Source organism: Flintibacter hominis (assembly GCF_014287965.1).
In the GTDB taxonomy this organism is placed as follows: Bacteria; Bacillota; Clostridia; order Oscillospirales; family Oscillospiraceae; genus Lawsonibacter; species Lawsonibacter aceti.
On sequence record NZ_JACOPO010000007.1, the window covers coordinates 1 to 57,671 of the forward strand.

Sequence of the window (57,671 nt, forward strand, 5' to 3'; positions counted from 1 at the left end):
TGCCCCTGCCGCAGAGCGCTTGCTTATATTAGCAAACACTTCCTCCCTTGTCAACACTTTTTTCCCACTTTTTTCCCCTTTTTTTATCCCCTCCTTACCTACACTATATCTTCCCCTCCTTCACTCCCTCCTACCACTATATCTGGACCGCCCTTCTATCTGTCCATCTGTCAAGAACAAATATACACCAGATTTCCGCCTTGCGGAAATTCCTTGTTTGTGGTAACCTTATTTCATCCATGGCCGAGCAAATACGCACCACTGACGGCCAAGAGGCCACACGCCTCTTATCATATAGGGAAGTGATCCAAATGCCCATCAAGATCCCCGACTCTCTGCCCGCCCGAGCCACGCTGGAGGGGGAAAATATCTTTGTCATGACGGAATATCGGGCCATCCATCAGGATATGCGTCCGCTGAATCTCCTTATCCTGAATCTAATGCCGACCAAAATCGTCACTGAAACGCAGTTGCTTCGCAAGCTGTCCAATACGCCTCTGCAAATTCAGGTGGAGCTCCTTCAAATGGCTAGCCACGTTTCCCAAAATACGGATGCCAGCCATCTCGCTTCCTTTTATACTACCTTTGACCAAATCAAGGATAAACGGTATGACGGTATGATCATCACCGGCGCGCCGGTAGAAAATCTGGATTTCGCGGATGTGGACTATTGGCCGGAGCTGTGCGACATTATGGAGTGGACCAAGACTCATGTCCACTCCACCCTCCATGTATGCTGGGGGGCTCAAGCCGGCCTCTACTACCACTACGGCATTCCCAAATACTCTCTGCCCAAAAAACTGTTCGGTGTCTTCCCACATACTATTATAAAAAAACAATCCCCTCTGTTCCGGGGATTTGATGATATCTTTTATGTCCCCCATTCCCGGCATACGGAAAACCATCTGGATGATATCCTGGACCGCCCGGAACTAGAACTGCTGGCCGTATCGGATGAGGCCGGAGTTTTTGCTGTCAAAAGCGAGAACAACCGCCGCTTCTTTATCACCGGCCACCCGGAATATGATCCGGACACGTTGGCCAACGAGTACTTTCGGGATATCAACAAAGGTCTTGATATTGATGTTCCCAAGCATTATTTTCCCGGCGATGACCCCCAGCAGTCACCCGTTGTCCGCTGGCGCTCCGCCGCCCAGCTCTTTTACACAAACTGGCTCAATTACTACGTATATCAGACTACTCCCTATGACCTGTATCACGGCCAACTGCAATGATGATAAAGCTGGTCCCCGAAACCTCCATTTCGGGGACCAGCTTTTTGTTATCCAAATCTCAGGTCTACTGCTCCAACACATCTGTCTGCTCCAAGTAGCTGCCCACAATTTCCTTCAGAAGCGCAAAACAGTCTACCGCAAATTTGGGGTAGTACACCATATCCTGATACACCAAATCAAAGCGCAGGGATCGTTCCAAGCCCCGTACTGGTAGGATGCAGAGAAATCTTTCCTCTGGGCAGCTTCGGTTCCCCTTTATAATGGTAGGCAGAAATATTTGAGGACAGAAGGACGCCACATATCCAGTGCGACACGCCTCCTCTAATACGTTGTAATCACTGACTGACAACAGATTGTCTATCGTTACCCCATTTGTGACCAGGTGCTGGTCAATCAACTGGAAGGCTGTACTTTTTCCATAATTCATAGCAAAGGGCAGGCCTTGAAAGTGTTTCAAGTCAATGCCGCTCCTTAGGCCGGCTATTGCCTCTTTCTCCAGTCCGAGGTATTTTTTGAGATAGGAGACGGAGGCAATCAAATAGATGCTCTCCTGAGCCAGAGGGACCGACTTCATTCCAGGACGCAGAGCTGTATTGACACCCAAAAATCCATCCAGCTCACCGTTCTCCAGCATCCTTTCCATTGCGGAGGTCTCTCCCGGGACCAGCTCGACCCTCACCTTCGGATATCGAGCATGATACCGCACAAAGAACAGGGGAATGATCAGGCGGGCTCTTGCATAGTTTGTACCTAATCTCAGGGTGCCAGCAGCCCCCTCCTCCAGTTCGGCCAATTCCGCTTCCAACCCGGACTCCAAATTTTTTACCCGCTGCAGCGTGCGCTGTACCGCTTCCCCCGCCGGAGTAAGGGACACCCGTGGACGCCGGTAGAAGAGCGGGGTTCCATAGCACTCCTCCAGCCGCCGGATATGGTCACTGAGCCCCTGTTGGCTGAGGAAAGCACGGGCCGCTGCCCGACGGAAATTGAGCTCCTCCGCCAAGATCAGAAAGAGTTTCTCACTATTTGTCATCTGTCTCCCCCCTTTCATGGTAACATACACGGCATTTAATAACAAGTATTTACTTGTTGATTTACAGAGTACAACTGTTTTACATAGAATCAGTTTTTCTCTATACTATATTGTATCAGAGCGGACACATACCACAGCAACCACTATATTATCATTTCAATTAGGGGAGGCAAGACCTAGATGGCAGAAAACTGGAAGGGGGTCCATGACCCTGATAATATCCAGGAGGGCTATTTCACCGGCCTGATGAATTCCTGCGGATACCGCATCAAGGATTTACGCAAACCTATCATCGGCATCGCAAATTCTTACACGGATGTCAATCCCGGTCACCGAAGCTTTGGCGAACTGGCCAAGTTCGTAAAGGAAGGTATCTGGGCCGCTGGCGGCGTACCGGGGGAGTTTAATGTCCCCGCCCCCTGCGACGGCATGGCCCAGGGCGCAGGGATGCATTATATCCTGCCCCAGCGTGATTTGATCGCGGCCAGCATTGAATCCATGGCCAACGCCCACGGCTTTGACGGCCTTGTCTTCCTATGTAGCTGTGACAAGATCGTCCCCGGTATGCTTATGGCTGCCGCCGCGCTCAATAAACCCTGCCTTTTTCTCACTGCCGGCAGCATGGTGCCCTATGAGGCGGAGGAGGGCACCTATGTGACCCCTGATTTGAAGGAGTCTATCGGCGCCCGGAATATCGACAAGATCAGTGAGGAAACCTACACTCGTTATCGTGAAAACATCTGCTTTTCCTGCGGTACCTGCAGTATGTACGGGACCGCCAATACCATGGGCGTTTTTGCCGAAGTCATCGGCCTGTGCCCCATCGACAGCACCACCATGCTGTTCTGCTCCGCGGCTAAAAACCGTCAGGCCCGGGATGTGGGTGAACGCATCGTTCAGCTTGTGAAGGAGAACGTCAGGTTCAGCGATATCGTCACGGAAAGCAGCCTGATAAACGGCCTCCGTCATGTAGCGGCTACCGGCGGATCTACCAACGCCCAGCTCCACATATGCGCACTGGCCCGTGTGATGGGTATTAAGCTCGATATGGGAGATTTCGACCAGATTCAGCAGCATGTCCCCTGTATTGCCAAGTTCAAACCCTCCTCCCAATATAATATTTATGACTATTACAAGGCCGGAGGCGTGGGAGCCACCCTCAAGGCGATCCAGCAGTATTTGGACCTGGATGCCCGTTTGGCTATGGGCGGTACTCTGGGCGAATTTTTGTCCGCCTTCAAACGCAAAGTAAACGCCGAGATCATTCACTCTGTCGAGGACCCCCTGTATCCTGACGGCAGCTTTGCCGTGCTATACGGCAATTTGGCCCCCAACGGCTGCATCGTGAAAAAGAGCGGCGTGGTCCCTGAGATGTTCCACCACCGGGGGCCGGCTGTGTGCTTCGACTCTGAGGACGACCTGCGCAAGTTTATGGCAGATAGGGCCGTCAAGCCCGGCAGCGTCCTGGTCATCCGCTATGAAGGGCCCAAGGGAGGCCCAGGCATGAGGGAAATGTCCATCCCCGCCGCTATGCTGGTGGGCATGGGGCTGCACACCAGCTGTGCCATGGTCACCGACGGACGCTATTCCGGCGCGACACGGGGGCCCTGTATTGGCCATGTCTCCCCCGAAGCCTGGGATGGCGGTCCCATCGCCGCGGTCCAAGACGGGGATATGATCGAGATCGATATTGACAACCACACCATCCATCTGGAAGTAAGCGAGGAGGAGATTGTCTCCCGTCTAGCTAAGATTCGCCGTCCCGACCGTCCTGTTAAGGGCGCGTTGGCCGCCTACCGTTCCGCCGTGGAGGGGGTTGACAAAGGTTGCGTCTGGTTATACGGAGACGAGCAATAATTTCCCTACATTCTATTTTGTTATATTCTTTGATATATATTTTACTAGAACAGGGGTCCATAGGTTGAAACCTATGGACCCCTGTTTTTTCTTTTGATTTTCCTTAAACATACAGCTCAGACCGAGACCAGTATGCCTCATGCTTCTCCAACATCTCTGTGGTCCTGTAGCGCTCCCATCCTTCCCTACTGCCGGGCCAAGGTGTTTAGATTCTGGTCCGCTCTTTTTCGCCTGTCCAGTTTTATCCCATTTCAACTATTGAAAACTGCCCATAATTATTATAGTATAAACAGGGACATTTCCACCCCGGAGCGCAGTGTTTCCCTTTCAACGGGGAAGCGGCATCTCCGTTCCCCCTGCGTAACGGTTACCGGCGGCGGGTCACCCACACCATTTGGATGAGAACGTTCCCCAACCGGCCGGCATGAAGGAGGCTTTACTTATGTCTGTCACCTTTCAGGATATTCAAAACTCCGTGGAAATCCGCACTTATATTACCCAGGCGGACGCTTCCCTGATTGCTCTCGGCTTTACTGAACATTCCTTTGCCCATGTGGGCCGGTGTGCCGACGTAGCCGCCAGGATTCTGAACGAGCTGGGCTATCCCGCCCGAGAGGTGGAGCTGGCTCGGATCGCCGCCTTTATGCATGACATCGGTAATGTGGTCAACCGCCATGACCACGCCATCAGTGGAGCCACCATGGCCTTCCGCATTCTTGATAAAATGGGGATGGAACCGGCGGAGGTGGCCACTGTCATCACCGCCATCGGCCACCACGACGACTCCACCGCTTTTCCCGTAAACGCGGTGGCTGCCGCCCTGATCCTGGCGGACAAGACCGATGTGCGCCGCAGCCGGGTGCGCAACAACGATGTCATTAACTTCGACATCCATGACCGGGTCAACTACGCTGTGGAGCGGTCCGAGGTGCTACTGGACACCGTATCCGGAACCGTTACCCTCTCCCTGACCATTAACACCCAGGTCTGTGCTGTCATGGACTACTTTGAGATCTTCCTTCAGCGTATGGTGCTGTGCCGTAAAGCGGCGGAGTTCTTTCACCTTCAGTTCCATCTGGAAATCAATGGGCAGATTTTGCTGTAATTCGTTTTTCCCTGCGGCCGCTTATGAGGCGGCCGCTTTTTCTTTTTCCCCATCCATTCTGTTGCCCACTGTAACCACACTGTAACTTGATTTTCTATTACTTCAAGTGTAGTATGTTTTTAAGGACTACATTTGACGTAATAAGGAGCTATCTGACATGAAACGACTTCCTGACACCGAACTGGAGGTAATGAAGGCCCTGTGGACCTCTGGGCCAGGCACTCCGCGCGCCCAGCTGGACCAAATCCTGGCCCCTTTCGGCTGGTCTCCCAACACCATCAACACCTACCTCACCCGGCTAGTGGCGAAAGGGTTTGTGTCCGTTCGAAGGGAGGGCAGGGGCAACCTGTACACCCCTCTCATCCTTCGGGATGACTACCAGGCCTTTGACAGCCGGGCAGTGGTGTCTCGACTGTACGGTTCTCCCCGAAACTTTGTGGCCGCTCTGGCGCGGGAAGGCTTGGACCGCCGGGATCTGGATGAGCTTCAAGCCCTGCTGAACGAGTTGAGCGGAGGGCGGGATCATGGATGACTTTCTTCTCACTTTAGGGGCGCTGACCCTAGGCGGATCAGCGGCTATTCTCCTGCTGTCCCTAGCATCCCGCTCCACCCGCTCCCTCTATGGGGCCCGGTGGCGGTGCTGGGCCTGGCTGCTCCTTTGTCTGCGGCTGGCGGTTCCCTTCCCCCTGCTGCCCCAAGGGCAGCGTGAAGCCGCCCCTATCCAGCTCCCCACTTTTTCTGATTCCATCATCTACCAATCGCGCCCTGGCGGCGGAGAACAATCTCCCCCTGAAGGTCAGAGCGGGGAGGCGCCCGGCAAGGCCGGCAGTCAGGGGAGCACGGTTTCTTCTTCCTACTCCGGCGGTCAGCCGGACCCATCCTGGGATGAGCCTTTCTCCCTGTCCCTCTCCCAACTGGCTGGGGCATTGTGGCTGGTAGGAGTAACTGTGGTTGTGCTATGGGCCGGGCTGGCCCACCTGCGCTTCCTGCGCTACCTCCGACGCTGGTCCTCTCCTGTCGTGGACAGCGACACTGTGCGTATTTTCAACCAGTTAGGGGACAGCTTGGGCCTGGGCCGTCGCCCTCGGCTGCTGGCGTGTCAGGGGCTGAAGGTGCCCATGCTGGCCGGTTTGCTGAGGCCCGTTCTCCTGCTGCCCCAGGATAAGCTGTCGGGAGATGCTCTGCACTACTCCCTCCTCCATGAGCTGACCCACTTCCGCCGCCGGGACATCTGGCTGAAGGCCCTGGCCCTGTGGGTCAATGCCCTTCACTGGTTCAATCCCTTGGCCTGGTATATGGTCCGTCTGGTAGAGCGGGACACGGAGCTGGCCTGTGACGAGGCGGCGCTTAACACACTCTCGCCGGAGGAACACGCCGCCTACGGGCAAACCATCCTGTCCGCTGTGTCCCGTCTGAGAAAGGAAGCGCCATGAACAGAACGTCCCTCCCCATTTCCCCTTTTACCACCGCCCTGTCCGGCTCGGCCAGGGAAACGGAGCTTCGCATCCGCAGCATCTTCCAGTGGAAGCGCAGACGCCCGCCTCTGCCTCTGCTGATCCTCCTGCTGGCCGCCGCCCTCCTGTGCGGCAACCTGGTGTCCTGCCGGACGGAGGAGCCTGACCTGGCCCAGCTTCTTCTGGAGGCGCACGAAAATTATCCCTATGATGGTGGCCGTATGTCCTCTAAGCTCCTCCTGTCCCAGGAAGGGGAGGGCTGCACCCTGGCCCTGGCTCTCGTAGACGGCGGCTCTCACCCCGCAGGGCTGGGCAATCTGATGCTGGGCCTGTGGGACGGGAGGGAGCAAGACTGGCGGGGCCCTGTCCGACAGGTGGCTGGGGATGACGGCCTGTTCTCCTCCTGGACCGATGCGGAGGGCATCCTCAACATTTTGTGCACCAACACCTCCACCTGGACCGGCATTGAGGGAGCCAGCACCGTGGCCCACTACCGCTTTGACGGCTCCAGTTTGGAGGAGGCGGCCCAGTGGGACTACTACAGTGACGACGGTCTCTCCGACCAGAAGGCCGTTCCCGTGGAGGGCGGCCTGGAGCTGTACTCCCTCAACCCGGAGTGGGGCTATCCCGACAGCATCCAGTCTGGCAGTCCCATGCCGGAGCAGTGGGTCTATTCCCATTTTGAGTCCATTGGCAAAGCAGGCATCTCCGCCCATACCGCCGCCTACTCCGTTCCCCTCACAAGCCAGCGGGATCTGACTCTGGAACTTCGTTCCGACAGAGCCAAGAGGGACGTTTTTTTCTCCCCTCTCAAGGAGATTCTGGTCTACGAGGACGGAAAGCTGCTTCAATCCATTGACGTCCCCGCTCTGATGGCCAGCGACCAACCCATTCAGGCCTACCGGTGGGACACACATTCCGTTGATATCTACCCCGCCTTCAGTCTGGCGGAGGAACCTCAGTATCTCTATGAGGGTCTGTTTTTCCGGGAGGAGTCCGCTTTTGGCGGCCAGGAATTTGGAGATTTCAACTTCGACGGCTACACCGACTTTGCCATTCCGGCGGTGGAGGCCTCTCCCCATAATGTGACCTACGCCTATTTTCTTTTTGACCCCGCGGCGGAGGAGTACATTTTCTCTTTCCTCATGTTCAGCCCGCCGGAGCTGTTGAAGGAGGAGGAGCTACTGGTGGAGCATGAGCATGACAGCCAAACCGTCCAGCGCCGCTATTATTCCTTTGACCGGGAGGGACGGCTTGTGTTGGTGCGGCAGGAAACCGAGCTTTACGGACAGCCCTCTGACTCCCTCTCCCCTGAGCCTTATCCCGGCCCCGCCGAGGCAGCAGAGGCATTCCGGCAAGTGATGGCCGGAGACGTTCCTTTCCGCTCTGCATCAGACGGCAGAGAGTATTACCTCTCTCAAATCAACGAGCTGATTTGGAATGACCCTGCGGTGAACGCCTATGCGGAGCAATTTGCCGTGGCCGATCTGGACGATGATGGGACGCCGGAGGTCATCATTCTCACCAACCAGCACATCCACTCCGAGCCCATTCTGGTCCTGCGCTGGCAGGATGGGCAGATCTACGGCTACAATGAGGTGGGCCGGGGGATGCAGGGGCTGAAGGCGGACGGCACCTCCGGCTGGTCTGACGGTGCCTTTCACAACGGCACCCACCGGGACCAATACACCTCCAGCGGCGATGGCCCCGACCGGCGGGAGCAGCTCTATCTCAGTGAATTAATTGTGGCAGACGGTTCAGGGGAATTCTATCTCAGCGGCCAAGAGGTCACCCAGGCAGAGTATGAAGCCGCCGAAGCGGCCCAGGACGCCAAGCCTGACGCGGTCTGGTACAACCTTCTCCCGGAAACCATCGCCGACCTGTTTGGACAATAGGAGGAAGGGCCGCCCTGTGCCTTCGCCCCCCTAATTCCTAACTCCCATCCCAACTCTCCATTCTCAACCGGAGGTGTCCCATGAACAAAATCCCCTCCTCCCCCTTCGCCACCCGCCTGTCCGGGTCGGCCACAGAAACGGAGCTTCGCATCCGCAGCATCTTCCAGTGGAAAAAACAGCGCCCGCCCCTGTGGGCCATGATCCTCACCGGCCTTGTCATCCTCTCCTGCGGCGGGCTGGTGTCCTGCCAGGCCCAGGAGGAAAGGCCCGCCCCCGGCGGCCTCTCCGGAGATTCGGGCCCCGCCCCCGTCAGCAGACCCGCGGATCCCTCCCTCCCTTACGATTTGGAGACAGTCTCTTTGGACGGTCTGACTCTGGATGATAGCGGGACGGAAGACGACCGGGTCACCGTCACCTCCTGCCGGGTGGACGCTTCTGACCGGGAGGGGCTGACCACAGTGGAGGTCACTCTGGGCGGCGGGCAGACCGCTGTCTGGGAGCACCCCTTCCCCTGCTTCCCCAACATTGTCCCCCTGCACCTCACCTCACCTGACGTGCAATCCCTGGTCATCGAAATGGCAGACCGCACCTCTAATTATGGGGCCGCCCGCTACTTCATTCTGGAAATGGAGGACGGCGCTCTGGCGGAGCGGGGCCATATCGGACTGTGGGATGACCCGGAGTGTGACCTTTTGCCCGATGAGGCCGTCCTTTACGGTGCGAAGTGGGCAGAGCGGGAGGACAGCGCGCTCCAGGCCCTGCGGGTCCCCGTACTGATCGACAAGTGGCATGACCCCTGTTATATCACGCTGACCTGGGAAGATGGTCAGTTTGTATCAAAGGCCGACGACTTCTTCACCGACCGGGAAACGCTTCCCCTGCCGGACGGCGGGGAAGTGACCATAGAGTTGGAGGGCCGCTGGGAAAACAGTGACACAGCCCGGCAGACGCTTTATTACAGTGAGATCCGGGTTTTGGAGGGGACCCGCCTGCTCCAAACCATCACGCCCCCGCACGCACTGCCCCAGCCCCGTGCCTTCGACTCCGATACCGCCGCCCAGGTCACCCCTCCGGCGGCCAACGCCCCGGCGCTGGGCTTCAGTGCAGAGCGCCAGCTTCACGCCCTGGATCTCCGGGATGTGAATTTTGACGGCTTCACAGACCTGGGCCTTCCCTGGGACACCACCCACAACGATGTCCACCTCTGGTACCTGTGGGATCCGGCGGCCGGACAGTTCCGGTATTCCTTCGCCCTCCAAGGGGATCTGACTATCGATGCGGAGCGGCATCTGCTGATCGAAACCCGCTGGGAGGAGGGCCCCCACACCTATTCCTTCAATGCCCGGGGCCAGATCTGCTGGCAGGGGCCGTATGAGATGTGACTGCCGCCCCTTTTTGCTCCAGGACAAAAGGAGGTATATTCAGATGAAAAAAATTCCCCGCTCCCCCTTCGCCACCCGGCTGTCCGGGTCGGCCAGGGAGATTGAGCTGCGAATCCGCAGCATCTTCCAGTGGAAAAAACAGCGCCCGCCCCTGGCCCTTTTCCTTCTCATGCTGGCCATCGGCCTGCTGTGTGGCAATCTGGTGTCCTGCCAGAGCAGTCCGGCAGGCGTTCCGGAGGATCCCCCCGCCCAGAGCGGCGAGGCGTGGAGCACCCGGTCCGTTCTGGACGCCCTGTCCCAGTGCTTCGCCGCCGCAGAGTCGTTCCCCGACGGCATGGAGCGAGAGCTGCTGGATACCGTCGGCACCGGCGAGGATGTCACTCTGGCCGCGGCCCATTTTTACGACCGCTATCCCCGCTACTCCCTGGTCATCGGCATGGTGGACCGGGCGGGGCAGGTGGTCGGAACGCCCTTTGAGGTCCGGGGCTCCGGTGGTCGGCCCTATGTGGCCGCCTTTGTAAAGGACGGGGTGGAGTACCTGCTCTACACTGGAAGCAGTGCGCACCAGGCATACAGCAGCGGCCAGGCCGGGGTCATCCGTCTGGACGGAGGCGACTTCTCCTGGGTGTGGCCGGTGGAGGGGGACATCCGGGATGAAAGCTCCCAAGCTTACCGGGACTACAACGCCTATTGGGAGGAAAAAAAGCCCCTGATGGCCCCTGGCGGCGTAGATATTTTTACGGAAAACCAAGACTACGGCTCCTATGAGGGCTCCCCCGTCCAGTGGGTCCCCCACTACAATGAAACCTTCTGGTATACTGCCGAACAGGACCTGCCCATTGGCGTCTACTATCAGAGCCGGGGATGGTTGGAGGAATTTACCCGGCATGAACGGAACCCCTGGAACGCCTTGAACACCTCTGCCCTGTGGCAGATCGTGTCCCTAGCCCCGGCGGACGGGGTGTACCGGGACAGAAACTATGACGGGGAGGCAGTCTATGAGCTGAAGGCCCGGGCGGACAGCGGAGAGGACCTGTGGTTTGCGGCCTCCCTTCTCTTTGACCACAGCGGGGAGCGTCCCATCCAGATCCAGAGCTGGAGCATGGGCACAAAAGCGGAGATAGACAGTGCCGGCGGAGGGGCCGATCCGCAGCAGCCGGACGAGGCCCTCTACACCCTGCTCCGGGACTGGTATGACGGCCAATACCCCAACGGCCGGTGGTATTTTGTTTCCGACCAGCCCAGCGCCCCCCGGGAGGGGGACGTCCGACTTGGCCCTGTCACTTATGTCGGGGAGGTCCCCACAGACAGCGGGGCAGCAGCGGCCTACGAGATCGTCATATCCCGTTATACGCTCCACCGTGCAGACGAGAATGACCCCGGCTCCTGGGACTTCTTCTCCGCCGACACCCAGTTCATCGTCCTCCGGCTGGATGGGGAGGGCATACCCACCCAGGTGCTGGGCGTCGCCCCCACGCAGCCCAGCCGCGATATCCAGGCCATCGTCTATGAGGCCCTCTATGGCCTACTCAGCGGTGATGTGACCTTCCTCCGGGACGGCTGGAACACCCCTATCGGCCCGGGGATGGATCTGTCCTTCTCCTGCCTGGACACCGGGAGCTGCGAGACGGAGCAGTTGGAGGACTACGAACCCATCTACCACGATGGGGACTACTGGTACCGGGTCTCCGCCAACTACCCCACGGGCACCTTTACCGCCCTGTGCTATCACAGCGCGGCAGACGACGCCGACTCCATCCACACCCTGGAGGCCTCCATGTCCGACCTGTACACCCCCCGGGGCATCCGGGTAGGGGCCAGCCGGGCGGAGGTGCTGGCCGCCTATCCAGAGGCTCTCACCGGCGACTACTGGGGACAGTATCCGGAGGAGCCTGATCTGCTGGCCTATCTGCCCTGGAGCGGCCACGACCCGGAGCAGGTCTCCGACCTGTTCCAGCTGGAGTTTTCCCAGGGGCTGGGCCCGGCGATCCTGTTTTTCTTTGACGGGGACACCGTGGAGCGCATCGTCCTTACTAATATGTTCAACTGACCGCAGGGCAACAAACGGCAGCTTTCCGGCAAGATATGCAGGTCAAAACTGAAAAAGCTGCATTTTTTCAGGGCTTTGCCCAATTACACGGAAAAAATATTGTTTAAAATATTCCCCCCCTTTCCTCTTGCGTTTGCACAAAAAAACAGGTATACTGGGGTCCATAAGAGCGGGGCCGGGTTTCCCCGGCCGACCCCCGCCAGCGGATCTGGCACCATTTTACTTATTTTAATTAGGAGGAACACAGTATGAAAGTCGCATTGTTCGGCGCCGGCACCATGGGCCGGGGCATCGCCCAGGTCTTTGCCGCCAAGGGCCACACCGTCCTGATGTACGCCAGCAGCCCCGCCTCCGCCCAGCGCCACAAGGATACCTTGGGCAAGTCCCTGGCCAAGCGGGTCGAAAAGGGCAAGATGGCTCAGGAGGCTATGGATGCCCTGATGGCCAACGTTCTGATCCCCCAGACCCATGAGGAGGCCGCCGACGCCGATCTGGTCATTGAGTGCGTCAAGGAGGAGATGGCCACCAAGAAGGAGCTTCTGAACGAGCTGGACGGCTTCTGCAAGCCCGAAACTGTCTTTGCCTCCAACACCTCCTCTCTGTCCATCACCGAGATGGGCAACGGCCTGAAGCACCCCGTCATCGGAATGCACTTCTTCAACCCCGTGCCCTCCATGAAGCTGGTGGAGATCATCCGCGGCGCCAACACCACCCAGGAGACCTTTGATTTCATTTACAAGCTGTCCCAGGACATCGGCAAGGACCCCGTCGAGGTGGCCGAGGCCCCCGGCTTTGTGGTCAACAAGATCCTGATCCCCATGATCAACGAGGCCATCGGCCTAGTTGAGACCGGCGTCGCCTCTGTGGCCGACATCGACAAGGCCATGCAGCTGGGCGCCAATCATCCGATGGGCCCCCTGGCTCTGGGCGACTTCATCGGTCTGGACGTGTGTCTGGCCATTATGGACACCCTGTTTGCCGAAACCGGCGACCCCAAGTACCGCCCCGCCCTTCTGCTGAAGAAGATGGTCCGCGGCGGCCTGCTGGGCAAGAAGTCCGGCAAGGGCTTCTACGATTACAGCAAGTAAATCGCCCCATCCAGCTGCCCCCTCCCAAGCCGGAGGGGGCAGTTTTATATGTCAAAAAAAGAGCGGCACTTCGGGCCTTCTTTTCCGGAGGCACCTTCTCCGCCCCCCAATCCAGCCGGACCACGGGCCGGCCCCCCGGCGCCCTGAAAGGGCAGCGAAATCGCAGCCGGTCAACATACGCCAATCTTTTAGGCAACTTCCGCATATTTTCCCGTTTCCGACAAATCCGATATGGAAAAACTGTTAAATTTGCCAGATATGTCCCCCTTGCTTTACCCCTGAAAAACAGCTATAATCTGGGTTGTAAGTGGATTTTAGCCGTGTTTGATATGGTTCGCAACGCCAGGATCCTTTCCTGTGTTGCGCTTTTTTCCGGTTTTTATTGTTAAATTTCTAACAATATTCGTCAAACGCGGCGTCCCGACCATGTATCGTCTGCCCCCGGGGCCGGCTCTCTCCGGTCAAGAAAGGCGCGCCTCCCGGGCGTTTAAGGATGATTGCAAAGTAATTTAAACTAGGAGGACTAAAAAATGGATTTTCATCTGTCGAAAGAACAAGAGATGGTCCGCAAGATGTACCGCGAGTTCGCCGAGAACGAGGTCAAGCCCTTGGCTGAGGAAATCGACGAGGAAGAGCGCTTCCCTATGGAAACCGTAGAGAAGATGGGCAAGTTGGGCATGCTGGGCATCTACTTCCCCAAGGAGTACGGCGGAGCCGGCGGCGATGTGCTGTCCTACGCCATGTGCGTTGAGGAGCTGGCCAAGGTGTGCGGCACCACTGCCGTCATCGTGTCCGCCCATACCTCTCTGTGCTGCGCCCCCATCTTTGAGCACGGCACTGAGGAGCAGAAGATGAAGTACCTGCCTGACCTGCTCTCCGGCAAGAAGATCGGCGCCTTCGGTCTGACCGAGCCCAACGCCGGTACCGACGCCTCCGGCCAGCAGACCACCGCCGTAAAGAATGAGAACGGCGACTATGTGCTCAACGGCTCCAAGTGCTTCATCACCAACGGCACCGTAGCCGAAACTCTGGTGGTCTTCGCTATGACCGACAAGACTCTGGGCAACCACGGCATCTCCGCCTTCATCGTGGAGAAGAACTTCCCCGGCTTCTCTGTGGGCAAGCACGAGAAGAAGATGGGTATCCGCGGCTCCTCCACCTGCGACCTGATCTTTGAGGACTGCGTCGTGCCCAAGGAGAACCTGCTGGGCAAGGAAGGCCAGGGCTTCAAGATCGCCATGCAGACCCTGGACGGCGGCCGTATCGGCATCGCCGCGCAGGCTCTGGGCCTGGGCGAGGGCGCTGTGAACGAGGCTGTCAAGTACACCCAGGAGCGCGTGCAGTTCAAGAAGCGTCTGTCCCAGTTCCAGAACACCCAGTTCCAGCTGGCCGATATGCACACCCGGATGCAGGCCGCTCAGTACCTGGTGTACGCCGCCGCCGTGAAGAAGCAGAACCACGAGCCCTACGGCATGGATTCCGCTATGGCCAAGCTGTTCGCCGCTGAGGCCGCTTCCGACGTGACCCGCCGCGCCGTCCAGCTGTTCGGCGGCTACGGCTACACCCGTGAGTACCCCGTGGAGCGCATGATGCGCGACGCCAAGATCACCGAGATCTACGAGGGTACTTCCGAGGTCCAGCGCATGGTCATCTCCCGTGCTCTGGGTGTGAAATAAGTTAGGAGGCAGATCGAAATGAAAATCATTGTTTGTGTCAAGCAGGTCCCCGATACCTCCGGTAAGGTGGCCGTCAATCCCGATGGTACTCTGAACCGCGCCTCCATGGCCGCTATCACCAACCCCGACGACCTGAACGCCGTCGAGGCCGCTCTGACTTTGAAGGAGCAGACCGGCGCCGAGGTCGTGATCGTCTCTATGGGTCCTCCTCCCGCCGAGTCCATGCTGCGTGAGGTCATGGCCCGCGGCGCTGACCGCGCCGTTCTGGTGTCCGCCCGTGAGTTCGGTGGCTCCGATACCTACGCCACCTCCCAGATCCTGGCCGCCGCCATCAACAAGATCGGCGTCGAGGACGAGGATATCGTGCTGTGCGGCCGTCAGGCCATCGACGGCGATACCGCCCAGGTCGGCCCCCAGATCGCTGAGAAGCTGCATCTGCCCCAGGTTTCCTACGCCGCCGAGATTACCAAGGAGGGCGACACCATCACCGTCAAGCGGATGCTGGAGGACGGCTATATGACCATCAAGGTCAAGACCCCCTGCCTGATCACCTGCATCAAGGAGCTGAACGCTCCCCGTTACATGAGCGTGGGCGGCATCTACGAGTGCTACTCCAAGCCCTATGAAATCTTTGACTACAACACCCTGAAGGACGATTCCCTCATCGATCCTACCACCATCGGTCTGAAGGGCTCCCCCACCAACATCTTCAAGTCCTTCACTCCCCCTCAGAAGGGCGTGGGCATGATGCTGGAGGGCGCCGACAAGGCCACCTGCGACAAGCTGGCCGGCATTCTGGCCGCCAAGCACCTGATCTGATAGAAGGGAGATTAAGAATATGTCTAACTACAACAGTGCTGCCATCGAAGAATTCAAGGGCGGCGTTTGGGTATTCTGCGAGCAGCGTCAGGGCAAAATGATGCCCACCTCCTTCGAGCTGATCTCCGAGGGCCGCAAGCTGGCCGACGAGCTGGGCGAGAAGCTGTACGGCCTTCTGCTGGGCCACGAGATCGAGGGTATCGCCAAGGAGCTGGGCGGCTACGGCGCTGACGGCGTGTATGTCTGCGACCACCCCCTGCTGGCCAACTACACCACTGACGGCTACACCAAGGTCATCTGCGACGTGATCCAGGAGTACAAGCCTGAGGTCATGCTGATCGGTGCCACCAACATTGGCCGCGATCTGGGCCCCCGCTGCGCCGCCCGTCTGCACACCGGCCTGTGCGCCGACTGTACTCACCTGGACATCGACGTGCCCAAGTACAAGGACTTCCTGCGCTCCGCCTCCACTCTGGCTCCTGCCATGATCGACTCCATCCCCGAGGATGACCGCAACCTGAAGATGACCCGTCCCGCTTTCGGCGGTCACCTGATGGCCACCATCATCTGCCCCCGCTTCCGTCCCGCTATGGCCACCGTCCGTCCCGGCGTGATGAAGAAGAACGCCTTTGACCAGGCCAAGGCTGACGCCTGCGAGATCATCAAGCCCAACTTCTCCCTCACCGAGGACGACATGGAAACTCAGGTCGTCGAGGTGGTCAAGGCCGCCAAGAAGCTGGTCGATTTGATCGGCGCCGATGTAGTCGTTTCCGTGGGCCGCGGCATCTCCAAGGATGTTGAGGGCGGCATCAAGCTGGCCGAGGAACTGGCTGAGGTTCTGGGCGGCGTCGTGGGCGGCTCCCGTGCCACCATCGACTCCGGCTGGCTGTCCGCCGACCATCAGGTCGGTCAGACCGGCAAGACCGTTCACCCCAAAATCTATGTGGCTCTGGGCATCTCCGGCGCTATCCAGCACAAGGCCGGTATGCAGGACTCCGAGTGCATCATCGCCGTGAACAAGAACGATACTGCCCCCATCTTCGAGATTGCCGACTACGGCATCTGCGGCGACCTGTTCAAGGTCACCCCCATGCTGATCGAGGCCATCAAGGCTGCCAAGGCCGCCAAGTAAGATCGGCTGTAATCGCATAAAAAAGCCAGTACCCCCCGTCCAACGGACGGGGGGTACTTATTTTATAGGTAGTTTTTTAAAAAAATCCATGCTATACTGTTGATATAATACAGAAACTACTAGACTTAAAGGAGGCATATCATGAAAATCTATCATAAACCTTCTTTTATGTACGGTCTTACTTTCCTTTTCGCGCTGCCTCTGTTTGCGTTTGGTATCATAAAGGTCCATTGGTCGCAGTGGATCATCACCATCGCATTTGCCACAAAGTTCTTATACACAGGACTTTCTAGATCAGAAAGCGAGTATCAGGAAAATATCGCAAAGAACTATCGGAGCGTGGCCCAGGAGCTTTACGGGAAATATGCAACCATAAAGTTAAATTTCCCTTTGGTCATTTTATGTTCTTTTTATGCTGTCGCTTTGTTCATCAGGTTGGTAGCTGATCTTTTTATTCCTATTTGGATCACTGTTTGTTTCACAATCGTTCTTACTGTTTCTGTCTTTTATAGCCTCAGCCTTGACCATAAAATCAAAGAACATATTGAAAATGGCACAAATAGAGGATAGAAATGAATTAAACAACACCTCAAAAGCCAATACCCCCCCTAGGGCCAGCCGGAAACCGGCTGGCCCTTTTTTTATACTCCCCCTCATCTGTCTGGGCGGCTTGGCTGCCCGTAGGATACTCCGGTGGCACACATCTCCCCCCTCTACACGGCGTAACAAGGTCGTCACGCTCTCTCCATCTTCCATCTCTTCTCTCCATTCTCATTCCCCCCGCACCGTGGCCCGGCCGTGCGCATAGGATAGCTCAGAAACCCGCCCCCCTTCAGGCGGTCTTCGGAGGTACTGCTATGAAACACGAACTGAACATCTGGGTGGTGGGCGGCGATATGCGCCAGGCCAAGCTGGCCCAGCTGCTGGCCCTGGACGGCCACACTGTCCATACTTACGCTTTGGAGCAAGACCGCTCTACCGGCCCGCTCCCTGAGGAGGATCTGTCTCAGGCCGAGAAGGCGGACTGTGTCGTTCTGCCGCTGCTGGTGTCCACAGAGGGCGGCCTGCTCAACGCCCCTCTATCCCAAACAGATCATCCCTTGTCCGACGTATTAGATGCACTTCGCCCCAGCCAGTTTATCTGCGGCGGCCGGCTGGACTCGGAAATCTTAGCTTTGGCTGCCCACCGCGGGCTAACCATTCGGGACTACTTCGCCCGGGAGGAGCTGGCGGTAGCCAACGCTGTCCCCACAGCGGAGGGAGCTATCCAACTGGCCATGGAGCATTTACCAATCACAATCCACGGCGCCCGTGTGCTGGTCGTGGGCTTTGGCCGGGTGGGCCGGCTCACCGCCCAACGCTTCCAAGCTCTGGGAGCAAAGGTTTCCGTGGCGGCCCGCCGGTATGAGCAGCTGGCTTGGGCCCAGGCCATGGGACTGGGCACCGAGCATCTGGCCCATCTAGCCGGATGGCTGTGCGGCTATGACCTGATCGTCAACACAGTCCCCGCCCAGGTCCTGGGCCGGCTGGAACTGGAGGATGTCAAAGAGGACTGTCTCATCCTGGACCTGGCCTCCAAGCCCGGCGGGGTGGACCTTAGGGCAGCGGGAGAGCTGGGCCTCACAGTAATCTGGGCCCTGTCCCTCCCCGGTAAGGTAGCCCCTGTGACCGCCGGGGCCGCCATTAAATCCACCATTTATAATATGCTTCAAGAGGCGGGGTACTGAGAGGGGCGTGCCCTGGAGGGAAGTACAAGACGTACCCCGGCGCGAATCGCCTCACATTCAGTCTGATTTGGAAAGGAAGATTGATTTGATCGATAAAACCGTCGGATTCGCTGTGTGCGGGTCCTTCTGCACCCATCACAAGGCCATGGATGCCTTAGAGCAGGTGAAAGCCCGCTTCACCCATGTGGTGCCTATTGTATCCGAGTGCACTGCCGACACGGATACCCGCTTCGGCAAAGCTCACGACCTGATGCGGGAAATGGAGCGCATCTGTGACCACCGGGTCATCTCCACTGTCAAGGCGGCAGAGCCTATTGGCCCCCAGAAGCTGCTGGACCTGCTTATTATCTGCCCCTGTACCGGAAACACCCTGGGCAAGCTGGCCAACGGAGTGACAGACACCAGTGTCACTATGGCTGCCAAAGCTCACTTACGCAACAGCCGCCCCCTGGTCATCGCCCCCTCTACCAATGACGGACTGGCCGCCTCGGCCGTGAGCATCGGGGCCCTGCTGCCTAGAAAATACATCTATTTCGTTCCCTTTGGCCAAGACGACCCAGAGAGAAAGCCTACTTCTTTAGTATCTGATTTCTCTTTGGTGGCAGACGCGGCCCAGGCCGCCCTGGAGGGAAAACAGCTTCAACCCCTGCTCATCCCACATCATTGATCAAAAAAGATCCCGGACCACACCCTTACGGGTGAGGTCCGGGATTCGCTCTCTTAAAGGGAGCTCCCGTGCCAATATGACCGGAAATAATGGAGCAGGTCAGAGCCAAATTGGAACAGAATGATCAGCACCATCACGGTCACAGGCAAAAATAAGAGGAACATCACGATCTCGTCCATCAGCTGATATAGAGAGGCCCAAAAAAAGCTCCACATATTTCGCTCCTTTCCCGATTTGATCCTTCCCTACGTGCTCCTCCTCAACTTTTTCTCTATACAAAGTATACTATATCTCACGAGATTTATCAATATAATTTTCGTTTTTTTACAAATAAAATATCTTGATGTAATCCACCCTCTTCTTTATAAAAGGAGACCGTCTGTGATTTACACAGGCGGTCTCCTTTTTCATTTTTTCTTTTTTCGCTTTTCAAAAAAACTCTTGACTACACCTTCCGGTACCTCTTCGCCCATGCTCTCACCAAAGGCCTCTAGAGCAGCGCGCTGATCGGCGCTCAGGCTGGTCGGTACTTGGACTTTGATGGTCACATACTGATCGCCCCGGCCTCGACCTCGAAGCTCTGGGATTCCTTTCCCCCGCAGGCGGAAGGTGGTACCGGGTTGTGTTCCGGCCGGCAGGCTCCACTTGACCTTTCCGTCGATGGTGGGAATCTCCAGCTCCCCTCCCATCGCCGCCCGGTAGAAGGAAACGGGCTGCTCGTAGAGGACTGTGGTCCCATCCCGACGGAACTGCGTATGGGGCTTTATACGGATGCCCACAATCAGGTCACCGGCCGGGCCTCCGTTTTTACCGGCATTGCCCTGGCCCCGCAGAGAAACCGCCTGTCCGTCGTCGATCCCGGCAGGAATGGTAACGGTGATGCGTTTTTTCTTCCGCACACTGCCGGCGCCGCCACATACCTTACAGGGGGAGTGGATCAGCTTGCCCGTCCCCCGGCACTTGGAACATTGGGCGGTGGTGGAGAAGGCGAAGCCGCCCGCCCCCCGCTGAATCCGAACCACGCCGGTCCCCCGGCAGTCAGGGCAGGTCTCGGCGGTGGTGCCCGGCTCGCAGCCGGAGCCATGGCAGGCATCGCACATCTCAGTCCGTGTCAGCTCCAGCTCCTTCTCGCAGCCGAAAGCGGCCTCCTCAAACGTGACAGAGAGATTAGCCCGCAGGCTCTCTCCCTTTTGCGGGGCATTAGCTCTCTGCTGCTGACCACCAAAGCCACTGAAGCCGCCGCCGAAGAAGGAGCCAAAGATGTCTCCCAGGTCGATGTCCCCCATATCGAAGCCGCCGAAGCCGCCGCCACCCCCAAAATTGGGGTCTACTCCCGCATGGCCGAACTGGTCATACTTCGCCCGCTTCTCCTTGTCGGACAGGACCTCATACGCCTCATTGACCTCTTTGAATTTGGCCTCTGCCTCTTTGTTCCCCGGGTTCATGTCGGGGTGGTACTGCTTGGCCAGCTTACGGTACGCTTTTTTCAATTCTTCGTCCGAGGCCCCTTTGGACACGCCCAAGACCTCGTAATAATCTCGTTTCTGTTCTGGCATGATATCACCTCTGTTTCAGAGTTCAGAGTGGAACGTGAAGAGCGGAGATAAGGTCTGCGGCGCATATGCCCGGAGTGAATGACCATATCTTCACTCTCCACTCTTTACCCTTCACTCTTTTGAACAGGCACAATGGCGCGCAGGCGGGGCGATGCCCCGCCCGCGCGGACCATAGATTTCTATTACTTCTGATCGTCGTCCACGACCTCATAGTCCGCATCGACCACATCAGGGCCGGCGGCGCTGCCACCCTGGGCGCCGCCCATATCGGGGCCGGGGCCGGGCTGGCCGGCCTGCGCCTGGCCATACAGCTTTTCGCTCACTGCGTAAAACTCCTTCGTCAGAGCCTCGGTGGCCTCCTTGATGGCTTGGGTGTCATTTCCCTTCAAGGTTTCCTTCAGGTGGTTCAGCGCGCTCTCCACCTTGCCCTTATCTCCAGCGGGGATCTTATCGCCCATCTCCTCCAGGGTCTTTTCTGTCTGATAAACCATCTGGTCCCCGTTGTTGCGGATGTCCACCTCTTCCTTCCGCTTGGCGTCTTCGGCGGCGAACTGTTCAGCCTCCTTGACTGCCTTATCAATGTCGTCCTTCGACATATTGGTGGAGGAGGTAATGGTAATATGCTGCTCCTTGCCGGTGCCCATATCCTTGGCGGACACGTTCACGATGCCGTTGGCGTCGATATCAAAGGTGACCTCGATCTGAGGCACACCCCGGCGTGCGGGAGCGATGCCGTCCAGATGGAAGCGGCCCAAGGTCTTGTTGTACTGGGCCATCTCACGCTCGCCCTGGAGAACGTGGACTTCTACGGAGGTCTGGTTATCAGCGGCGGTAGTGAAGGTCTGGCTCTTCTTCACGGGGATGGTGGTGTTACGCTCGATGAGCTTGGTCATCACGCCACCCATGGTCTCAATGCCCAGGGACAGGGGGGTGACGTCCAGCAGCAGCAGGTCCTTCACGTCGCCGGTAAACACACCGCCCTGGAGAGCGGCGCCCAAGGCCACGCACTCGTCGGGGTTAATGCCCTTGAAGCCCTCCTTGCCAGTCAGCTTCTTTACCATCTCCTGAACCGCGGGAATACGGCTGGAGCCGCCCACCATCAGGACCTTAGACAAATCGCTTCCGCTCAGTCCGGCGTCAGACAGAGCCTGCTTCACAGGGCCGCTGGTGGCTTCCACCAGGTGAGCGGTCAGTTGGTCGAACTTGGCCCGAGTCAGGGTCAGGTCCAAGTGCTTGGGGCCGGTGGCATCAGCGGTGATATAGGGCAGGTTGATGCTGGTAGAAGTGACACCGGACAGCTCGATCTTGGCCTTCTCAGCAGCCTCCTTCAAGCGCTGCATGGCCACCTTGTCGCCGGTCAGGTCCACACCCTCAGTTTTCTTAAACTCCGCGGCCATCCAGTCCATGACGCACTTGTCGAAGTCGTCGCCGCCCAAGCGGTTGTTACCAGCGGTAGCCAGCACCTCGATGACGCCGTCGTCGATATCCAGGATGGATACGTCGAAGGTGCCACCGCCCAGGTCATACACCATGACCTTCTGGGCGGTCTCCTTGTCTACGCCGTAGGCCAGAGCAGCGGCGGTGGGCTCGTTGATAATCCGCTTCACGTCCAGGCCGGCGATCTTACCAGCATCCTTAGTGGCCTGGCGCTGGGCATCGGTGAAGTAGGCGGGGACTGTGATGACGGCCTCGGTGACTGTTGTGCCCAGATAGGCCTCGGCATCCGCCTTCAGCTTCTGCAGGATCATGGCGCTGATCTCCTGGGGGGTATACTTCTTGCCATCGATGTTCACCTTGTAGTCGGAGCCCATCTCACGCTTGATGGAGATGACGGTCCGGTCGGGGTTCGTGATGGCCTGGCGCTTGGCCACCTGACCCACCATACGCTCGCCGTCCTTGGAAAAAGCCACCACAGAGGGGGTGGTGCGGTTGCCTTCGGCGTTGGGGATGACGACAGCGTCGCCGCCCTCCATGACCGCTACACAGCTGTTGGTCGTACCTAAATCGATACCGATGATCTTAGACATAATTCATTCCTCCTAAATATATGACATTCATGTTTACAAAGTTAAAATAGGAACAGCGGCCCGATGGCGTAGAGTGCGGCGCACCAGGCCAGCAGGCCCCCAGCGAGCAGCAGGGTATAGGATACAGCATCACAGGTTTTCGCTTTACAGCACTGCTTGCAGGGCTGATTTCTTTTCACTGTTTTCCTCCTTTAATCCCATCGGCTTTTGAAAATAAGCCGCACACCTCGGTTCCGTTCCCCTAATTGGCCACCTGCACCATGGCGAAGCGGATGACCTTCTCGCCGCACTGGAAGCCGGCCTGGAACACGGCGGCCACTACGTTCTCGCCCAAGCTCTCATCCTCCACGTGCATAACGGCGTTATGGAGATTCGGATCAAAGGGCTGGCCCAGGGCGGGAATCTCAGTGATGCCCAGCTTGGAAAGGATCTCCTTCAGCTGGTTCATCGTCATCTCCACCCCTTTTTTGTAGGCTTCGTCGGCGGTGTCCTGCTTCAAGGCCCGCTCCAGGTTATCATAGACGGGAAGAAACGCGGCGGCGGTATCCGCCTTGGCGTCGTTCCAGATGGACTCCTTCTCCTTGGCGGTCCGCTTTCGGTAGTTGTCGTACTCCGCGGCCAGGCGGAGAAAGCGGTCGTCGAGGGGTGCGGTCCCCTCTCCGGAGGGCTCCTCCTTGGGTGCCTCCCCTGATTTCTGGTCCTCCTGGGCGGCCTCGCCGGCCTCCTGGGGCCCCCCTTTCTCCTCCTGTTCCGTGCGAACAGCCTCTTCCTCAGGCTCCACAGCCTCTTCCTTCCGAATATCCTCCTGACACTGCTCAGGCTGGGCCTGCTTCTTTTTATTTTTATCGCTCACGATGCGGCGCTCCTTTCCTGCTTATGGCTCCTGTGTATCTGTTTTCTCTGCCGGGGGTAACTCTCCCTTGCCGAACATCCGGGTCAGGCTGTCGGCAAAATAGGACAGGCGGGCGGTGACCTTGGCGTAGTCCATCCGGGTGGGTCCAACCACTCCGATGACGCCCTTCATATTTTCTCCAATGTCGTAGCTGGCCATGACCACACTGGTGTCCTTCAGCGCGTCACTGACATTTTCCGGCCCGATCAGGATGTTCATGTTCTGGCCGCCGGTCATTGTCACAGGCAGCCGGGCCACATCCTTCTCCTCGGCCAGATAGTTCATCAGAGGTTTAGCCTTGTCCAGGCTTCGGTATTCCGGGTGTTCCAGCAAGTGAGTGATTCCGGTAGTTCGGACCTTTTGGCTGCTCTGTTCCGACAGGATCTCCACCGCGAAGTCCACCACCAGGGCAATCAGCTCAAAGGCGCCTGGAGCGGTGCGGGTCTCCATCTTGTCCAAGGTCTGTTCCATCTCCTCCTGGGTCAGTCCCACGAAGGAACTGTTCAGAACCGCGGAGAGCAGTTGGAGCTGGGTGTCAGAAACCTCCTCAGGGATATGGATGAGTTTATTTTTAACGATGGAGTTGTCCGTCATGACCACGGCGATAAAGGCGTTTTCTTCCACTTTCAGCAGGTCATAGCGTTTGACGGTGATCCGCTCCGCGGGGGCGGCCATGGTAAATACAGGATAGTCGCTGAACTGGGATAGGACCTTTCCCGCCCGGTCGATCACTCGATCCAGCTCCTCCATCTTCAGGTTCAGCGCCTCGTTGATACGCTGAGTCTCCTGCATGGTCAGCTGCTGATGACCCATCAACTCATTGACATACAGCCGGTAGCCCGCGGCGGAGGGTACCCGTCCGGCGGAGGTATGGGGCTGCTCCAAAAGGCCCATATCAGTCAAATCAGCCATCTCGTTCCGGATGGTGGCGCTGGACACATCCAGTCCGGCCCGCTCCGCTACCATTTTCGAGCCCACAGGCTCGGCGGTGGCGATATAGGTTTCAATGATGGCCCGAAGAATCCGTCTTTTTCTATCCGTCAGCTCCATGTTTCCACCCCCCTGTTCCTTTTATCTCGGCATGCGCTTCCGGCCGTTCCGACTCAAGACAGCTCCGCTCCGCGGACCCTTCGTCTTATATCCTTATGCCGGCCTGCTTGCGCTTTGATCATTTTGTTAGCACTCAATACTCCTGAGTGCTAAAGATAATGTACCACCGGGGGGCAGAATTGTCAATAGGCACTTTATGAATTTGTTGTAAACAAATGAATCCCGCCAATTTTTTGCATCTTCTATCTTTTGCTGCTAAGAGCTCCGGCTCTTGACAAATGTTTCTAATGTATTACACTAGATATGAGGTGATTTTATGGGAATCGAAAAAAAGAATTACAGCTTTCGTTTTCATGAGGACATGGTAGAACGCCTCCGCGCCCAGGCCCAGCTGGAGAACCGCTCGCTCTCCAACCTGGTGGAAACGATTCTGCTCCAATATCTCTCCACCTTAGAGGAGAAAACAACATGACCGTCTGTCCATAGACAGGCGGTCATGTTTCTTTTTTATAGGGTAAACACCTGGCCGGTATACAGTCCCTGACAGCCGGGACCGAAGTATTCCGTCAGCCGCTCCAGGGCTGGCTGTCCGGTGCAGTGGCCGGTCAGGATTCGCTCCACCCCCAGGGCCTTCAGCGCGTCAGCCACCGACTGTACATACTCCGGCGAGCAGTTCATGCCAGTCCCCCCCTTGGCATACATATGCAGTCCGCCCACCACGGCGTGCACCCGCTTTCCGGGCAGCTGGTCCAGCACGCCCCGCACGATGTTGACGATGCCCCCATGGCTGCAGGAGTTGAAGACCACCAGTCCCCGCTCCCCCTCCAGCACCAGGGACTGCTCGTGGCTGAAATCGTCCGGGACAAAGTCATCCTCCCCTCGCTTGCAGACCAGGTTAGACGCCTTTCCCATAAAGGCCGGGTCCTTTGGACCGTCGGGCAGCAGCCACCCACCCTCCAGCAGCTCCATAGGTCCCGGTACTGGGACAAGCCGCTCTCTGGCCCCCTCCCAGATATCCCGGTGGACGCCAATAAATTTGGGTCCCTCCTCTGTCATGGAGAAGTAGGGCCCTCCGGCCTGGGGGCGGACATAGACCTTGGCTCTCTGGTTGAGCTGGAAGAACCGGCGCAGGCCGTCGGCGTGGTCATAGTGGCCGTGGGACAGCACCCCCAGGTCCACATCCGCCAGGTCCACCCCAAGCTTCTGGGCGTTGTCGGCAAACCGTCCTGAGGCGCCCCCATCCAGCAGCAGCCTCTTCCCCCGATATTCGATATACAGGGACAGGCCGTGCTCCGGCACCAGACCGCATCCCTCCTGGGCAGTATTTTCCATTAATACGGCAACTTTCATGTCCTGTTCCTCCTTATTCCAGTGCTCCAGAGCGGGTCAAGTCTCGAATCCACTTGCCGCTCCTTAATCTCCACACTCCCCCGACGCACTTACAAAACTGCTCTACCCCCAGGGACAGGTAGACCCAAAAGATCCCCGTCTTCAACACCAGCCCACATATAGCGGCCATAGGTACTGCCACCAGCCAGAGCGGGAGAATGTCAATGAGCGTAGTGGCCCGCACATCTCCCCCTCCCCGGAGGACTCCCACAATATTCACGCTGTTAAAATCCTTCAGCGGCATGATGACCGCCTGGAGAGTAATCATCATAGTGGCCGCAGCCGCCGCTCCCGCCGAGAGCTTAAACAGCGGGAACACATAGGTAGGCGCCAGGAAAACCAGTACCAGCCACAGGGCCAATCCCAGCGCCGCGCCTCCTACGGCGGCCAAGGTGTTCAGGGCGAGTCCCACTCCATATACCCTGTCCTTATGTCCGGCACCGATCTCCCGGCCAATGATAATCGCCGCGGTAGAGGCAAGTCCCATGGAAACTACCTTACATATTTTCTCTACATTTCCTGCTAGCGTATAGGCGGCCAGTATCTCCGTGCTGCCCGCCATATGTCCCATGACTGTGGGATACATAGAGGTACCTAGCCCCCACAGGGTTTCATTCAGCACCACTGGCCCACTGCACATCAGAAATTGACGGGCCAGCCGCTTTCCTGGCCGCAGGACCAGTCTCCACCGCACCCGGAAGATCCGATTCCTAGCCATGTGACAGGCCACGATGACAACCTCTAAAACGCGTGCGATGAGGGTGGCCAGAGCCGCCCCTTGAACTCCCAGTGCGGGCGCTCCCAGATTTCCGAAAATAAATACCCAGTTCAAAAAGGTATTCACTGCCATAGAGGTAGCCAGAATGTACATTCCCAGTTGGGGATGCTCCATACTGCGGAAGGCTGCAATATAAGTCATTGAAAAGGCGTTGAATACATAGGACAGCCCCGCCAGCCGGCCATATTGGGCTGCCAGCTCCACCACCGCCCGGTCGTTGCCAAAGAGGCTGAGAAATTCTACCGGACAGATCAGCAGAATGACCGAGCACAGAGACGATACTGCCATCACCAGCCACAGGGCCATCCCATAGATCCGATTGATAGACTCCATGTCCTGTTTGCCCCAGTATTGGCTCAACAGGACCGTGGAGCCGCTCTGCACTCCAAAAATAAAAAGCTGCACTACAAACAGTGGAATATTGGCTAGGGTAACCGCCGCCATCGGCTCCTCCCCCAGCAGCCCCACCATAAAGGTGTCCGCCATGCTCAGGGTGCTGGTGATCATATCCTGGAGGATGATAGGCGCGGCCAGAGCAGCGACCTCCTTATAAAAATTCGGTCCTCTCCGCATATAGGCAAACATGGAAACGCTCCTTTTTCGTTGTTTCTCATTCAGGACAGGGATGGGAACAGCTTCTCCGATGCCCCTTTCAATCCCTCAATTAAGGCGTCTACGTCCTCCTGCTTGGTATCGTAGGAAAAGCTGATCCGCAGCACCCCGTCCCGTTCCCCCTTGGGCAGTTTCAGGGCGGCAAAGACGTGGCTGGGTTTCCCCTTGTGGCAGGCGGAGCCGGAGGAGATATATACCCCCCGGTCACTCAGGAAGCGGACCACCACCTCGCTCTTATAACCCACCAGGGAGATGGCTAGGATGTGGGGAGCGCCCCCCTGGGCCAGCAGTTTCGCCTTCGGCACTTCCTCCGCCAGCCGCCGAACGGTTTCTTCCTTCAGCCGGGCCATATGGGCCATGTCCTCCTCCAGAGTCTGCCGCCCCAGCCGGGCGGCGGCGGCGAACGCCGCGATCTGAGCTGTGGCCTCAGTACCCGACCGAAGGCCCTCCTCCTGCCCTCCGCCCCAGATCAGGGGAGGCAGCTTCAGCCCCTTTCGAACATAGAGCGCCCCCACCCCTTTAGGGGCGTGGATCTTGTGTCCGCTGACTGTCAGCAGGTCTACACCCAGTTTTTTGGGGGAAAAAGGTATTTTCAAAAATCCCTGCACCGCGTCACAGTGGAGCAGAGCCGGGCAGCCAGTCCTCCGAATGACTTGGGCAACCTCCCCCACAGGCAGGATGGCGCCTAGTTCATTGTTAACCAGCATCATGGAGACCAGCGCCGTGTCCGGCCGCATCGCCTCCTCCACCTGGGCGGCAGTGATGTTACCCTGGCGGTCCGGCTCCAGATATGTCACCTCATAGCCCCGGCGCTCCAATTCCCGGCAGGGCTCCAGCACAGCGGCGTGCTCGATGGCGGTGGTGATAATGTGCTTTCCTCGGCGGCGATTGACCTCCAGGGCAGACTGGATGGCCCAGTTGTCCCCCTCCGTGCCACAGGAGGTAAAAAACAGCTCCTCCGGCAGGCAGCCCAGGGCCTGAGCCACATTTCCCCGCCACTCCTTCATCCGGGCGGCCGCCTTGGTCCCCAGTTCATACCGGGACGAGGGGTTGCCCCAGCCCTGGGTCATCGCCTCTACCGCCGCCTGTACAGCCTCCGGCCGCACCGGCGTGGTGGCCGCATTATCCAAATAATGTATCATCCTGATCCACCCCAGTCTGTATCTGTTCAAAGTATCCTTCATTCTACCGTCTGCCTGGAGGAAAGTCAAGGCGGCGCAGACCGGCTCTGACCAGTGGGCTGCCGGACTTTCTCTCTATATCGGTCCTATCCGCACAACTTCCCTGGATACACTTATTTTTTCTTCTCCAGGAATATACTCTCCACAAGGAGACCTCTTTGTGGTATAATGAGAAAAAATCGCTCAAGAGTTCTCCCGGTCTTTTCCGGGCCTCTTATGCTCTCTGAAAAAGAAGGTTTTATCATGACCAATAACCAACGCATCTGTTATGTGGTGGGGGCCATGTCCCTGTCCCCCTCTCTGCGCCCCTACCCCGCTCTGGGGGACTACGTCATCGCCGCCGACCGTGGCTATGACTCCCTGATGGCCTACGGCGTCACGCCTGACCTTGTGGTGGGCGACTTTGATTCCCTGGGCCGCACCCCCTCCCATCCCAACGTGATCCAGCTCCCAGCAGAGAAGGATGATACTGACATGGTCTACGCTCTTCGTAAGGGTCTGGAGCTGGGCTACCGGCGATTCGTTCTGCTGGGCGGCGTGGGCGGCCGGCTGGAGCACACCCTTGGCAACCTCCAGCTGCTGGACTGGCTGACTACCCAGGGGGCCCACGGATTCCTGGCAGGCGAAAAAACAGCGGCCACCGCCCTCCGGAACAGTTCCCTCACCTTCCCCGCCTCCATGTCTGGCTATCTATCTGTGTTCTGCAACAGCGGCACAGCGGAAGGGGTCACCCTCACTGGGCTCAAATTTCCGCTGGACCAGTATCAAATGGAGGGCAGTTTCCCCATTGGGGTCAGCAATGAGTTTCTGGGCACAGAGGCCACGGTGTCTGTGAGGCATGGTTCTCTCCTGCTGCTGTGGGAGGAATCGGGGAATTTTTACTCCCAACTGCCCAAACTGTGGCCCAATCCTTGACTTTTTCCTTGCCTTTTGGGCTATCCTATGGTATAGTTGTTCCCTGATCTTGAGGGAGAGGAGGTGTCCCCAGTGGGCGAAGCGGTCAAGGTCGTCGCCAAAAACAGCAAGGCCTACCACGATTACTTCGTGGAAGAGAAATTTGAGGCCGGCATTGAACTGGCGGGCACCGAGGTCAAGTCTATCCGGCTGGGCAATGTGAATCTGAAGGACTCCTTCTGCATCATCAAGGAGGGGCAGCTGTCTGTCCTGGGTATGCACATCAGTCCATATGAAAAGGGCAATATTTTCAATAAGGACCCCCGCCGGCCCCGCCGGCTGCTCATGCACCGGCGGGAGATCCTGCGGCTCTCCGGCCGGATCCAGCAGGACGGCTACTCCCTCATCCCCCTGTCCGTCTATTTCAAGGGCCCACGGGTCAAACTGGAGCTGGGGCTTGCCAAGGGCAAGAAGCTCTATGACAAGCGGGAGTCCTCCGCCAAGCGGGACGCCAAGCGGGAAATAGACCGGGCGATGAAGACAAGGAACCGGTGACCGGTACTATCAGAAAGGATGACAGATATGGCACAAAATCCCATTGTCACCATTGAAATGGAAGACGGCGGCGTCATGAAGGCGGAGCTCTATCCTGAGGTGGCCCCCAACAGCGTCAACAATTTCATCAGCCTGGTCCGCAAGGGCTTTTACAACGGGCTGATCTTCCACCGCTGTATCCCCGGATTCATGATCCAGGGCGGCTGCCCCCAAGGCACTGGTATGGGCGGTCCCGGCTACTCCATCAAGGGCGAGTTCAGCCAGAACGGTGTAAAGAACGACTTGGCCCACGACCGGGGTGTGCTGTCCATGGCTCGGGCCATGGCCCCCGACTCCGCCGGCAGTCAGTTTTTCATTATGGTCGAGAAGGCTCCCCACCTGGACGGCAGCTATGCCGCCTTTGGCAAGGTCTTTGAGGGCATGGAGGTGGCTGACGCCATCGTAAACAGCAAGACAGATTGGAATGACCGGCCCCGTCAGGACCAGAGGATGAAGTCGGTTACCGTTGACACCTTTGGTGTGGAGTACCCTGAACCGGAGAAAGTATAATATAGTCCTTGAGTAAGCGCATCCGTACCGGCGCGCCAGCCGTGCCGGTACGGTCTGATTTCACTGAATCCCTCAAGCAAACCACACTGCATACGTTTTCTTTTTCTGGCGGCAAAGCCGCTGTCCAAAATGGAACCCAGTGCAGCGGATCCGTTTTGGAGAGGAGGAATAAGGGAGCGAACGAAGTTTTCGCCATTATGGGAAGCGGAGTTGGCTGGACTTTGCGACGACGAGGGGGCGTACCGGTTTCGACGGGGACGCTGCAGTGGGAATAGCGGGCGGTGGCGCCTGGCCACCTTAAAACGGGCATTCTTTATAAATTAAAGAACGACAACTACGCTTACGCTGCCTAATTAAAGGCAGCCGTCTGACCGGGAAGGGCCACGAGCCCGGATCAGGCGTCGCTTAGTGGCGGACGTGAGCCGGCAAAGCTTTGAGCCGGCCATGCATCATGAAGCTCACCTGACCTTCAGGCGTGACGGCTTGCCTGAAGCGAAGGGAACGGGGAGAGCAAGACTCCTGTAATAACCGTCTGCGCCCGGAGAAGTTCCCATGAATGTGTTTTCGGACGGGAGTTCAACTCTCCCCGCCTCCACCAAAAGAAAATGCGGCTTGTTTCGACAAGTCGCATTTTCTTTTGGGTTTCGCTCCCGTTGGCCGCTCCACCCTTCGGTGATTGAAATGCTCGGGCGAAGTGAATTCGCCCTGCGCCAAGGTTTTGCCTGTGGCAAAACGCTTGTACGGCGCAAAGGCGCCGCCGGCCAGAAGGCCGGTTGGATGCTTCTCAAGAAAAATTGCAAATTTGAATCCAAGAGAGTTCGACCGACCTGAGAGGATTTGGATTGTTACCCCTTGCCAAAAAGAAAGACATCTGTTTTCAGCAGATGTCTTTCTTTTTGGGTTTCGGCCGCCTAAGTCGGCCGAAACCCTCCGGAATTTTAATGCTAGCGGTCGGCAGAGCCGCCCCTGCGCAATTCCCGGCCGCAGGCCGGGAATTTACGCGCCGCTCGGCGCACGGCCCAGAAGGGCCCGATAGGCGGTGTATTTCTTCTAACAGTCCCAAGGCTAAAAATATCGATTTTAACCGCTCTTTGCAGAACGAAACGGGACTGGTTGAAACAAGTCGCAATTCGTTCTAGGCAGCGTTCCTCAATATACCGCTCATGAATCTCTCTTCAGCCTAACATGTTGTCCGGCTTTTCAATATGGCTGCTGTGTCACTACCTGCTGTTTTTTCCAGATATTTTGTACGCCGATTTTGCAGCCCAACGCCCTCCCTTTCTCCGATGGTGGCAAACATATGCTTAGGCTGGACAGAGGTCCACTTTAATTGGAGGAATCATGATCCCTGGCACACAGCGCGCGCTGCCGCCGACTTTTACAACACAGACGTTCCTCCATGAACTTCTGATGAGAAATGTCAATAACCATACCTGTGAGAAGCATATTCCCCTGTTGCTCAGACAATGAGCCGTTCATCAGCAGCCACACGACCTCTCCATCGGGACGGACGACACGGTATTCTAAGCTAACCGTTTGCTCCTTCTGTTCCACGGCTTTGTGCAGCCGCCGCTCAATAAAAGGAATATCCGCTGGATGGACCAAATGGATCGTCCCGTTATTGAGTCGATTGCGTAGACTCTCCCTCGTGATGCCATGTAGCGAATAGTAGTGATCGTTAGCATAAATCAGGGTAAAATCCCGGTCCATTCTGGCGCGGAAAATTCCACCCATAGGACACTGAACGATGGATTCCAACTCAGCCTGCGCCTCCACTTGGCCAGTGATATCTAAGCATAGGCTGACCAGCACTGACTCCCCATTCGGCAGAACCGTCTGTACCCCTGTCTCTTTCACCCAGATATAGCCTTTATCTCTGCATAGCATTCTATAAGTTGTTGTGTAACTGTTTCCACTCATAAGGGCCTGTGCAATTTCACTCCGCAAGCTCTCCCGATCCTCGGCCCGAACGCAGTTGATCACAGCACCTTTAATTGCGGTGGCAAAGTCCGTCTGGTTTGGGTAATCCAGAAAAGACAGCATCCGGTCATCTATGTAATAGAGGGGAAAATCCGGAGTATTATAGGTAATCATAATACCGCCAAACATACATTCACTTAACAAGTTCAGCATTGCTTTTTCTACACAACGCTCCAGTTCCCTATGCGCACCATGCTTATGGGCGGAAAAACGCCAAGAGGCTGGCATTTTTAAATCACTTTTCATTCTCACATATCTCTCTCCTAATTTCGAGATCGAGTATCATTGACCTTGCATCGCTATATTTTCAGCTCCGTTGTTTGAGACAGCCTGTTGAATTTTGAAGGTCAGAGCATTCATCTCGTCTAAAATCTCGTTGTATATCTGCGCGCGGCATACTGACATGGCATCACATGAACTGTCTCCCATTGGATGTGTCTCTTGTCTCCAACGAAGGAATAAGACTTTCAGTTCATTGGAATTTCTAGTGTTGATAGGGTCCAGATACTGCTCCACCGACTCCAGATCCCCGCGCGTCAGAGCCCCCTCAAAGGCATAGCGTATCGCACGTTCAACTTGCCCCGGAGTCGCTCCATTCTGTTTGGCTATCTTTGCGTATAACACACAAACTTTACCAGAAAAATAGTAGGAATCTTTATCCATGAGTTCCAAAGCGTCGTGAATATATGTAAATCCTTTTGTATTAGCCGGAATCCCTGCACGCAATAGGATATCCACGATTTCATTCTGCAGCATAATCTAAAATATCCTTTCAGTAATAATTTTCTCACTACTCTCACGGCAGCCCCATACATTTGTGGGTTGACAGGAACTGTCTTTTGCTTTAGTATTATCGATATACTCAGTGTTCTCAACTCATGGTATGTACGTCCACGTATCACGAACAACGGTTTTAGCTTACAACAAACATCTTTGAAAGTCAACCATTTTTTACAAATTTCTTGTTACTATTTTTCTCATCTGCAAGAGATTTGTAAGGCAGGAAATGAGGATTGGAGCGTCTAACAAGGAGGACCTCATATGAGCCTAGGAGATAAATTGCGGCAGAGGAGACAGGAAATGGGCCTCACCAGGCCCCAGCTGGCAGCTAAAATCTGCGTGACTCCGTCAGCGATTGCCAACTATGAAAATGGAATCAGCACCCCAAAGCCTGACATCTTAATTTCCCTGATTAATGTCTTAGAGGTTGACGCCAACTATATTTACTCTGATTATCTTGGAACAAACCGAATCAGCAAAATTTATGACCAGGCTCTAAGCGCGGAAGAGATTGACGCCATCAAAAAATACAGAGCACTTTCTGAAGAGGGGAAGCGGCTTGTTCGGCTGATTGTAAACGAGGAATATACTCGAACAATCGCCAGAAGCCGGCTCACCCTTCCCTGTTATCTGCCTGGTGTACGCAAGCTTCACACTGGTTTTCTCATGCAAGAGAACTTGGGCAGTGTGCGTATCATGCGAAAGGATCTGCCGGTTGGGGCCGATTTCTGCTTTCAGATTCAGGTAGACCAATATCTGCCCGTCTTCCGTAAATTCGATATTCTGGCCCTTCAGAGAAGGCAGGCCGGGCACAATGAGATGGGGCTGTTTTGTCTCAACGGTATTTATTATCTTCGTACCCTTTTTCAAGAGAGGGGAGAGTGTCGTCTGCGGGCTCTAAATGTAATTGATGAGGACATCTTAGTAACAGAAACAGACGAATTCCGCTGTATTGGTACGGTTCTTGGGCAAGTAAATGGTATTTTGGAGCCCTCCTGAATGACCTACCTTGTCTGAATAAACTGTTGTTAGCTGTTCCGATCCGACAGGGGACGTTCCCTGTGAACGTCCTTCCCCGGTCTGACCAAATGCTGGCTGTTGTTCAGGCCAGGCAGGCTTGCTTTATACCTAAAATTCTTGCGCCGTAACGGTATCAGTCCCTCTATCCACATACTCAAGACGCAATACACACTATATCCCCTGGGCGCAACTACCCGTAAGATAACCGGATCGGTCAGCTGGCTGTTCCGGTTTTTATCACATATACCCCATAAAAACCGTCTAAATCATATTAAGATAATATAAAGATTGCTGTTTTATTTTTCTTCCTCCAGTATAATGGAATCAAGTCGTTTGAAAGGAGGCCTGACCGTGCGCTTGAACAAACAGCTAAAGGAGAAAAATAAGGAGTCCCTCTCCTCTGTCCTGCCCATCACGGCCATCGTGTTTCTCCTTTCCATCTCCATTGCGCCCCTCGATCCAGGCACGTTGGTCCTATTCCTGTTCGGCGCCATTTTGCTCATCGGCGGCATGGGCTTCTTTACTCTGGGTGTGGATATGTCCATGACCCCCATGGGTGAGGGAGTGGGCGTAGAAGTGAGCCGGGCCAGACACCTGATCGTCCCCATCGTCCTCTACTTTCTCCTGGGTGTACTCGCCACGGTAGCGGAACCAGACCTGCAAGTCCTGGCGGAGCAGGTCCCGTCCATCGACAACCCGGTCCTAATCTGGACCGTGGCCATTGGTGTGGGAATATTCCTGGTGATTGCCGCCATGCGTATCCGTATGGCTGTCCCTCTGCGCCGGCTACTCCTGGTCTTCTACTTTATCGTCTTTGCCCTGGCAGCTCTCGCGCCCGCCAACTTTATCCCCGTTTCCTTCGACTCTGGTGGCGTCACCACTGGACCTATCACAGTACCGTTCATCATGGCCCTTGGCGTAGGTATTGCCTCCACCCGCAGCGATAAAAACTCCGCCAGCGATAGCTTTGGCCTGGTTTCTCTCTGCTCCATCGGTCCCATCCTGTCCGTACTGCTACTTGGTAGTATCTACCGCCCTGAGCAGGCTGTGCCCCACACCACTTCCATCCCGGACGTATCCACCACACTAGAGGCTGCCCAATACTTTTGGGTTTCACTCCCGGCTTACTTCCGGGAAGTGGCCGTCGCTCTTATTCCTATCGCCGGCCTGTTCCTAGTGTTTCAGGTCGTCACCCGCCGGTTCAAGGGGAACGAGCTGCTCCGGATCGGTCTGGGCCTTGTCTACACCTATCTAGGGCTGGTCCTGTTCCTGTGCGGGGTCAATGTGGGCTTCATGCCCGCCGGCCAGCTCATTGGTGCCACCGTAGCTTCCAGCCCCAACCGCTGGCTGCTGGTCCCCATCGGAATGGTCATCGGCTATTATATCGTCAAGGCCGAGCCCGCCGTGGCCGTCCTTACCAAGCAGGTGGAGGAGGTCTCTAATGGCTCTATCACCCATAAGGCCATGGGCCACGCCCTGTCTATCGGCGTCTGTGTTTCCGTGGGTCTGGCCATGCTGCGGGTGCTCACCGGTCTCAATATCTTTTGGCTGCTGATCCCAGGTTATGCCATCTCCCTGGGGCTCACCTTCTTTGTCCCACCTATTTTTACCGGTATTGCCTTTGACTCCGGCGGTGTAGCCAGCGGCCCCATGACGGCCACCTTTCTCCTTCCCTTTGCTCAGGGGGCCTGTCAGGCCCTGGGCGGGGATGTGATGACTGATGCCTTCGGCATCGTGGCTATGGTAGCTATGACCCCTCTGGTGACCATTCAGATCATGGGTCTGTCCAGTGTGGTCCGGCACAGCCTGGCCCGCCGCCGGTTCCGGCACCGCATGGAACAGGTAGAGGATGTCATTCTCTATTTTGACGGAAAGGAGGGGGCTTGAATGGACGCAGTCAGTCTGATCGTATCCATCGTAGAGCGCGGCCGGGGCGTGACCATGGAAAAGCTGTATGCCAGCCGTCAGGTGTCCCTCCATCTCCAGTGCGCCGGGAGGGGAACCGCCACCTCGGAGATCATGGATATCCTGGGCCTAGGCTCCAGCGAAAAGGATGTGGTCTTCAGCTTTGCCACCCGCCAGACCGCCGCCCGCCTGCTGTATGATCTGGACAGCGACCTGCGTGGAAGCACTGGCTCCAGCGGCATTGTCTTTAATCTGCCCCTCAGCGGACTGAACAGTTTGACCGCCGCTGTGGTCAATTTTCAAAGCGAGGGCGCAAAGAGGGAAAAAGGAGGGGAAGTCCCTATGGAGCACACAGAAAACAGCTTGATTCTGGTGGCCTGCAGTCGTGGCAGCGCGGACGATGTCATGGCCACTGCCAAAGAGCACGGGGCCCGCGGCGGCACAGTCATAAAGGCCCGTCTGGCCGGACTTGAGCTGCTGGAGGAGGCCTATGACACTGATCTAAAGGCGGAACGTGAGATCGTTGCCATCGTGGTACCCACTGACAGGCGCGCTTCCATCATGGAGGCGGTCAACGTCCAGCACGGCTTACGCAGTCCAGCCCAGAGCGTACTTTGTTCCCTGCCCATCGATCATATCGTGCGGCTGGGCTGATTTCACAGAAACGCCCCCGGACCAGAAAGGACCAGGGGCCGTCTTTTTTCCATCTCCGCAGGCCAGTGCTATACCAGCTGTACCCGTACCTGCCCCTCCTGGGCCATGACCCTCAGGGTATCCCCCTGCTTCAATTTTCCTGCCAGGATCAAATCTGCCGCCGGGTCCTCCACCAGGGTAGAAACGGCCCTACGCAGGGGCCGGGCTCCATACTCCCTGTCGGCGCCCCGGTCCGCCAGCAGCGCAACCGCCTGGTCCTCTACCTCCATGGTCACTCCCAGCTTTGATAGGCGGGCCCCTGTCTCTAACAGGACTTGCCGGGCGATCTGCCCCAACGTATCCCGCTCCAGGGGATGGAACACCAAGGTGGCATCCAGCCGGTTGAGAAACTCCGGGGCAAAGGTGGACCGGGCGTCGGCCAGGACGGCCCGCTCCAGTTCCTCCCGCTCCGCCTGTCCTCCGGTGTGGAAGCCAAGACTCTGGCTTTTTCCGAAGCGGCGCGCCCCCAGGTTGGAGGTCATGACCAGCACTGTGTTTCGGAAGTCGGTTCGGCGGCCCTGGGCGTCAGTGAGCACCCCCTCCTCCATGACTTGAAGCAAAATGGACCACACGTCACGGTGTGCCTTCTCCAGCTCGTCCAGCAGTACCACAGACCATGGATTTTTCCGCACACGCTCGGTGAGCTGCCCCCCCTCCTCATGGCCCACGTAGCCGGGAGGCGAACCGATAAGGCGGGACACGCTGTGGGCCTCCATATACTCAGACATATCAAAGCGGAGCAGGGCCTCCTGGCTGCCGAAGAGGGCGGAAGCCAGGCTTCGGCATAGCTGGGTCTTGCCCACTCCACTGGGGCCCAGCAGCAGGAAACAGCCCACTGGCCGGCGGGGGTCCTTCAGCCCCAGGCGCCCCCGGCGGATAGCCTTTGTCACCGCCTCCACCGCCCGGTCCTGGCCCAGCAGAGTGCGGTTCAGCTCCTTCTCCAGCGTAGACAGAGCCTTCTTGTCCGCTTCGTCCGGATTGGTGACCGGAACGCCAGTCCACTGGGTCAGCACTGCCCGAATGTGGCTCTCCTCCACCTGACGGGGCTTCTGGGCTGCCTGCCACCGCTCCTTTCCCTCTCTCAGCTGCCGGCGGAAGTCCCCCTCCGCGTCTCGGAGGAGCGCCGCCCGCTCAAAGTCCTGGTCCTGGATGGCCCGGCCCATCTGCCGGCCCGCCTGGGCAGCTCTATCCTCCAGCTCTTTCAGCTCTGGGGGCAGGGCCTGACGGTCCAAGCGGGCTCTGGAGGCGGCCTCATCTACAAGGTCGATGGCCTTGTCGGGCAAAAACCGCTGGGGCAGATAGCGAATCGATAGGTCCACCGCCGCCGCCAGCGCCTCATCCGTGATCGTCAGGTGGTGGTGGCTCTCGTACCGGCCCCGGAGCCCTCTCAAAATGGCCAGAGCCTGGTCCCGGCTGGGTTCCCGCACTGTGACCGGCTGGAAGCGGCGCTCCAAGGCGGAGTCCTTTTCGATATGCCGACGATATTCGTCCAAAGTGGTGGCTCCGATGACTTGTATCTCCCCCCGCGCCAGGGCTGGCTTTAGAATATTGGCCGCGTCAATAGCACCTTCGGCAGAGCCCGCCCCCACGATGGTGTGGAGCTCATCAATGAACAGGATGATGTTGCCCGCCCGGCGGACCTCGTTCAGGACATGCTTCAGCTTCTCCTCAAATTCTCCCCGATATTTGGTGCCCGCTACCATGGAAGACAAGTCAAGGGCGCACACTCTCCTGCCCAGCAGGTGGGCAGGAGCGGTCCCGTCCGCAATGGCTAAGGCCAGCCCCTCGGCCACGGCAGTCTTGCCCACTCCCGGCTCCCCGATGAGGGCTGGGTTGTTTTTGGTCCGCCGGGACAGAATTTGAATCACTCGGGCCAGCTCCTCCTCCCGTCCGATAACCGGGTCCAGCCTTCCCTCGGCGGCCATTCGAGTCAGATCCCGGGCGCACTGGTCCAGTTGCCTGGTGTCGGAGGCAGTCCTCGCCTCCGGCTCCCGTGCTCTGGTTCTGGGTGGCAGCTCCTCTCCGCCTAGGGAGGCGGCCACTTGTCGGTACAGCTGGGCCGGTTCCACACCACAGTCGGTCAACAGACGGATGGCGCCATTTTGCCCGTCCCCCAGTAACCCCAGCAGCAGATGTTCTGAGTTCACCGCCCCATGACCCAGTCGGCGGCTCTCCCCCACCGCGCCCCGAATCGCCTGACAGCAGTTGGGCGTCAGTCCTTGATGGAGGGAGCGGGCGGGCACTCCGATCCCAACCCGCTGGCCGATCGCGCAGCGGAGGGTATGGCTGTCTGCCCCAGCCTTACGCAGAGCACAGGCAGCGGGGCTGTACTCCTGGCTGGCCAGCCCCAGCAGCAGATGTTCACAGCCCACATAGCTGTGTCCCAGGCGGGCGGCATTCTCTTGGGCCAGGCGGATGGCCCCTAGGGCGGTAGAAGTAAACTGGCTGTCTGCCATAGAAAGATCACCTCGGTCTAAAATCTTTATTAAGGTTTCCCTCTTTTCTAAAAATTAGCATTGCATTTTTCAAAAGTTGTGTTAAAATGTAGGTACAATTTGATGGAGGTGTACTTAACATGGCTTATGTGATCGGTGATGCTTGCATCAGCTGTGGTTCCTGCGCGGATGCCTGCCCCGTGGGCGCCATTTCTCAGGGCGATGACCACTATGTGATCGACGCTGGCGCCTGCCTGGACTGTGGTTCCTGTGCTGGCACCTGCCCCATGAATGCTATTACTGAGGGCTAATCACAAAAAATAACGTCGGAATACTCCGGCGTTATTTTTTATATCTTATAATCTAATTTTAAATATTATATTTAGTCATATTTCACATTGATATTTTGCTGTGAAACGGATATACTGGTATTAAGAAAACAGCCTTTCCTGACCTTGAAAGGAGCGATCTCTATGCGTCCTGATACCATAACCGTTCAGCCCCCTCTCTTTCCCTCCGTCCCCCGGCGGAGACGGGAAGTCCGGGATCCTTATGACGGCCTACGCCCCTGGTCAGCCATCACTCATGGAGCCGGCGCCGTATTGTCCCTGGCTGGAACGATATACCTTCTCCTCCGGACTGCCGCCGAGGGAAACGGGCTTCTCTTTGGACTAATGGCTGTCTACGGGTTGTCTATGGTCTGCCTCTACACAGCCAGCACTCTGTACCACTGCCTGCGGGTATCGGTACCCGGCCGCCTCGCTCTGCGGAAATATGACCACTGCTCCATCTACCTTCTTATCGCTGGCAGCTATACTCCTCTGTGCTTGACCGCCCTTCGGGACAGCGGTGGCCCTGTCCTGCTGGCTCTGGTGTGGAGTGTGGGGGTGGTGGGTATGATACTGACCATCGCCAAGCTCTCCATCCCCCGCTGGCTCACCAGCGCGATCTACCTGTTCATGGGCTGGCTGGCCATCTTCGCCATCGGCCCCATCCGCAGCGCCCTGTCCTCCGTTTGCTTCTTTTGGCTCATGATGGGGGCTGCCATGTACACAGTGGGCGGTGTACTCTACGCGGTCAAGTGGCCCGGCCGAAATAACCCCCGCTTTGGCTGTCATGAGATATTTCACGTCTTTATCCTGCTAGGTAGTATCTGCCACTTTGTGATGATGTATCAGTTGTTATAAATTTGAATACCAGACAGGAGAGCGGGACGCCCCCAAGGGGCGTCCCGCTCTCTGTATCGGCATTTACTTTGCGATATTCTCACAGAAGTTCATAAAAATCTGTGCCACCTCAGCACGGGTGGCCCCGGCGGTAGGCGCCAGGGTGTTGTTCCCCTTGCCGGACAGCAGACCGGCGTTCACCGCCCAGTCCATGGCCTTCACGGCATAGCTGGAGATGGAGGAGGCGTCCAGATAGCCCTCTGTCCCCTTGCCGCTCTGGCTGGTCTTGTACCCCTCGTTCTGGGCGTAGCGGTACAGGATGGCCGCCAGCTGCTCCCGTGTAATGGGATCGTTGGGGCCGAAGGTGTCGCCGTAGCCGGACACGATGCCCTCGCCGGCCGCCCAGGAAATGGCGTCGGCGTACCAGGCGTCCTCCGCCACGTCAGCGAAGTCAGCCCTGCCGGCCGCGGGCTTGCCCTCCAGGCTGTACAGCATCTGGGCCACCATGGCACGGGTCAGGGTGCTGCCGGGGGCGAACTCCCGATCGGACACACCGGACATCAGGCCGTTGTCCAGGGCGTAATCCACCGCCTCATGGTACCAGGCGTCCTCGTCCACATCCCGGAAGTCGGCGGCGGGGCAGGTATCCTGGTGGTCGGTCTCCACGAAGGAGGCCTCAATGGTTACCTTGGACCGGGGCATCTTGAAGGTATACCTGCCGTCGCCCTTGTCGGTCAGTTCGATCTCGTCCCCGTTCTTGTCAGTGACCGTCAGTTCGTCCAACTCATAGCCCTCGTCGGCCTTGACAGTGATGGTCACCGTCCGGCCGCTGGAGGCGCTCTTGGGGGACACGGTCACAGTGCCGTTTTCGATGTTCTTGTCCACGCTGATGGAGTAGCTGCTGGAACCGCCCCCGCCAGAGGATGGTGTTGAAACGCTGGTTTCGGTTGTCGCGGAAAGTCTTCCCGCATAGCCAGAGCCAGCAACGGGAGTTACCACTACACGAATATATTTACCTGCGTCCTCATCGGTCAACGTATAGGCAGCTTCCGTCGCGCCGCTGATATCAGAGAACGTTCCGTCCGCAGTATCGCCGGACTGCCATTGATAGGAAACAGATATGTTATCCGGGATTCCACTTGTTTCCGCAACAAGCGTTTGGCCAATCTCTGCCGTACCAGAGATAACCACATTTCCTGTCAAAGAGGGAAGGATCGTAACTGTTTTAGAGGGGACAGAATAAACGCTTCCATCCTCCGGATTGGTAAAATAATTACCAATTGTATTGATATATACATACATTCCCAAGTCGATGTAGTCCTCTAAGAATTCAGTCAGCGGCGCTCCGCCATCGTACTCGCCGTCTTTTAAGATTATGAGATCATCTGCTAACATGATTTCTTGAGGCTTTTCGTCATACTGTGGGTCGCCGCCGTAATAAATCTTTTGAAGCTGAATGGCCTGACAATACATATATGTGACTTCTTCTGGACTATCCACGTCCCCAGCGGCATGAGTTGAGATGGATAGAGAGGACCCTGGTTCTAAAACCAATTCAGTCCTGACGGGGACTGGATCAGTCTCAAAATTGTCCATATTGATTCCGATCCCCGTAGCACAGGCAGGACCGATTTGCTCTCCGTCAGATTGGCCATCAGTTGTGGCCTCGATTGTGATGCTTCCCGAATTCGTTAATGTAGCATTATCCGTCAGATTGCTTAAATAAATGCCCCATGTATAGGCATCATAGGCTCTGCAGTGGATAGTCCCCGTGTTATTTAAAACCGATGAGGAGCTGTCCAGTTCAAGGCCAATCGCATATTCCGCGGTTAGGTTGTTTCCAGCGTTTTTCGCAGTCAACTCCATGGTTCCAGCATTGGTCATCTCCATTTGATCGCTCACAACAGAAACCGCACAGACATGATTCGAGCCCTTATGCAGCTCCTCTAACACACCCTCGTAATTGCCACCGTAAGCCACTACATCCGACCTGATCAGACCATTGTTCTGCCATGGAACCGAGGTGCTGGTACCGCGCAGGCCATAGGCATCTCCATTTACTGTAGAAACAGTCAAGTCCAACTCTCCGCTGTTCTCCATCCCTCCGCTGTAGATCAGTATCCCATAAACGTCCGCACCACTCCAAGTGGTCAGGCTTTGATTCTGAATTTCAGCAGTGATTTTACCCGTATTTTTTAGAAACGCAGATTGCTCTTCATACTCGCCGCCTATAATACCGGCTATGGTATCACTATACCCGGCCTGGGATGGCACAGAGATTTCGATAAAAAGTGTGGCATTGTTGACCAGTCCTGCTCCGGTATAGATACCTGATATTTTTTTGGTACTGCCAGACTCCGCTGCCTGTGAAACGGAAATAGTCAGGGAAGAATCTTCTTCACTCTCAAGAAATTCGATCTCACCACTGTTTTGAATGGCAGAGAACTCAACATTCTCTTGGGTATTCTTTGCGGAAATACGATTTTCTCCAATCAGTGAAATGGTCAGCTTTTCTATGTCTGCCTGGATGGCAGAGATATCCTCTGCGCTAATCTCCGCACCATTCAGCGTCAATGTCGCAGAGGATGCCTCCCAGCGGATGTTATAGTCCTCTTGGGTAGCGCCCTCAGTTGTGACTGTCCCCATGTCCGTTTTAGCGTATTCTGTTTCTGGAGTCAGAGTCACATTTCCGACAGAAATACTCTCTCCATCTTCCTCTGTTGCCGACACCGTCATTGGCAGAAGACAGAGACAGAAGGACAAGACGGCTAGTAAACTTCTCTGCCATTTTTTCATGGGAATAGACCTCCTTTAAGTAACTATACTTTTATAATTTTTTAAGGAAGCCTAAATATCAAGAAATTTCTTGCTTATTTTGCATATTAATGATATATTTTTTATTGTAAAAAGTATGCTTTGTACAATTTGTAAAAGTATACCTTTCCAATATTCCTCCTTCTAGCCGGAGGGACCGATATCTTAAATTGAAAAGCAGCGGCTCCGCTTTTGCGGAGCCGCTGCTTTCATTAGGATACTTCAGAGTAGCTTTGGAGATTCCCTCATGGGGGCGATCTCCTTCCGGTAGACTCGGCGGAGGAACAACGCAGACATGGCCAAAGAGAACAGCTCCGCGATGGGGATGGACCACCATACCAGCGAAAGCTCCTCCGTCTGAGCCAGAAGGAATGCCATAGGGAGCAGGACCACCAGCTGCCGCACCACCGAAACGGCCAGAGAGAGCACACCGTGACCTAGAGCCTGGAATACGGAGGAGCAGACGATGGCGAAGCCGGCAAACAGGAAGCTGTAAGAGATGGTGCGCAAGGCAGGGACTCCGATGGTCAGCATATCTCCACCGCCCTCTCCTTCCGCCATGAACAACCCCAAAAACACATGGGGGATCATCTGAAACAGGAGCAGCCCCACCGCCATAATACCTACAGCATAGGTTATACTCAGCTTGATGGTCTTGATAATCCGGTCCGGCTTCCTGGCCCCGTAGTTGTAAGCCACGATCGGCACCATGCCGTTATTCAAGCCAAAGACAGGCATGAAGATAAAAGACTGGAGCTTGAAATAGACACCAAAGACCGCGGTGGCAGTAGCCGTGAAGGCGATCAGGATCTGGTTCATCCCAAACACCATTACCGAGCCGATGGACTGCATGGCAATCGAGGGGATACCCACGCTGTAGATCCCAGCCACGATGGCTTTGCGGGGCAAAAAATTCTTCCAGCTCAACTTGATGTCCGGGTTGCGCGTCAGGTTGAAGAACAGGGCCAGCAGGCCGCCGCAGATCTGTCCAACCACGGTGGCCACAGCAGCACCAGCTACCTCCATTCGGGGAAAGCCAAACAATCCAAAGATGAGAATGGGGTCCAGAATGATGTTGATAATCGCGCCGGTGGCCTGGGTAATCATGGTGTAGAAGGTACGGCCGGTAGCCTGGAGCAACCGCTCACAGGCGATGGACAAGAAGATTCCCACACTGACCCCGGACACGATGGTCAGATAGTCCGTGCCATACTCCACAATGCCGGGGATGTCAGTCTGTACGGTATAAAACAGCCGGGCGCAGGTCCAACCCAGTATGGTAAACACCAGACAACTGGCCGCGGCCAGGAACAGGCCGTTCATGGCCGTCTGGTTGGCCCGCTCAAAATCTTTCTGTCCCAGGCTGCGGGACAGAAGGGCATTGATACCTACTCCAGTACCCACGGCCACGGCGATCATCAGGTTTTGGACTGGAAAGGCCAGAGACACCGCATTCAAGGCGTCCTCGCTGAGCTGGGCCACAAATACGCTGTCCACCACATTATAAAACGCCTGGACCAGCATGGATATGATCATAGGCACCGCCATGTTCAGCAGCAGTTTATTTACCGGCATAACGCCCATCTTGTTCTCTGCGGGTCGCTCCACTTCCAGTTCCCCCTTTTTTCATATTTCGAGCAATACAGACAGTAATAGATTATAGTGGAAAGAAATTTTAATGTCAATGGCTTTCTTTCTGTGGTTTCCTTGGAGTAGAAATATCCTTCTACCCCTTGCGGGCCCGGCTCTCCTGTGGTAAAATAGTTTGCTAAATTATGAAATCACTATTTTTTAGAGGGAGTGGACTCCTTTGTCGAGATACGAATCTGAGATCAAACGCCGCCGCACCTTCGCCATCATCAGCCACCCGGACGCGGGCAAAACCACCTTGACGGAGAAATTCCTGCTCTACGGCGGGGCCATCGCCCAGGCCGGTCAGGTGAAGGGTAAGAAGAATACCCGGGCGGCCACCTCCGACTGGATGGAGATTGAGAAGCAGAGAGGAATCTCCGTCACCTCCTCGGTGATGCAGTTTCAGTACGAGGGCTACTGCATCAACATTCTGGACACCCCAGGCCACCAGGACTTCTCCGAGGACACCTACCGCACTCTCATGGCCGCCGATTCCGCCGTCATGGTCATCGACGGGGCCAAGGGCGTGGAAGCCCAGACCAGGAAGCTCTTCAAGGTGTGCGCCATGCGGGACATCCCCATTTTTACTTTTATCAACAAGATGGACCGAGAGGCACGGGACCCCTTTGAGCTGTGTGAGGAGCTGGAGCATGAGCTGGGATTGGACACCTATGCCATGAACTGGCCTATCGGCTGCGGCAAGGAGTTTAAGGGCGTTTACGACCGGAACAATGGCCGGGTGATCCATTTTACCTCTAATACCAACGCCCGGACGGCGACCGCCACAGAAATCGAGCTGGAGGATCCGGCCCTGGCCGACCTGATCGGTCAGGCCAAACGGGACCAACTGGTGGACGAGATCGAGCTGCTGGACGGGGCAAGCTGTGACTTTGATCTGGACCGGGTGCGCCACGGCAAGCTCTCCCCGGTGTTTTTCGGTTCCGCCCTGACCAACTTCGGTGTGGAACCCTTCCTGGAGGAGTTCCTCCGGTTGACCACCGCCCCCCTGCCCCGAAAGGCGGGAGATGAGGTGATCGACTCCTTCGACGAGGACTTCTCCGCCTTCGTCTTTAAGATCCAGGCCAATATGAATAAGGCTCACCGGGACCGGATCGCTTTTATGCGAATCGTGTCCGGTAAATTTGAGGCGGATAAGGAGGTCTACCACCTGCAGGGCGGAAAGAAGATCCGTCTGTCCCGGCCGCAGCAGCTGATGGCCGCCGAACGTGAGATCATCGAGGAGGCCTATGCCGGCGACATCATCGGTGTGTTCGATCCCGGTATCTTCTCCATTGGGGACACCCTGTGCGCCCCCGGCAAGAAATTCCGCTTTGATCCCATCCCCACCTTTGCCCCGGAGCACTTTCAGCGCATCCGCTCGGTGGATACCATGAAGCGAAAGCAGTTTCTCAAGGGTGTGGAGCAGATCGCCCAAGAGGGCGCCATCCAGATCTTCAAGACTCCCTACACCGGCATGGAAGAGGTGATTGTTGGCGTGGTGGGCACTCTGCAATTCGATGTGCTGGAGTACCGCCTGCGCAGCGAGTACAACGTGGAGCTATATAAGGAGAGCCTGCCCTTCGAATACCTGCGCTGGATTGTCAAGGAGGACGAGGAGGCCCCCGCTCTCAGAGAGGAGGACCTGCTGCTCCCCAATGACGCCAAGCTGGTGGAGGACTACAAGGGCAACCAGCTGCTGCTGTTCGCCTCCCAGTGGTCTATTCAATGGGTACAGGACCGGAACAAGGGACTGGTCCTGGCTGAGTTCGGCGGGGCAAAGTTTTAATGTCTCCCTCCCCCTGTTCTCACAATACAGTGCCCCCTCGGATACACTAGACCGAGGGGGTGCTTTCTATGGAATGGGAAGATGAGGACACGCTATGCCGCCAGCTGGCGGACGCAGATGCCTCACTGTATTTTTTAATCCTGTTGATCTTGTCCGTCTGCCTGTCCTGGGCCGCCACAGCCATCCAACGGCAGGGGCTGTACCGTGTCCTGAAAGGCGAGATCCAGAAGCTCCCTGATGTCTTTTCCCTCCGTCTGGCTGCCAACGCACTGGTGGTAGGGGCACTGACCTTCTTCTTTGGTCTTGCTCTAAAGGGCTGGGCGGAGGCAGACCGTTGTGATCCATCCGCTTGCCGGGCCGCCGAGACCGACCTGTGGGCCTCTCTCTTTGTTTTGGCCGCGGCCCTACTCCGGCTATCGGCCCTAGCGGACGGCCAAGGGCAAGCTCCCGCCCCAGATCAGGACCTGCCTGATTAAATTAAAAAACAGCGCCCCCTCCTGGGGGGCGCTGCTTTTTCAGTCTTTCGGGGTGGGCAGCAGCTTTTTTCGCCGGGTAAGGAAAATGGTCAGCGTGGTGGCAGAGGCCAGAATATCAGCCACCGGCTCGGCGATATAGACCCCCATTACGCTGTTGGTGATTCGGGGCAGAAGGATGGCAAGAGGCACCAAAAGGATCACCTTTCTCAACAGGGCAAGAAACAGGCTGGTCTTGGCCTGGCCCAGCGCCATGAAGGTAGTCTGACAGGCCATTTGGGCCCCAAAGGCCCAGATCCCGGCGAAGAAAACCGGCATGACCCTGTCCACCAGAGCGACCAGTTCCTGGTCGTCGTTGAAGATCTGGGCCAGTTGGCCGGGGAACAGGGATACGATTATAAATGCGGTGATGGTGACGGTCATCGTCACGGTCAGCAGCCGTTTGAACACCTGGCGGACCCGCTGGAAGTTTTTTGCCCCGAAGTTATAGCTCATGATGGGCTGGGTCCCCTGGGTGATTCCCTGGACGGGCATGACCACCATCTGCATCACGCTCTGCATAATCGTAAGCGTTCCCACATAAAGATCTCCGCCAAAGGTCTGAAGACTAGAATTGAGAACGACAGTGACCAGGCTTTCTGTGGACTGCATGATAAAGGGGGCCACGCCCAGCGCCGCAATCCTGGATACAATCTCCTTTTTCAAAGCCATATTGGCCAGCCGGATCCGAAGCCCGGACCGCTTAGTACACAAAAAGCCGACAACCCAGCAGGCACTGACAGCCTGGGAGAGAATTGTGGCCAAGGCCGCGCCGCGCACCCCCATTTGGAACCCAAAAATAAAAATCGGGTCCAGGACGATATTTAGCACAGCGCCGATCAGGACGGAGAGCATAGAGGTGAGGGCTTTCCCCTGGGCACTGATAAAGGTGTTCAGACCAAGGGCAAGCTGGACGAACACTGTGCCCAATAGATAGATGGATAAGTATTCCAGCGCGTAGCCCACTGTGTCCTCCGAGGCGCCAAAGGCCATCAGGAGAGGCCGCTTAAACAGGGAGAAAAATACCGTCAGCACCGCGGCGGTGCCCAGCAGAAGGGTGGTAGAATTTCCAAGGATCTGTTCAGCCCCCTTCCGGTCGCCGGCCCCCAGCCGAATGGAGGCCAGTGGGGCCCCGCCCATGCCGGAAAAGGCGGCGAAGGCGGACACCAGCATCAGAATGGGGAAAGAAACCCCAAGACCGGTCAAAGCGGTTTTGCCCACCACAGGGATATGGCCGATATAGATTCGGTCCACGATGTTATACAGCATATTGATGAGCTGGGCGGCGACTGCCGGGACTGCCAGCCGAAGCATCAATCCACCGATAGGGGCAGCGGCCAGAGCTTCCTCGCCCCTGTAATTGCTAGACACGGGGACACTTCCTTTCTTGTTTCAAAGCACACATGATAAAGTTAAGAAAGCCGTAATAATTAGTATATCATGCCAGCCAAAAAAAGAAAAGAAACTTTCTGTGAACTTCGGCTTGGGATACCATAGAAAATCAGATCGTCTCACTTAATTTGGATAATTTCCGCATACTATTTTGGTTTCTCTCTCTTTTTTTTCTGCCGCCTGGGGTGTAAAATGGGGGAGAATTTGAATATCCGGCTAATAAGTAGCCGGACGGGCAGAAAAAGGAGGCCGTTTTATGAAAACCAAAAAGACCTTCAAGCCAGATGAGCTGCGCTATCTTCGGCTCCTGGCCAGACAGTATCCCACGGTGCAGGCAGCCAGCACCGAAATCATCAATCTTCAGGCTATTTTGAACCTTCCCAAAGGGACAGAGCACTTTATTTCTGATATCCACGGGGAGTATGAGGCGTTCAACCATATTCTCAATTCCTGCTCCGGTGTGGTGAAGGAAAAGCTGGATGAGCTGTTTGGCACCAGCCTGCCCCGGTCTGAGCGGGATGAGCTGTCCACCTTGATCTACTACCCGGAGGAGAAGCTGGCCCTCATTGCCAAGCAGACCTCTGATCTGAATGAGTGGTACCGCATCACCCTACATCGTCTCATCGAGGTATGCCGCTGGGTATCCTCCAAATATACCCGGTCCAAGGTCCGGAAAGCTCTGCCCAAGGACTACGCCTATATCATCGATGAGCTGCTCCATACCCATTATGACGAGGCGGACAAACGGGACTACTATGAAAATATCATCAACACCATCATCGACATCGACCAGGCCCCCAGCTTTATTGAGGCCGTGTGCGAGGTCATTAAGCGGATGGCGGTGGATCATCTCCATATTGTGGGCGATATCTTCGACCGGGGGCCACGGGCAGACGTGGTAATGGACGCCCTGTTGAACTACCACAGCGTGGACATCCAGTGGGGCAACCATGATATCCTTTGGATGGGGGCCGCCTCTGGCTCCCGGACTCTGGTGGCTACCGTGTTGGCTAACTCCATCCACTATAATAACTTGGATGTCATCGAAACTGGGTACGGCATCTCCCTGCGCCCCCTGTCCATCTTCGCTAACGAGGTATACAAGGACTGCGACACCCACCGCTTCGCTGTCAAGCTTACCGGCCCAGACGCCGACCAGTACAGCGAGAAGGACAAGCTGCTGTCCGCCCGGATGCACAAGGCCATCACCATTATCCTCTTCAAGTTGGAGGGACAGAAACTGGTCCGCTGTCCGGAATTTAATATGTCCGACCGTTTGCTGCTGGACAAAATCGACTATGACACCAAGTCTATTACCATTTCTGGCGTGACCTATCCTTTAGAGGACTGTGACTTCCCTACTGTGGACCCAGCCGATCCCTATGCCCTGACACCAGAGGAGAGCCAGGTCATTGACCAGCTCACCGCCTCCTTCCAACGCAGCGAGAAGCTGCAGCAGCACATCCGCTTCCTCTACTCCAAGGGCGGGCTGTACAAGGTGTTCAATGGCAATCTCCTGTTTCACGGCTGCATCCCCATGGCCGAGGATGGCTCCTTCCTGAAATTCACCATCGGCGGAAAAGAGCGCTCTGGCAGGGAGTTTTTGGACTACGCCGAGAAGACCGCCCGCAAGGCTTATTATGACAAGCCCGGTTCCCCGGAGCGGCAGTTTGGCATGGACTTCCTGTGGTGGCTCTGGGCGGGCCGGAACAGTCCCATCTTCGGCCGGGACCGGATGACCACCTTTGAGCGGCGGCTCATCAAGGATGAGGGGGCCTGGACCGAGCCCAAAAACTGCTACTACACCCTTTATAACGACCCGGAGGTGTGCGAGCGCATCCTGAAGGAGTTTGGCCTGGAGGGTCCCCATTGCCATATCATCAACGGCCATATCCCCGTCAAGGCCAAGAAGGGCGAGAGCCCCATCAAGGGCGGCGGCAGGCTCATCGTCATCGACGGCGGGTTCTGCAAGGCCTATCAGCCCACCAGCGGCATCGCTGGCTATACGCTGATCTACAATTCCCGGAATATCCGCATCGTGTCCCACCAGCCCTTTGAGGGCCGGCTGGAGGCCATTCGCTATAATCACGATATTGCCAACAACTCCCTCATTTTTGAGAGGATGGACGCCCGGGTTAAAATTGCCGAAACGGACATCGGTAAAAAGCTCCAGGCCCAGGCCAATGACCTTCGGCGGCTGCTGGAGGCCTACCGTGCCGGTGCGGTCACCGAGGACCACAAGGATTGACCCCTCTGTTTGAACTGGGACTGTCACGCTGTGACAGCCCCAGTTTTCTATTTTTTCACAAAGATGTAATAATACCGCCCCGGTGCCCTGAACCACGGACATCTCCTCACACCCCTCCTGAACCGCCTGGGACACCATGGCCTGGCCCTGCTCCATCCCATCCTGGGACAGGACAGGCTTCCGCCCTGTTTCCTCCTCCCCCACTCCTTCCCTACCGGCGTCCAGCCTTGACAAGCGTGGCCCCATAGCATACAATATTTTCAGCCATGCACATCTAGGCGCAGACACGGCTGGATGTGCATTCCCCCAAAATAGAGGGGCGGCGGGTCCTCCTAATTGGGCCGCGCCGGTATAGGGCCTGAATGGTCTTTTCTCTGCTCTTGATCCCGCGCCTCTTTGGTTGTAGCGCGGTATTTTTATGGCGCTCCCATCAATGCCCCAATAGGGCGGAAAGGAAGTCCCCCATGGGAAAATTTGACGGTCTGCTGCTGGTCAGTGATTTCGACGATACGCTCTATGACTCCCACCACCGGGTGCCGGAACGGAACCTGAAGGCCCTGGACTACTTCCGCAGACAGGGTGGCCGCTTCACCGTGGCCACTGGAAGAGCCCACAGGACCTTCTCCCCCCACGTCCATCTGGTCCCGATCGACGTCCCCGTGGTGCTGTCCAACGGCTCCGCCCTGTACGACTTTCACCAGGGCCGGATGCTAGTCCAGACGCTCCTGTCCCCTACCGCCCCCCAGGATTTTGGGGCGCTGATGGATGCCTTTCCCTCCCTGGGCATCGAAACTTATCACGACGAGGATATCTTTGTCTACAACCCCAATCCCATCACAGACGCCCATATGAAAAAGGTAGGCACAGACTATGAGGTCAGACCCGTCAGCCAGATGCCCGTCCCCTGGACCAAGGCCATCCTCCAGCAGGATCACCCACTTCTTCTTGAGGTCCAACGGTGGCTGTTGGAGCGGTACGGCCACCTGTATGAGGCCATCTTCTCCAATCCCTACTACCTGGAGATCACCAAAAAGGGAAGCACCAAGGGTGGTATGGTGGACCATCTAGTGTCTCTGCTGGGCATCGACCCCGGAAAGGTGTATTGTGTGGGGGACAACCAGAACGACATTCCTATGCTGGCCCGGTCGGCCATCCCCTTCGCCCCCGCCAACTGTGCCCAAGAGGTCCGGGACTGGGGTGCGCGGGTCCTGTGCCACTGTGATGACGGGGTCATCGGCGATATCGTGGAAATACTGGACAAGCTCTATTAAAGATAAAAAGCGCGCGGAGCTAGGCTCCGCGCGCTTTTTCCTAATGTTCCTTCTGTAACAATAAGCCGGCCAGTTTCTCCCCTTCCGTCCGTGTCATGGGGTCCAGCGGGCGGAACGCTCCGCCCCGAAGCTCCATCAGATCAAGGGAAAGGGCCTGCATAACTCCTTCCTGGGCCCACAGGGCAATCTGATCTCCATCCGCAGGCTCAGTAAACTCCCCCTGTCCGGCCCGGCCGGACAGCTGGGCAGCCTTGACCGCCATCACAGCCGCCTCCTGACGGGTGATGGGTCGGGCGGCCTGGAATCCGCCCTCCCCAGTGCCAGCGGCCACACCGCTCTCAACGGCCCAGTAAATCGCTGGGAGATACCACTCGATGCCGAGAACATCCGCAATCTCCACGCTCTGTGCGTCCGGACTTCCAGCTGCCTGCCACAGCAGAGCCACGAACCGTCCGCGAGTCAGTGGAGCGCCAGGGTATTCCTTTTGCTCCAGCCGCTGGGGATTGGCCAGCAGCCACTCCACCGCGGTGTCGCGGCCCTCCAGCGTGTCCTCCATGGTCTGGGGTACCAGTACATCGGGTTCCAGCGGCTCCACGCCCCGCCCGGCGTCAGCGTCTAGCAGTGTCCCCAGATCAATATACTTCCGGGAGCAGCCCACCTGTAGCCCGGAGTTGGGCAGGCGGAAGGAGCCCACTGACCCAAAGTGGTCCACGCTGCCGCTGGTCAGGTCGCCCACCAGCGCCGCTCCCATCTCCTGAAGCTCTACGGCATTGATGATAGCGGACGAAAAAGTGGTCTCCCCGATCAGACCTACCACCTCGGTTCCCCTGTCCATCTCCTGGCGGAGCACCTCCAGGAGAGGCCAGATGACCCCGTCGGAGCCGCCTCCATTATTGCGTAAATCGAGGAGGATGCGGCGATAATCCCCAGCCTCCAGTTCGGCCTGCACCTGACCGGAAAATCGCTCCATAGATAGGTCCGGGTCCTCCATGCAGCTGTTATATTGGATATAATAGGCGCTGTCATTCAGTGGAAAGGCCAGATAATTCTGGTCCCGGCCAGCCGTCGCGGGCTGGGACAAAGAAGCGCCCATCTGGACAAGATCTGTCCGGCCCAGCTCCTCCGCGGCCACAGGAGCGATCTCCAGGCTCTCCCCGCCGGTGAGCGTCAAGATCAAAGGCTTCCCCTTCTCCACCAGGCCCAAATATTCGTAGAAGTCCGCCACATTACAGGTCTGCCGGTACTGCCGCCGCAGTTTTACCTGGTTGTCCGCGCTGAGGACCACCCCAAAGGCCTCCACGACCCGCTCCATAGTCCTGCCGTTAACCGCGGTGACCTGCCGCCCCAGCATATCCTTCCCTGCAGCGGGGGCTGTAGTCAGATACCACTTCCCATCCCTCCAAGTGAGGGCTATGGGATAATAGCGCATGGTCTGGGCCAGGCTGCCCAGAGCTATCGTAGTGTGGGAATCTCCCACCATAGCAACCAGGCTTTGCAGATCCAGCGCAAAGGTCTGGTCGCTGGCCGAAGCCAGCGACTTCTCTATCTCCCCCCTCCGAGCCAGGAACTCCTCTTCCGGCGTGTTGGCAAACAGGTCCGGATGGCCCCGTTTCAGTGTGTCATACAGGAAATCCAGGTCCTCCTGTCGCTGCTGGGCCACAGTGTCCTCCACCGGAGCGGCACAGACTGGGACTGTCAGGCACAAGGCCAGTGTCCCAGCTAAAATTCCTCTCCACAGGCGCATCACATCTCCTCCTAATCTCAATCAAGTTTTATGGTAGGTCTATCATAGCAGAACCGCTCCGCCTGTTCCATTGAAATAAAATTAAATTTAGGGGCGCCGCCCATTCTGGCATTTCAAGCCCCTGTATGATATAATAGAATAAATGCCAGCTCCGCCTTCCAGCGTGGCTGAGATCAGGGAGGAACACCATGTCCTGCAAAGAGGAATTTATCGACATTTTCAAGTCCACCATCACCCGGGAGGGGGCCGACAAGCTGCTGGATTTTCTGGAAAATAAAAGCGACTTCTTCACGGCGCCCGCCTCCGCCCGGTATCACGGGGCCTATGAAGGCGGTCTGTGTGAGCACAGCCTGAACGTATATCACTGTCTGGCGGACTATCTCCAGCGTGAGCGGGTCCAGGAGCTCTATGGCCTGGAGTACGGCGAGGAGTCGGTGGCTATTGTGGCCCTGCTCCACGACCTGTGCAAAGTGGGGTGCTATAAAAAGGGGTTCCGCAACGTGAAGAACGACGCCACCGGTCAATGGGAGAAAGTGCCCTCTTACACCTTTGACGACCCCCTGCCCTATGGTCACGGGGAGAAGAGCGTATACATCGCCAACGGCTACATCCGTCTGACCAGGGAGGAGGCTATGGCCATCCGCTGGCACATGGGCTTTTCCGGGCCCGAGGATAACCGCACCGTGGGCCAGGCCTTGCAGAAGTATCCCCTGGCGTTTGCCTTGGCTGTGGCCGACATGGAGGCCTCCTACTTTCTGGAGGGGGAGGACTGACACAAATAGGAACCCCCCCCCGGCATAGCCGGGGGTTCTTCATATGCGGGCAAAGCCCTATGTTACTAGCAGCGCCTGCTGGCGCTTTGTACGGTCTGTCAGCTGCGAGGGGCTTGTTACTTGCTACCCTTAAAAGGGTCTACAAATTCTTTCATTGTAATTTAATCCTGTATTTTATCTTCGTCCAGCTGGTGTTTGATATACTTTGCTATCGCTTTTGCGTTTTTTCCGGCCGTGTCCACATAATATCCTCTGCACTAGAATTGTCGATTCCCATATTTGTACTTCAGATTTGCATGCCTTTCATAAATTATCAGAGTACTTTTTCCCTTAGGAATCCCACAAATCCAGACACACTAATTTTTGGCGGTATGCTTACCAACATATGGATGTAATCTGGGCATACTTCCGCTTCTATAATCTCAACTTGTTTCCACTCGCATAACCTTCTCAATATTTCCCCGATTTCTTGCTTCTTTTCCTGATAAAATAGCTTCCTACGATACTTGGGGGCAAACGCTATGTGATATTTACAGTTCCATCTTGTAGGTGATAAACTACTGCTGTCATTCATTTTGGATGACCTCCCTTTGCTTCTTTGGCGCAGTTGCCAGACCGCACTTCAAATATAGCAAAGGGAGTTTTTATTGCATGCTCTCCGCTAAAGCTTTTACGGAACTCCCCGGCATAGCCGGGGGTTTTCGGAATACAAAAAGGTCCGGAAATTTTGAATTTCCGAACCTTCGATATATTTTTCTTTGCTTTAACGTTTGCTGAACTGAGGCGCGCGACGGGCGGCTTTGAGGCCGTACTTCTTGCGCTCCTTCATTCTGGGGTCGCGGGTCAGGAACCCGGCGGCCTTCAGAGCAGGGCGGTACTCCTCGTTGACCAGCAGCAGAGCGCGGGCAATACCGTGACGGATAGCGCCGGCCTGGCCGGTGACGCCGCCGCCGGTAACGGTGGCCACGATGTCCACCTTACCCACAGTCTCCGTGGTGACCAGGGGCTGACGGACAATGAGCTTCAGGGTCTCCAGACCAAAGTAGTCGTCGATGTCACGGCCATTGATGGTGATGGCTCCGGTGCCGTTCTCGAACAGGTGCACGCGGGCCACGGAGGACTTCCGGCGGCCGGTGCCGTAGAAATAAGGCTTCTTGCTCTTATACATGATCTAAATCCTCCTCTTACTCAGCATCCCAGACCTGGGGCTTCTGGGCAGCGTGCTCATGCTCGCCGCCGCGGTAAATGTGCAGGCGAGTCAGGGAGTCCTTGGCGATGATGTTCTTGGGCAGCATCCCGCGGATGGCCAGCTTCATGGCCAGCTCGGGCTTAGTCTGCATCAGGGTGCGGTACTTGACTTCCTTCAGGCCGCCCACCCAGCCGGAGTGGGAGCGGTAATACTTCTGGTCCAGCTTCTTGCCGGTCAGAACAGCCTTCTCAGCATTGATGACAATAACGAAATCGCCGCAGTCGGCGTTGGGGGTAAACTCGGGCTTGCGCTTACCGCGCAGCAGATCAGCGGCCAGAGCGGCTGTCTTGCCCAGAGGCTTGCCAGCAGCGTCCAGGACGTACCAGCTACGCACGATGTTCCCCTTGTTTGCCATAAAAGTGGACATAGGTGAAACCTCCATTTTCCTCTACTTATCTCAACCATTTGGTCAATGATAAAAACATTTTGCCCAACTCTGTACAAGCGGAGCGTTTTGTATTATAGTACGGGAGTAAGCGGGTGTCAACTGATATTTCATGTTTTTTTAGCAAAAGATTAGATATCTTTTATTTTCTCTTATATTCTTCCGATATCTCTTGATATCTCATTTTTAATTTTTGTTTTTATTCAGTCAAAACTTCAGTTTTTGTAACAGTTTTACTCAAATGGAGGAGATCCCCCATGAACAAGATTCTATCCCTGACTCGCCGGTGTGTAGAGGACTATCATATGATACAGCCCGGCGACCGGGTAGCCGTCGGTGTATCCGGCGGAAAGGACTCCTTGATCCTGTTGATGGCGCTGGCCAAGCTGCGTGAGTTTTACCCTATCCCCTTCACGGTAGAGGCTTTTACCCTGGATATGGGTCATTCCGATGGGAGGGACGGGATGGACTTCTCCCCCATCACCCGTCTGTGCGGGGAACTAGGTGTTCCCTACACCATACTGAGCAGTGAGATCCAGCACATCATTTTCGATATCCGCCGGGAGAAGAACCCTTGCTCCATGTGCGCGAAAATGCGCCGTGGGGCTCTTCACCAGGCCATTCTGGACCGGGGCATCACCAAAATAGCCCTGGGCCACCACTATGATGACGCCATTGAGACCTTTTTCATGTCTTTGATCTTTGAGGGGCGACTGTCATGTTTTCAGCCTGTCACCTTCTTAGATCGGACTGGCATCACCCAGATTCGCCCTCTCCTCTATTGTGGCGAAAATCTGATTCAGCACACGGCTCAGAGGCTGGGATTGCCCGTAGTCAAAAATCCCTGTCCAGCCAATGGGAACACCAAACGGCAGGAGATCAAGGAGCTCATCTACGAACTTCAGGGACGCTACCCTGGGCTGAAAGCCCGCGCCTTCGGCGCCATGCAGCGCCTTCCCTTGCCGGAGTGGGGTCCAGTGGAGCACCGGAGGCGGCCCTTGCCGGAGGAGCTTGGCGAATAACAGGACGGTGTGCTCCTACTAGATCCAATATACTCAGTTATACCAGAGGTACCGTCGGGAGACATAAAAACGGCCGCCTGTGCAGAAATGCGCAGGCGGCTTTCTGATTTCTCTCTATTCTTTCGCCAGCAAGTGTTCCAAGCTCTGGCGCACCTTTTCTAGGTCCGGGTCGCAGAGCAGCGGCAAGACAGATACCAGCGCCTCTCCCTCCAGTTCCCACCACCGGAACCGGAGGAGTAATTCAGTCAAACTCTCGTCAAAGCG

At 56.6% G+C, this 57,671-nt stretch carries 51 protein-coding genes, 1 other RNA gene and 1 pseudogene (1 of these 53 running past the window's edge); 31 read left to right on the forward strand and 22 right to left on the reverse strand.

The window, feature by feature from the left end; all coding sequences use genetic code 11:
- Window positions 1–311 precede the first annotated feature (311 nt).
- Window positions 312–1,235 (forward strand): homoserine O-acetyltransferase MetA, encoded by a 924-nt coding sequence (gene metA, locus H8S11_RS10530; protein ID WP_186853116.1) that lies wholly within the window; start codon window positions 312–314, stop codon window positions 1,233–1,235.
- Between the two features lie 64 nt (window positions 1,236–1,299).
- Here metA and H8S11_RS10535 read toward each other — a convergent pair whose 3' ends face one another.
- Window positions 1,300–2,265 (reverse strand): LysR family transcriptional regulator, encoded by a 966-nt coding sequence (locus tag H8S11_RS10535; protein ID WP_186853117.1) that lies wholly within the window; start codon window positions 2,263–2,265, stop codon window positions 1,300–1,302.
- A gap of 180 nt (window positions 2,266–2,445) precedes the next feature.
- On the opposite strand from H8S11_RS10535, the gene ilvD reads away from it, so the two are divergent.
- The 14 genes from ilvD to H8S11_RS10605 all read left to right on the forward strand — a co-directional run bounded on the left by ilvD (window position 2,446) and on the right by H8S11_RS10605 (window position 19,117).
- Window positions 2,446–4,122, forward strand: coding sequence for a dihydroxy-acid dehydratase (gene ilvD, locus H8S11_RS10540; protein ID WP_186853118.1), 1,677 nt, complete (start codon window positions 2,446–2,448; stop codon window positions 4,120–4,122).
- Between the two features lie 442 nt (window positions 4,123–4,564).
- Window positions 4,565–5,227: an HD domain-containing protein gene (locus H8S11_RS10545; RefSeq protein WP_147573376.1), complete on the forward strand. Its 663-nt coding sequence runs from the start codon at window positions 4,565–4,567 to the stop codon at window positions 5,225–5,227.
- Between the two features lie 157 nt (window positions 5,228–5,384).
- Window positions 5,385–5,759, forward strand: coding sequence for a BlaI/MecI/CopY family transcriptional regulator (locus H8S11_RS10550; RefSeq protein ID WP_147573375.1), 375 nt, complete (start codon window positions 5,385–5,387; stop codon window positions 5,757–5,759).
- Window positions 5,752–6,660, forward strand: coding sequence for a M56 family metallopeptidase (locus tag H8S11_RS10555; protein WP_186853119.1), 909 nt, complete (start codon window positions 5,752–5,754; stop codon window positions 6,658–6,660). The genes H8S11_RS10550 and H8S11_RS10555 overlap by 8 nt, the downstream gene beginning before the upstream one ends.
- Window positions 6,657–8,576 carry an XAC2610-related protein gene (locus H8S11_RS10560; RefSeq protein WP_186853120.1) on the forward strand — a complete coding sequence of 640 codons (1,920 nt, stop codon included), beginning with the start codon at window positions 6,657–6,659 and terminating at the stop codon, window positions 8,574–8,576. The genes H8S11_RS10555 and H8S11_RS10560 overlap by 4 nt, the downstream gene beginning before the upstream one ends.
- 80 nt (window positions 8,577–8,656) lie before the next feature.
- A complete protein-coding gene (locus H8S11_RS10565; protein ID WP_186853121.1) occupies window positions 8,657–9,958 on the forward strand; it encodes an XAC2610-related protein in 1,302 nt (433 codons plus the stop codon).
- Between the two features lie 43 nt (window positions 9,959–10,001).
- Window positions 10,002–12,008 (forward strand): hypothetical protein, encoded by a 2,007-nt coding sequence (locus tag H8S11_RS10570; RefSeq protein WP_186853122.1) that lies wholly within the window; start codon window positions 10,002–10,004, stop codon window positions 12,006–12,008.
- Between the two features lie 248 nt (window positions 12,009–12,256).
- Window positions 12,257–13,096: a 3-hydroxyacyl-CoA dehydrogenase family protein gene (locus H8S11_RS10575; protein ID WP_147573370.1), complete on the forward strand. Its 840-nt coding sequence runs from the start codon at window positions 12,257–12,259 to the stop codon at window positions 13,094–13,096.
- 530 nt (window positions 13,097–13,626) lie between these two features.
- Window positions 13,627–14,772, forward strand: a complete 1,146-nt coding sequence (locus tag H8S11_RS10580) for an acyl-CoA dehydrogenase (RefSeq protein ID WP_147573369.1) — start codon at window positions 13,627–13,629, stop codon at window positions 14,770–14,772.
- Between the two features lie 18 nt (window positions 14,773–14,790).
- Window positions 14,791–15,591, forward strand: a complete 801-nt coding sequence (gene acrB, locus H8S11_RS10585) for an acryloyl-CoA reductase electron transfer subunit gamma (protein WP_186853123.1) — start codon at window positions 14,791–14,793, stop codon at window positions 15,589–15,591.
- A gap of 19 nt (window positions 15,592–15,610) precedes the next feature.
- Window positions 15,611–16,723, forward strand: coding sequence for an acryloyl-CoA reductase electron transfer subunit beta (gene acrA / locus H8S11_RS10590; RefSeq protein WP_147573367.1), 1,113 nt, complete (start codon window positions 15,611–15,613; stop codon window positions 16,721–16,723).
- A 141-nt stretch (window positions 16,724–16,864) separates the two neighbouring features.
- Window positions 16,865–17,293: a hypothetical protein gene (locus H8S11_RS10595; RefSeq protein WP_186853124.1), complete on the forward strand. Its 429-nt coding sequence runs from the start codon at window positions 16,865–16,867 to the stop codon at window positions 17,291–17,293.
- Between the two features lie 287 nt (window positions 17,294–17,580).
- Entirely contained in the window at window positions 17,581–18,450 is an 870-nt protein-coding gene (dpsA, locus tag H8S11_RS10600; protein ID WP_147573366.1) for a dipicolinate synthase subunit DpsA, read from the forward strand.
- Between the two features lie 85 nt (window positions 18,451–18,535).
- Window positions 18,536–19,117 carry a dipicolinate synthase subunit B gene (locus H8S11_RS10605; protein ID WP_186853125.1) on the forward strand — a complete coding sequence of 194 codons (582 nt, stop codon included), beginning with the start codon at window positions 18,536–18,538 and terminating at the stop codon, window positions 19,115–19,117.
- A gap of 53 nt (window positions 19,118–19,170) precedes the next feature.
- Here H8S11_RS10605 and H8S11_RS10610 read toward each other — a convergent pair whose 3' ends face one another.
- The 6 genes from H8S11_RS10610 to hrcA all read right to left on the reverse strand — a co-directional run bounded on the left by H8S11_RS10610 (window position 19,171) and on the right by hrcA (window position 24,642).
- Window positions 19,171–19,332: a hypothetical protein gene (locus tag H8S11_RS10610; protein WP_186853126.1), complete on the reverse strand. Its 162-nt coding sequence runs from the start codon at window positions 19,330–19,332 to the stop codon at window positions 19,171–19,173.
- 192 nt (window positions 19,333–19,524) lie between these two features.
- A complete protein-coding gene (gene dnaJ, locus H8S11_RS10615) occupies window positions 19,525–20,673 on the reverse strand; it encodes a molecular chaperone DnaJ (protein ID WP_186853127.1) in 1,149 nt (382 codons plus the stop codon).
- Between the two features lie 182 nt (window positions 20,674–20,855).
- Window positions 20,856–22,700, reverse strand: a complete 1,845-nt coding sequence (gene dnaK / locus H8S11_RS10620; protein WP_186853128.1) for a molecular chaperone DnaK — start codon at window positions 22,698–22,700, stop codon at window positions 20,856–20,858.
- Window positions 22,701–22,741: 41 nt separating this feature from the next.
- Window positions 22,742–22,879, reverse strand: coding sequence for a hypothetical protein (locus H8S11_RS10625; protein WP_186853129.1), 138 nt, complete (start codon window positions 22,877–22,879; stop codon window positions 22,742–22,744).
- Between the two features lie 62 nt (window positions 22,880–22,941).
- Entirely contained in the window at window positions 22,942–23,553 is a 612-nt protein-coding gene (grpE, locus tag H8S11_RS10630) for a nucleotide exchange factor GrpE (RefSeq protein WP_186853130.1), read from the reverse strand.
- A 21-nt stretch (window positions 23,554–23,574) separates the two neighbouring features.
- Window positions 23,575–24,642, reverse strand: coding sequence for a heat-inducible transcriptional repressor HrcA (gene hrcA, locus H8S11_RS10635; RefSeq protein ID WP_147573361.1), 1,068 nt, complete (start codon window positions 24,640–24,642; stop codon window positions 23,575–23,577).
- A gap of 316 nt (window positions 24,643–24,958) precedes the next feature.
- On the opposite strand from hrcA, the gene H8S11_RS10640 reads away from it, so the two are divergent.
- Window positions 24,959–25,114 carry a hypothetical protein gene (locus H8S11_RS10640; protein WP_186853131.1) on the forward strand — a complete coding sequence of 52 codons (156 nt, stop codon included), beginning with the start codon at window positions 24,959–24,961 and terminating at the stop codon, window positions 25,112–25,114.
- Between the two features lie 35 nt (window positions 25,115–25,149).
- On the opposite strand, the gene H8S11_RS10645 is transcribed toward H8S11_RS10640, so the two are convergent.
- The 3 genes from H8S11_RS10645 to H8S11_RS10655 are packed head-to-tail and all read right to left on the reverse strand — an operon-like array spanning window position 25,150 to window position 28,563.
- A complete protein-coding gene (locus H8S11_RS10645; RefSeq protein WP_147573360.1) occupies window positions 25,150–25,992 on the reverse strand; it encodes an MBL fold metallo-hydrolase in 843 nt (280 codons plus the stop codon).
- A gap of 13 nt (window positions 25,993–26,005) precedes the next feature.
- Window positions 26,006–27,394 carry an MATE family efflux transporter gene (locus tag H8S11_RS10650; protein ID WP_186853132.1) on the reverse strand — a complete coding sequence of 463 codons (1,389 nt, stop codon included), beginning with the start codon at window positions 27,392–27,394 and terminating at the stop codon, window positions 26,006–26,008.
- Window positions 27,395–27,423: 29 nt separating this feature from the next.
- On the reverse strand, window positions 27,424–28,563 hold the full coding sequence (locus H8S11_RS10655; RefSeq protein WP_186853133.1) for a cysteine desulfurase family protein: 1,140 nt from the start codon (window positions 28,561–28,563) through the stop codon (window positions 27,424–27,426).
- Window positions 28,564–28,845: 282 nt separating this feature from the next.
- On the opposite strand from H8S11_RS10655, the gene H8S11_RS10660 reads away from it, so the two are divergent.
- The 4 genes from H8S11_RS10660 (at window position 28,846) to ssrA (ending at window position 31,198) form a co-directional block, all read left to right on the forward strand.
- Window positions 28,846–29,517, forward strand: coding sequence for a thiamine diphosphokinase (locus H8S11_RS10660; RefSeq protein ID WP_186853134.1), 672 nt, complete (start codon window positions 28,846–28,848; stop codon window positions 29,515–29,517).
- Window positions 29,518–29,589: 72 nt separating this feature from the next.
- Complete coding sequence (smpB, locus tag H8S11_RS10665) at window positions 29,590–30,051, forward strand: SsrA-binding protein SmpB (RefSeq protein ID WP_147573357.1); 462 nt, start codon at window positions 29,590–29,592, stop codon at window positions 30,049–30,051.
- Between the two features lie 27 nt (window positions 30,052–30,078).
- Complete coding sequence (locus H8S11_RS10670) at window positions 30,079–30,600, forward strand: peptidylprolyl isomerase (RefSeq protein ID WP_186853135.1); 522 nt, start codon at window positions 30,079–30,081, stop codon at window positions 30,598–30,600.
- 233 nt (window positions 30,601–30,833) lie between these two features.
- Window positions 30,834–31,198, forward strand: a transfer-messenger RNA (tmRNA) gene (gene ssrA, locus H8S11_RS10675).
- Window positions 31,199–31,926: 728 nt separating this feature from the next.
- Here the strand turns inward: ssrA and H8S11_RS10680 are convergent.
- Together H8S11_RS10680 and H8S11_RS10685 are read right to left on the reverse strand one after the other, a co-directional pair.
- Complete coding sequence (locus H8S11_RS10680) at window positions 31,927–32,826, reverse strand: PAS domain-containing protein (RefSeq protein WP_243201030.1); 900 nt, start codon at window positions 32,824–32,826, stop codon at window positions 31,927–31,929.
- Window positions 32,827–32,862: 36 nt separating this feature from the next.
- Complete coding sequence (locus H8S11_RS10685) at window positions 32,863–33,336, reverse strand: sporulation initiation factor Spo0A C-terminal domain-containing protein (protein WP_186853137.1); 474 nt, start codon at window positions 33,334–33,336, stop codon at window positions 32,863–32,865.
- A 285-nt stretch (window positions 33,337–33,621) separates the two neighbouring features.
- Here H8S11_RS10685 and H8S11_RS10690 point away from each other — a divergent pair, with 285 nt between their 5' ends.
- The 3 genes from H8S11_RS10690 (at window position 33,622) to H8S11_RS10700 (ending at window position 36,939) form a co-directional block, all read left to right on the forward strand.
- Window positions 33,622–34,359: a helix-turn-helix domain-containing protein gene (locus H8S11_RS10690; protein WP_147573354.1), complete on the forward strand. Its 738-nt coding sequence runs from the start codon at window positions 33,622–33,624 to the stop codon at window positions 34,357–34,359.
- Between the two features lie 372 nt (window positions 34,360–34,731).
- Complete coding sequence (locus H8S11_RS10695; protein WP_240288577.1) at window positions 34,732–36,267, forward strand: DUF1538 domain-containing protein; 1,536 nt, start codon at window positions 34,732–34,734, stop codon at window positions 36,265–36,267.
- The gene (locus H8S11_RS10700; protein ID WP_186853138.1) at window positions 36,268–36,939 is read left to right on the forward strand and encodes a hypothetical protein; all 672 of its coding nucleotides are present in this window, start codon (window positions 36,268–36,270) and stop codon (window positions 36,937–36,939) included. It abuts the gene before it with no gap.
- A gap of 68 nt (window positions 36,940–37,007) precedes the next feature.
- On the opposite strand, the gene H8S11_RS10705 is transcribed toward H8S11_RS10700, so the two are convergent.
- Entirely contained in the window at window positions 37,008–39,434 is a 2,427-nt protein-coding gene (locus H8S11_RS10705; protein WP_186853139.1) for an ATP-dependent Clp protease ATP-binding subunit, read from the reverse strand.
- A gap of 119 nt (window positions 39,435–39,553) precedes the next feature.
- Here H8S11_RS10705 and fdxA point away from each other — a divergent pair, with 119 nt between their 5' ends.
- Both fdxA and trhA read left to right on the forward strand, forming a co-directional pair.
- Entirely contained in the window at window positions 39,554–39,724 is a 171-nt protein-coding gene (fdxA, locus tag H8S11_RS10710; protein WP_147573351.1) for a 4Fe-4S ferredoxin, read from the forward strand.
- Window positions 39,725–39,886: 162 nt separating this feature from the next.
- Window positions 39,887–40,600 carry a PAQR family membrane homeostasis protein TrhA gene (trhA, locus tag H8S11_RS10715; RefSeq protein WP_186853140.1) on the forward strand — a complete coding sequence of 238 codons (714 nt, stop codon included), beginning with the start codon at window positions 39,887–39,889 and terminating at the stop codon, window positions 40,598–40,600.
- A 63-nt stretch (window positions 40,601–40,663) separates the two neighbouring features.
- Here the strand turns inward: trhA and H8S11_RS10720 are convergent, their stop codons facing one another.
- Window positions 40,664–43,375 (reverse strand): S-layer homology domain-containing protein, encoded by a 2,712-nt coding sequence (locus H8S11_RS10720; protein WP_186853141.1) that lies wholly within the window; start codon window positions 43,373–43,375, stop codon window positions 40,664–40,666.
- Between the two features lie 240 nt (window positions 43,376–43,615).
- A complete protein-coding gene (locus H8S11_RS10725; RefSeq protein WP_186853173.1) occupies window positions 43,616–44,977 on the reverse strand; it encodes an MATE family efflux transporter in 1,362 nt (453 codons plus the stop codon).
- 226 nt (window positions 44,978–45,203) lie between these two features.
- Between H8S11_RS10725 and H8S11_RS10730 the strand changes: the two genes are divergently transcribed.
- Entirely contained in the window at window positions 45,204–46,811 is a 1,608-nt protein-coding gene (locus tag H8S11_RS10730) for a peptide chain release factor 3 (RefSeq protein WP_186853142.1), read from the forward strand.
- A 68-nt stretch (window positions 46,812–46,879) separates the two neighbouring features.
- Window positions 46,880–47,287: a hypothetical protein gene (locus tag H8S11_RS10735; protein WP_147573347.1), complete on the forward strand. Its 408-nt coding sequence runs from the start codon at window positions 46,880–46,882 to the stop codon at window positions 47,285–47,287.
- A 39-nt stretch (window positions 47,288–47,326) separates the two neighbouring features.
- Here the strand turns inward: H8S11_RS10735 and H8S11_RS10740 are convergent, their stop codons facing one another.
- Window positions 47,327–48,637 carry an MATE family efflux transporter gene (locus tag H8S11_RS10740; RefSeq protein WP_147573387.1) on the reverse strand — a complete coding sequence of 437 codons (1,311 nt, stop codon included), beginning with the start codon at window positions 48,635–48,637 and terminating at the stop codon, window positions 47,327–47,329.
- Between the two features lie 334 nt (window positions 48,638–48,971).
- On the opposite strand from H8S11_RS10740, the gene H8S11_RS10745 reads away from it, so the two are divergent.
- Both H8S11_RS10745 and H8S11_RS10750 read left to right on the forward strand, forming a co-directional pair.
- Complete coding sequence (locus H8S11_RS10745; protein ID WP_147573346.1) at window positions 48,972–50,963, forward strand: fructose-1,6-bisphosphatase; 1,992 nt, start codon at window positions 48,972–48,974, stop codon at window positions 50,961–50,963.
- Window positions 50,964–51,427: 464 nt separating this feature from the next.
- Window positions 51,428–52,234 (forward strand): HAD-IIB family hydrolase, encoded by an 807-nt coding sequence (locus H8S11_RS10750; protein WP_186853143.1) that lies wholly within the window; start codon window positions 51,428–51,430, stop codon window positions 52,232–52,234.
- Between the two features lie 40 nt (window positions 52,235–52,274).
- Here H8S11_RS10750 and H8S11_RS10755 read toward each other — a convergent pair whose 3' ends face one another.
- Window positions 52,275–53,978 (reverse strand): S-layer homology domain-containing protein, encoded by a 1,704-nt coding sequence (locus H8S11_RS10755; protein ID WP_186853144.1) that lies wholly within the window; start codon window positions 53,976–53,978, stop codon window positions 52,275–52,277.
- A gap of 188 nt (window positions 53,979–54,166) precedes the next feature.
- Here H8S11_RS10755 and H8S11_RS10760 point away from each other — a divergent pair, with 188 nt between their 5' ends.
- Window positions 54,167–54,751, forward strand: coding sequence for a hydrolase (locus H8S11_RS10760; RefSeq protein ID WP_186853145.1), 585 nt, complete (start codon window positions 54,167–54,169; stop codon window positions 54,749–54,751).
- A 161-nt stretch (window positions 54,752–54,912) separates the two neighbouring features.
- On the opposite strand, the pseudogene tnpA reads toward H8S11_RS10760, so the two are convergent.
- The 3 genes and pseudogenes from tnpA to rplM form a co-directional block, all read right to left on the reverse strand.
- Window positions 54,913–55,325 (reverse strand): annotated as a pseudogene (gene tnpA / locus H8S11_RS10765) (IS200/IS605 family transposase).
- A 189-nt stretch (window positions 55,326–55,514) separates the two neighbouring features.
- Window positions 55,515–55,919, reverse strand: a complete 405-nt coding sequence (rpsI, locus tag H8S11_RS10770) for a 30S ribosomal protein S9 (protein WP_147571081.1) — start codon at window positions 55,917–55,919, stop codon at window positions 55,515–55,517.
- A 16-nt stretch (window positions 55,920–55,935) separates the two neighbouring features.
- Entirely contained in the window at window positions 55,936–56,367 is a 432-nt protein-coding gene (gene rplM, locus H8S11_RS10775; protein WP_147571082.1) for a 50S ribosomal protein L13, read from the reverse strand.
- Between the two features lie 275 nt (window positions 56,368–56,642).
- On the opposite strand from rplM, the gene H8S11_RS10780 reads away from it, so the two are divergent.
- Entirely contained in the window at window positions 56,643–57,407 is a 765-nt protein-coding gene (locus H8S11_RS10780; RefSeq protein WP_186853146.1) for a tRNA 2-thiocytidine biosynthesis TtcA family protein, read from the forward strand.
- A gap of 114 nt (window positions 57,408–57,521) precedes the next feature.
- Here the strand turns inward: H8S11_RS10780 and H8S11_RS14085 are convergent, their stop codons facing one another.
- Entirely contained in the window at window positions 57,522–57,656 is a 135-nt protein-coding gene (locus H8S11_RS14085) for a hypothetical protein (RefSeq protein ID WP_263858369.1), read from the reverse strand.
- 7 nt (window positions 57,657–57,663) lie between these two features.
- Window positions 57,664–57,671, reverse strand: the 3' portion of a protein-coding gene (locus H8S11_RS10785; protein ID WP_186853147.1) for a DNA-3-methyladenine glycosylase I. 583 nt of this gene lie beyond the right edge of the window; only the last 8 of its 591 coding nucleotides appear in the window; its start codon lies off the right edge, out of view — the gene reads right to left on this strand; its stop codon occupies window positions 57,664–57,666.

Coding starts and splice junctions, on each gene's coding strand:
- metA (WP_186853116.1), top strand. CDS start 312: ATGCCCATCAAGATCCCCGACTCTCTGCCCGCCCGAGCCACGCTGGAG.
- H8S11_RS10535 (WP_186853117.1), bottom strand. CDS start 2,265: ATGACAAATAGTGAGAAACTCTTTCTGATCTTGGCGGAGGAGCTCAAT.
- ilvD (WP_186853118.1), top strand. CDS start 2,446: ATGGCAGAAAACTGGAAGGGGGTCCATGACCCTGATAATATCCAGGAG.
- H8S11_RS10545 (WP_147573376.1), top strand. CDS start 4,565: ATGTCTGTCACCTTTCAGGATATTCAAAACTCCGTGGAAATCCGCACT.
- H8S11_RS10550 (WP_147573375.1), top strand. CDS start 5,385: ATGAAACGACTTCCTGACACCGAACTGGAGGTAATGAAGGCCCTGTGG.
- H8S11_RS10555 (WP_186853119.1), top strand. CDS start 5,752: ATGGATGACTTTCTTCTCACTTTAGGGGCGCTGACCCTAGGCGGATCA.
- H8S11_RS10560 (WP_186853120.1), top strand. CDS start 6,657: ATGAACAGAACGTCCCTCCCCATTTCCCCTTTTACCACCGCCCTGTCC.
- H8S11_RS10565 (WP_186853121.1), top strand. CDS start 8,657: ATGAACAAAATCCCCTCCTCCCCCTTCGCCACCCGCCTGTCCGGGTCG.
- H8S11_RS10570 (WP_186853122.1), top strand. CDS start 10,002: ATGAAAAAAATTCCCCGCTCCCCCTTCGCCACCCGGCTGTCCGGGTCG.
- H8S11_RS10575 (WP_147573370.1), top strand. CDS start 12,257: ATGAAAGTCGCATTGTTCGGCGCCGGCACCATGGGCCGGGGCATCGCC.
- H8S11_RS10580 (WP_147573369.1), top strand. CDS start 13,627: ATGGATTTTCATCTGTCGAAAGAACAAGAGATGGTCCGCAAGATGTAC.
- acrB (WP_186853123.1), top strand. CDS start 14,791: ATGAAAATCATTGTTTGTGTCAAGCAGGTCCCCGATACCTCCGGTAAG.
- acrA (WP_147573367.1), top strand. CDS start 15,611: ATGTCTAACTACAACAGTGCTGCCATCGAAGAATTCAAGGGCGGCGTT.
- H8S11_RS10595 (WP_186853124.1), top strand. CDS start 16,865: ATGAAAATCTATCATAAACCTTCTTTTATGTACGGTCTTACTTTCCTT.
- dpsA (WP_147573366.1), top strand. CDS start 17,581: ATGAAACACGAACTGAACATCTGGGTGGTGGGCGGCGATATGCGCCAG.
- H8S11_RS10610 (WP_186853126.1), bottom strand. CDS start 19,332: ATGTGGAGCTTTTTTTGGGCCTCTCTATATCAGCTGATGGACGAGATC.
- dnaJ (WP_186853127.1), bottom strand. CDS start 20,673: ATGCCAGAACAGAAACGAGATTATTACGAGGTCTTGGGCGTGTCCAAA.
- dnaK (WP_186853128.1), bottom strand. CDS start 22,700: ATGTCTAAGATCATCGGTATCGATTTAGGTACGACCAACAGCTGTGTA.
- hrcA (WP_147573361.1), bottom strand. CDS start 24,642: ATGGAGCTGACGGATAGAAAAAGACGGATTCTTCGGGCCATCATTGAA.
- H8S11_RS10640 (WP_186853131.1), top strand. CDS start 24,959: ATGGGAATCGAAAAAAAGAATTACAGCTTTCGTTTTCATGAGGACATG.
- H8S11_RS10645 (WP_147573360.1), bottom strand. CDS start 25,992: ATGAAAGTTGCCGTATTAATGGAAAATACTGCCCAGGAGGGATGCGGT.
- H8S11_RS10650 (WP_186853132.1), bottom strand. CDS start 27,394: ATGTTTGCCTATATGCGGAGAGGACCGAATTTTTATAAGGAGGTCGCT.
- H8S11_RS10655 (WP_186853133.1), bottom strand. CDS start 28,563: ATGATACATTATTTGGATAATGCGGCCACCACGCCGGTGCGGCCGGAG.
- H8S11_RS10660 (WP_186853134.1), top strand. CDS start 28,846: ATGACCAATAACCAACGCATCTGTTATGTGGTGGGGGCCATGTCCCTG.
- H8S11_RS10670 (WP_186853135.1), top strand. CDS start 30,079: ATGGCACAAAATCCCATTGTCACCATTGAAATGGAAGACGGCGGCGTC.
- H8S11_RS10680 (WP_243201030.1), bottom strand. CDS start 32,826: ATGAAAAGTGATTTAAAAATGCCAGCCTCTTGGCGTTTTTCCGCCCAT.
- H8S11_RS10685 (WP_186853137.1), bottom strand. CDS start 33,336: ATGCTGCAGAATGAAATCGTGGATATCCTATTGCGTGCAGGGATTCCG.
- H8S11_RS10690 (WP_147573354.1), top strand. CDS start 33,622: ATGAGCCTAGGAGATAAATTGCGGCAGAGGAGACAGGAAATGGGCCTC.
- H8S11_RS10700 (WP_186853138.1), top strand. CDS start 36,268: ATGGACGCAGTCAGTCTGATCGTATCCATCGTAGAGCGCGGCCGGGGC.
- H8S11_RS10705 (WP_186853139.1), bottom strand. CDS start 39,434: ATGGCAGACAGCCAGTTTACTTCTACCGCCCTAGGGGCCATCCGCCTG.
- fdxA (WP_147573351.1), top strand. CDS start 39,554: ATGGCTTATGTGATCGGTGATGCTTGCATCAGCTGTGGTTCCTGCGCG.
- trhA (WP_186853140.1), top strand. CDS start 39,887: ATGCGTCCTGATACCATAACCGTTCAGCCCCCTCTCTTTCCCTCCGTC.
- H8S11_RS10720 (WP_186853141.1), bottom strand. CDS start 43,375: ATGAAAAAATGGCAGAGAAGTTTACTAGCCGTCTTGTCCTTCTGTCTC.
- H8S11_RS10725 (WP_186853173.1), bottom strand. CDS start 44,977: ATGGGCGTTATGCCGGTAAATAAACTGCTGCTGAACATGGCGGTGCCT.
- H8S11_RS10735 (WP_147573347.1), top strand. CDS start 46,880: ATGGAATGGGAAGATGAGGACACGCTATGCCGCCAGCTGGCGGACGCA.
- H8S11_RS10740 (WP_147573387.1), bottom strand. CDS start 48,637: ATGCTTCGGCTGGCAGTCCCGGCAGTCGCCGCCCAGCTCATCAATATG.
- H8S11_RS10745 (WP_147573346.1), top strand. CDS start 48,972: ATGAAAACCAAAAAGACCTTCAAGCCAGATGAGCTGCGCTATCTTCGG.
- H8S11_RS10750 (WP_186853143.1), top strand. CDS start 51,428: ATGGGAAAATTTGACGGTCTGCTGCTGGTCAGTGATTTCGACGATACG.
- H8S11_RS10755 (WP_186853144.1), bottom strand. CDS start 53,978: ATGCGCCTGTGGAGAGGAATTTTAGCTGGGACACTGGCCTTGTGCCTG.
- H8S11_RS10760 (WP_186853145.1), top strand. CDS start 54,167: ATGTCCTGCAAAGAGGAATTTATCGACATTTTCAAGTCCACCATCACC.
- rpsI (WP_147571081.1), bottom strand. CDS start 55,919: ATGTATAAGAGCAAGAAGCCTTATTTCTACGGCACCGGCCGCCGGAAG.
- rplM (WP_147571082.1), bottom strand. CDS start 56,367: ATGTCCACTTTTATGGCAAACAAGGGGAACATCGTGCGTAGCTGGTAC.
- H8S11_RS10780 (WP_186853146.1), top strand. CDS start 56,643: ATGAACAAGATTCTATCCCTGACTCGCCGGTGTGTAGAGGACTATCAT.